The 57671-nt window shown below is 41.4% G+C and carries 54 protein-coding genes, 3 tRNA genes and 3 rRNA genes (2 of these 60 cut by a window edge); 27 read left to right on the top strand and 33 right to left on the bottom strand.

Annotated elements, in window-relative coordinates; all coding sequences use genetic code 11:
- Positions 1 to 309, top strand: the 3' end of a protein-coding gene (locus tag C6N34_RS08420) for an AAA family ATPase (protein ID WP_115538936.1). Its footprint begins 582 nt before the window's first position; the window shows 309 of its 891 coding nt (coding positions 583-891); its start codon lies beyond the left edge, outside the window; it ends in the stop codon at positions 307 to 309.
- A gap of 935 nt (positions 310 to 1244) precedes the next feature.
- Here the strand turns inward: C6N34_RS08420 and rrf are convergent.
- The 5 genes from rrf to C6N34_RS08395 all read right to left on the bottom strand — a co-directional run bounded on the left by rrf (position 1245) and on the right by C6N34_RS08395 (position 6140).
- Positions 1245 to 1362, bottom strand: a 5S ribosomal RNA gene (gene rrf, locus C6N34_RS08415).
- 77 nt (positions 1363 to 1439) lie between these two features.
- Positions 1440 to 4260: ribosomal RNA gene (locus C6N34_RS08410) — 23S ribosomal RNA — on the bottom strand.
- 127 nt (positions 4261 to 4387) lie between these two features.
- Positions 4388 to 4460: transfer RNA gene (locus C6N34_RS08405), tRNA-Ala, on the bottom strand.
- A 3-nt stretch (positions 4461 to 4463) separates the two neighbouring features.
- Positions 4464 to 4537 (bottom strand) — tRNA-Ile (locus tag C6N34_RS08400).
- A 115-nt stretch (positions 4538 to 4652) separates the two neighbouring features.
- Positions 4653 to 6140 (bottom strand): 16S ribosomal RNA (locus C6N34_RS08395).
- Together the 16S, 23S and 5S rRNA genes with 2 tRNA genes alongside form the textbook arrangement of a ribosomal RNA operon.
- Before the next feature lie 328 nt (positions 6141 to 6468).
- Here C6N34_RS08395 and nadC point away from each other — a divergent pair.
- Positions 6469 to 7347: a carboxylating nicotinate-nucleotide diphosphorylase gene (gene nadC, locus C6N34_RS08390; RefSeq protein ID WP_406876211.1), complete on the top strand. Its 879-nt coding sequence runs from the start codon at positions 6469 to 6471 to the stop codon at positions 7345 to 7347.
- A gap of 14 nt (positions 7348 to 7361) precedes the next feature.
- Here the strand turns inward: nadC and C6N34_RS08385 are convergent, their stop codons facing one another.
- Positions 7362 to 9038 (bottom strand): substrate-binding domain-containing protein, encoded by a 1677-nt coding sequence (locus C6N34_RS08385; protein WP_236107490.1) that lies wholly within the window; start codon positions 9036 to 9038, stop codon positions 7362 to 7364.
- Positions 9039 to 9387: 349 nt separating this feature from the next.
- On the opposite strand from C6N34_RS08385, the gene C6N34_RS08380 reads away from it, so the two are divergent.
- Entirely contained in the window at positions 9388 to 10476 is a 1089-nt protein-coding gene (locus C6N34_RS08380) for a serine/threonine-protein kinase (protein ID WP_057177937.1), read from the top strand.
- A 9-nt stretch (positions 10477 to 10485) separates the two neighbouring features.
- On the opposite strand, the gene aroB is transcribed toward C6N34_RS08380, so the two are convergent.
- A complete protein-coding gene (gene aroB / locus C6N34_RS08375) occupies positions 10486 to 11583 on the bottom strand; it encodes a 3-dehydroquinate synthase (protein ID WP_006278034.1) in 1098 nt (365 codons plus the stop codon).
- Positions 11584 to 11657: 74 nt separating this feature from the next.
- On the opposite strand from aroB, the gene petL reads away from it, so the two are divergent.
- Positions 11658 to 11750 carry a cytochrome b6-f complex subunit PetL gene (gene petL / locus C6N34_RS08370; RefSeq protein ID WP_065179930.1) on the top strand — a complete coding sequence of 31 codons (93 nt, stop codon included), beginning with the start codon at positions 11658 to 11660 and terminating at the stop codon, positions 11748 to 11750.
- Between the two features lie 82 nt (positions 11751 to 11832).
- Here the strand turns inward: petL and bioB are convergent, their stop codons facing one another.
- Positions 11833 to 12810, bottom strand: a complete 978-nt coding sequence (bioB, locus tag C6N34_RS08365) for a biotin synthase BioB (RefSeq protein ID WP_276613096.1) — start codon at positions 12808 to 12810, stop codon at positions 11833 to 11835.
- A 140-nt stretch (positions 12811 to 12950) separates the two neighbouring features.
- Between bioB and C6N34_RS08360 the strand changes: the two genes are divergently transcribed.
- The gene (locus C6N34_RS08360) at positions 12951 to 14396 is read left to right on the top strand and encodes a protein adenylyltransferase SelO (RefSeq protein WP_057177939.1); all 1446 of its coding nucleotides are present in this window, start codon (positions 12951 to 12953) and stop codon (positions 14394 to 14396) included.
- Positions 14397 to 14463: 67 nt separating this feature from the next.
- On the opposite strand, the gene C6N34_RS08355 is transcribed toward C6N34_RS08360, so the two are convergent.
- The 5 genes from C6N34_RS08355 to gcvT all read right to left on the bottom strand — a co-directional run bounded on the left by C6N34_RS08355 (position 14464) and on the right by gcvT (position 18354).
- The gene (locus C6N34_RS08355; protein ID WP_057177940.1) at positions 14464 to 14691 is read right to left on the bottom strand and encodes a photosystem II protein, Psb35-related; all 228 of its coding nucleotides are present in this window, start codon (positions 14689 to 14691) and stop codon (positions 14464 to 14466) included.
- A 178-nt stretch (positions 14692 to 14869) separates the two neighbouring features.
- Entirely contained in the window at positions 14870 to 15871 is a 1002-nt protein-coding gene (gene petA, locus C6N34_RS08350) for a cytochrome f (protein ID WP_057177941.1), read from the bottom strand.
- Between the two features lie 86 nt (positions 15872 to 15957).
- Positions 15958 to 16497, bottom strand: a complete 540-nt coding sequence (petC, locus tag C6N34_RS08345) for a cytochrome b6-f complex iron-sulfur subunit (RefSeq protein ID WP_006278029.1) — start codon at positions 16495 to 16497, stop codon at positions 15958 to 15960.
- A 235-nt stretch (positions 16498 to 16732) separates the two neighbouring features.
- On the bottom strand, positions 16733 to 17125 hold the full coding sequence (gene gcvH, locus C6N34_RS08340; protein ID WP_200959819.1) for a glycine cleavage system protein GcvH: 393 nt from the start codon (positions 17123 to 17125) through the stop codon (positions 16733 to 16735).
- Positions 17126 to 17283: 158 nt separating this feature from the next.
- A complete protein-coding gene (gcvT, locus tag C6N34_RS08335) occupies positions 17284 to 18354 on the bottom strand; it encodes a glycine cleavage system aminomethyltransferase GcvT (RefSeq protein WP_235528954.1) in 1071 nt (356 codons plus the stop codon).
- 154 nt (positions 18355 to 18508) lie between these two features.
- On the opposite strand from gcvT, the gene C6N34_RS08330 reads away from it, so the two are divergent.
- Positions 18509 to 19003 (top strand): pentapeptide repeat-containing protein, encoded by a 495-nt coding sequence (locus C6N34_RS08330; RefSeq protein WP_006278024.1) that lies wholly within the window; start codon positions 18509 to 18511, stop codon positions 19001 to 19003.
- An 8-nt stretch (positions 19004 to 19011) separates the two neighbouring features.
- On the opposite strand, the gene C6N34_RS08325 is transcribed toward C6N34_RS08330, so the two are convergent.
- Positions 19012 to 19083, bottom strand: a tRNA-Gly gene (locus C6N34_RS08325).
- A 116-nt stretch (positions 19084 to 19199) separates the two neighbouring features.
- Here C6N34_RS08325 and C6N34_RS08320 point away from each other — a divergent pair.
- A complete protein-coding gene (locus tag C6N34_RS08320; protein WP_071242225.1) occupies positions 19200 to 20312 on the top strand; it encodes an ABC transporter permease in 1113 nt (370 codons plus the stop codon).
- A 63-nt stretch (positions 20313 to 20375) separates the two neighbouring features.
- Here the strand turns inward: C6N34_RS08320 and C6N34_RS08315 are convergent, their stop codons facing one another.
- Together C6N34_RS08315 and C6N34_RS08310 are read right to left on the bottom strand one after the other, a co-directional pair.
- Positions 20376 to 21401: an ABC transporter permease gene (locus C6N34_RS08315; protein ID WP_057177944.1), complete on the bottom strand. Its 1026-nt coding sequence runs from the start codon at positions 21399 to 21401 to the stop codon at positions 20376 to 20378.
- Positions 21402 to 21427: 26 nt separating this feature from the next.
- Complete coding sequence (locus C6N34_RS08310) at positions 21428 to 23065, bottom strand: ABC transporter substrate-binding protein (protein ID WP_057177945.1); 1638 nt, start codon at positions 23063 to 23065, stop codon at positions 21428 to 21430.
- Positions 23066 to 23484: 419 nt separating this feature from the next.
- Here C6N34_RS08310 and psbB point away from each other — a divergent pair, with 419 nt between their 5' ends.
- The 3 genes from psbB (at position 23485) to coaBC (ending at position 26569) form a co-directional block, all read left to right on the top strand.
- Positions 23485 to 25014 (top strand): photosystem II chlorophyll-binding protein CP47, encoded by a 1530-nt coding sequence (gene psbB / locus C6N34_RS08305; RefSeq protein ID WP_057177946.1) that lies wholly within the window; start codon positions 23485 to 23487, stop codon positions 25012 to 25014.
- A gap of 155 nt (positions 25015 to 25169) precedes the next feature.
- Positions 25170 to 25277: a photosystem II reaction center protein T gene (locus C6N34_RS08300; RefSeq protein WP_006276052.1), complete on the top strand. Its 108-nt coding sequence runs from the start codon at positions 25170 to 25172 to the stop codon at positions 25275 to 25277.
- An 86-nt stretch (positions 25278 to 25363) separates the two neighbouring features.
- The gene (gene coaBC, locus C6N34_RS08295; protein WP_115539311.1) at positions 25364 to 26569 is read left to right on the top strand and encodes a bifunctional phosphopantothenoylcysteine decarboxylase/phosphopantothenate--cysteine ligase CoaBC; all 1206 of its coding nucleotides are present in this window, start codon (positions 25364 to 25366) and stop codon (positions 26567 to 26569) included.
- Here coaBC and pheA read toward each other — a convergent pair.
- Positions 26552 to 27424, bottom strand: coding sequence for a prephenate dehydratase (gene pheA / locus C6N34_RS08290; RefSeq protein ID WP_180981982.1), 873 nt, complete (start codon positions 27422 to 27424; stop codon positions 26552 to 26554). The genes coaBC and pheA overlap by 18 nt on opposite strands.
- Positions 27425 to 27511: 87 nt before the next feature.
- On the opposite strand from pheA, the gene C6N34_RS08285 reads away from it, so the two are divergent.
- The gene (locus C6N34_RS08285) at positions 27512 to 28102 is read left to right on the top strand and encodes a DUF1997 domain-containing protein (RefSeq protein ID WP_115539310.1); all 591 of its coding nucleotides are present in this window, start codon (positions 27512 to 27514) and stop codon (positions 28100 to 28102) included.
- Here C6N34_RS08285 and C6N34_RS08280 read toward each other — a convergent pair.
- From C6N34_RS08280 to C6N34_RS08270, 3 genes are all read right to left on the bottom strand, one after another.
- Positions 28086 to 28727: a ribonuclease HII gene (locus tag C6N34_RS08280; RefSeq protein WP_006276048.1), complete on the bottom strand. Its 642-nt coding sequence runs from the start codon at positions 28725 to 28727 to the stop codon at positions 28086 to 28088. The two genes, C6N34_RS08285 and C6N34_RS08280, sit on opposite strands and share 17 nt — an antisense overlap.
- Before the next feature lie 49 nt (positions 28728 to 28776).
- Positions 28777 to 30873: an Rne/Rng family ribonuclease gene (locus tag C6N34_RS08275; RefSeq protein WP_115539309.1), complete on the bottom strand. Its 2097-nt coding sequence runs from the start codon at positions 30871 to 30873 to the stop codon at positions 28777 to 28779.
- Positions 30874 to 31185: 312 nt separating this feature from the next.
- Positions 31186 to 33792: a TIGR03960 family B12-binding radical SAM protein gene (locus C6N34_RS08270; RefSeq protein WP_057177950.1), complete on the bottom strand. Its 2607-nt coding sequence runs from the start codon at positions 33790 to 33792 to the stop codon at positions 31186 to 31188.
- A 328-nt stretch (positions 33793 to 34120) separates the two neighbouring features.
- On the opposite strand from C6N34_RS08270, the gene C6N34_RS08265 reads away from it, so the two are divergent.
- The 4 genes from C6N34_RS08265 (at position 34121) to C6N34_RS08250 (ending at position 36575) form a co-directional block, all read left to right on the top strand.
- Positions 34121 to 34312: a hypothetical protein gene (locus C6N34_RS08265; protein WP_006276045.1), complete on the top strand. Its 192-nt coding sequence runs from the start codon at positions 34121 to 34123 to the stop codon at positions 34310 to 34312.
- A 198-nt stretch (positions 34313 to 34510) separates the two neighbouring features.
- Positions 34511 to 34792, top strand: coding sequence for an ATP-dependent Clp protease adapter ClpS (clpS, locus tag C6N34_RS08260; RefSeq protein WP_115539308.1), 282 nt, complete (start codon positions 34511 to 34513; stop codon positions 34790 to 34792).
- A gap of 20 nt (positions 34793 to 34812) precedes the next feature.
- Positions 34813 to 35634 carry a CPBP family intramembrane glutamic endopeptidase gene (locus C6N34_RS08255; RefSeq protein ID WP_006276043.1) on the top strand — a complete coding sequence of 274 codons (822 nt, stop codon included), beginning with the start codon at positions 34813 to 34815 and terminating at the stop codon, positions 35632 to 35634.
- Positions 35635 to 35687: 53 nt separating this feature from the next.
- Positions 35688 to 36575, top strand: coding sequence for a DNA/RNA non-specific endonuclease (locus tag C6N34_RS08250; protein ID WP_115539307.1), 888 nt, complete (start codon positions 35688 to 35690; stop codon positions 36573 to 36575).
- Between the two features lie 82 nt (positions 36576 to 36657).
- On the opposite strand, the gene C6N34_RS08245 is transcribed toward C6N34_RS08250, so the two are convergent.
- From C6N34_RS08245 to C6N34_RS08220, 6 genes are all read right to left on the bottom strand, one after another.
- The gene (locus C6N34_RS08245; RefSeq protein WP_057177952.1) at positions 36658 to 37095 is read right to left on the bottom strand and encodes a DUF6918 family protein; all 438 of its coding nucleotides are present in this window, start codon (positions 37093 to 37095) and stop codon (positions 36658 to 36660) included.
- A 292-nt stretch (positions 37096 to 37387) separates the two neighbouring features.
- A complete protein-coding gene (locus C6N34_RS08240; RefSeq protein WP_181406984.1) occupies positions 37388 to 38029 on the bottom strand; it encodes a pentapeptide repeat-containing protein in 642 nt (213 codons plus the stop codon).
- Between the two features lie 29 nt (positions 38030 to 38058).
- Entirely contained in the window at positions 38059 to 39339 is a 1281-nt protein-coding gene (locus tag C6N34_RS08235) for a DICT sensory domain-containing protein (protein WP_115539305.1), read from the bottom strand.
- A 26-nt stretch (positions 39340 to 39365) separates the two neighbouring features.
- Positions 39366 to 40961, bottom strand: coding sequence for a photosystem II high light acclimation radical SAM protein (locus C6N34_RS08230; protein WP_115539304.1), 1596 nt, complete (start codon positions 40959 to 40961; stop codon positions 39366 to 39368).
- A 51-nt stretch (positions 40962 to 41012) separates the two neighbouring features.
- Positions 41013 to 41471, bottom strand: coding sequence for a DUF4079 domain-containing protein (locus C6N34_RS08225; RefSeq protein ID WP_057177955.1), 459 nt, complete (start codon positions 41469 to 41471; stop codon positions 41013 to 41015).
- Between the two features lie 236 nt (positions 41472 to 41707).
- Positions 41708 to 42109 carry a DUF1830 domain-containing protein gene (locus C6N34_RS08220; RefSeq protein ID WP_006276036.1) on the bottom strand — a complete coding sequence of 134 codons (402 nt, stop codon included), beginning with the start codon at positions 42107 to 42109 and terminating at the stop codon, positions 41708 to 41710.
- A 222-nt stretch (positions 42110 to 42331) separates the two neighbouring features.
- Between C6N34_RS08220 and C6N34_RS08215 the strand changes: the two genes are divergently transcribed.
- Complete coding sequence (locus C6N34_RS08215; RefSeq protein WP_006276035.1) at positions 42332 to 42871, top strand: hypothetical protein; 540 nt, start codon at positions 42332 to 42334, stop codon at positions 42869 to 42871.
- 10 nt (positions 42872 to 42881) lie between these two features.
- Positions 42882 to 43670, top strand: coding sequence for an ATP-binding cassette domain-containing protein (locus C6N34_RS08210; RefSeq protein WP_006276034.1), 789 nt, complete (start codon positions 42882 to 42884; stop codon positions 43668 to 43670).
- An 8-nt stretch (positions 43671 to 43678) separates the two neighbouring features.
- Here C6N34_RS08210 and C6N34_RS08205 read toward each other — a convergent pair whose 3' ends face one another.
- Positions 43679 to 44458: a response regulator transcription factor gene (locus C6N34_RS08205; RefSeq protein ID WP_006276033.1), complete on the bottom strand. Its 780-nt coding sequence runs from the start codon at positions 44456 to 44458 to the stop codon at positions 43679 to 43681.
- 470 nt (positions 44459 to 44928) lie between these two features.
- On the opposite strand from C6N34_RS08205, the gene C6N34_RS08200 reads away from it, so the two are divergent.
- From C6N34_RS08200 to C6N34_RS08180, 5 genes are all read left to right on the top strand, one after another.
- On the top strand, positions 44929 to 45183 hold the full coding sequence (locus C6N34_RS08200; RefSeq protein ID WP_057177957.1) for a DUF6761 family protein: 255 nt from the start codon (positions 44929 to 44931) through the stop codon (positions 45181 to 45183).
- Between the two features lie 124 nt (positions 45184 to 45307).
- Positions 45308 to 46261 carry a DMT family transporter gene (locus C6N34_RS08195; protein WP_181884056.1) on the top strand — a complete coding sequence of 318 codons (954 nt, stop codon included), beginning with the start codon at positions 45308 to 45310 and terminating at the stop codon, positions 46259 to 46261.
- A gap of 2 nt (positions 46262 to 46263) precedes the next feature.
- Positions 46264 to 47130 carry a DEAD/DEAH box helicase family protein gene (locus C6N34_RS08190; protein ID WP_115539302.1) on the top strand — a complete coding sequence of 289 codons (867 nt, stop codon included), beginning with the start codon at positions 46264 to 46266 and terminating at the stop codon, positions 47128 to 47130.
- Positions 47131 to 47141: 11 nt separating this feature from the next.
- On the top strand, positions 47142 to 48323 hold the full coding sequence (locus C6N34_RS08185) for a homocitrate synthase/isopropylmalate synthase family protein (RefSeq protein WP_115539301.1): 1182 nt from the start codon (positions 47142 to 47144) through the stop codon (positions 48321 to 48323).
- A 47-nt stretch (positions 48324 to 48370) separates the two neighbouring features.
- Positions 48371 to 48817 carry an MFS transporter gene (locus C6N34_RS08180; protein WP_236107488.1) on the top strand — a complete coding sequence of 149 codons (447 nt, stop codon included), beginning with the start codon at positions 48371 to 48373 and terminating at the stop codon, positions 48815 to 48817.
- Here C6N34_RS08180 and grxD read toward each other — a convergent pair.
- Genes grxD through C6N34_RS08165 form a run of 3 tightly spaced genes read right to left on the bottom strand, consistent with a single transcriptional unit; the run spans position 48814 to position 50041 of the window.
- Positions 48814 to 49149, bottom strand: coding sequence for a Grx4 family monothiol glutaredoxin (gene grxD / locus C6N34_RS08175; RefSeq protein WP_006276027.1), 336 nt, complete (start codon positions 49147 to 49149; stop codon positions 48814 to 48816). The two genes, C6N34_RS08180 and grxD, sit on opposite strands and share 4 nt — an antisense overlap.
- 35 nt (positions 49150 to 49184) lie before the next feature.
- Positions 49185 to 49415 (bottom strand): BolA family protein, encoded by a 231-nt coding sequence (locus C6N34_RS08170; RefSeq protein ID WP_006276026.1) that lies wholly within the window; start codon positions 49413 to 49415, stop codon positions 49185 to 49187.
- A 56-nt stretch (positions 49416 to 49471) separates the two neighbouring features.
- Complete coding sequence (locus tag C6N34_RS08165; RefSeq protein WP_115539300.1) at positions 49472 to 50041, bottom strand: tetratricopeptide repeat protein; 570 nt, start codon at positions 50039 to 50041, stop codon at positions 49472 to 49474.
- 77 nt (positions 50042 to 50118) lie between these two features.
- On the opposite strand from C6N34_RS08165, the gene C6N34_RS08160 reads away from it, so the two are divergent.
- Positions 50119 to 52191 (top strand): S8 family serine peptidase, encoded by a 2073-nt coding sequence (locus C6N34_RS08160; RefSeq protein ID WP_236107486.1) that lies wholly within the window; start codon positions 50119 to 50121, stop codon positions 52189 to 52191.
- Here C6N34_RS08160 and C6N34_RS08155 read toward each other — a convergent pair.
- Complete coding sequence (locus tag C6N34_RS08155; protein WP_006276023.1) at positions 52188 to 52955, bottom strand: lysophospholipid acyltransferase family protein; 768 nt, start codon at positions 52953 to 52955, stop codon at positions 52188 to 52190. The two genes, C6N34_RS08160 and C6N34_RS08155, sit on opposite strands and share 4 nt — an antisense overlap.
- A 101-nt stretch (positions 52956 to 53056) precedes the next feature.
- Positions 53057 to 53521 (bottom strand): tRNA adenosine(34) deaminase TadA, encoded by a 465-nt coding sequence (tadA, locus tag C6N34_RS08150; protein ID WP_006276022.1) that lies wholly within the window; start codon positions 53519 to 53521, stop codon positions 53057 to 53059.
- Positions 53522 to 53776: 255 nt separating this feature from the next.
- Between tadA and glpX the strand changes: the two genes are divergently transcribed.
- Complete coding sequence (glpX, locus tag C6N34_RS08145; protein WP_115539297.1) at positions 53777 to 54814, top strand: class II fructose-bisphosphatase; 1038 nt, start codon at positions 53777 to 53779, stop codon at positions 54812 to 54814.
- Positions 54815 to 54932: 118 nt separating this feature from the next.
- The gene (locus C6N34_RS08140; RefSeq protein ID WP_006276020.1) at positions 54933 to 56219 is read left to right on the top strand and encodes a glutamyl-tRNA reductase; all 1287 of its coding nucleotides are present in this window, start codon (positions 54933 to 54935) and stop codon (positions 56217 to 56219) included.
- A gap of 26 nt (positions 56220 to 56245) precedes the next feature.
- Here C6N34_RS08140 and C6N34_RS08135 read toward each other — a convergent pair whose 3' ends face one another.
- Positions 56246 to 56578: an ArsR/SmtB family transcription factor gene (locus C6N34_RS08135; protein WP_115539296.1), complete on the bottom strand. Its 333-nt coding sequence runs from the start codon at positions 56576 to 56578 to the stop codon at positions 56246 to 56248.
- Between the two features lie 111 nt (positions 56579 to 56689).
- Between C6N34_RS08135 and C6N34_RS08130 the strand changes: the two genes are divergently transcribed.
- Together C6N34_RS08130 and C6N34_RS08125 are read left to right on the top strand one after the other, a co-directional pair.
- Positions 56690 to 57379: an MBL fold metallo-hydrolase gene (locus tag C6N34_RS08130; protein ID WP_115539295.1), complete on the top strand. Its 690-nt coding sequence runs from the start codon at positions 56690 to 56692 to the stop codon at positions 57377 to 57379.
- A 47-nt stretch (positions 57380 to 57426) separates the two neighbouring features.
- On the top strand, positions 57427 to 57671 hold the 5' portion of the coding sequence (locus C6N34_RS08125) for a rhodanese-like domain-containing protein (RefSeq protein ID WP_181406981.1). 295 nt of this gene lie beyond the right edge of the window; 245 of the gene's 540 nt are visible here — the first part of the coding sequence; it begins with the start codon at positions 57427 to 57429; its stop codon lies beyond the right edge, outside the window.

Here is a 57671-nt window from a genome sequence, read left to right as displayed (position 1 = left end):
AATTTAGGTTACGCAGAGGAAAAATTTGAAGTTTTAAACCTTAGCGATAAAGAGAACAAACTTATTCAGTTTGGTATGGATGATGTTATTATCAAGCTGAATGAAATAACAATGGATATCAAAAACTCAGCACTCAACCTTTTTTCAAAAGTTACAGGTGAAATTCTGACTCAATTTATTCAGGGTATTAAAGTCAATGATGAAATGAAAAATAGCATTAAACCAGATACCTTTTTACCTTGTTTGATTAGTAAAGTTAATTACTTCGTAAATTTCGATGAGGAAAACTTATCTTTTTTTCTTGCATGACCACTGAGCCAATTTTCATTAGGTTTATTCTCAACTTTTTCAGCAACCCCTAATTAATAGTGCAGTTCTACATTAAGGTAAATGTTTTTAAAAACGGGCGATCGCTGTTTTGGAAGTAAAACCAAACTGCCCATAATTAACAGTGGGGTTTGTTGGGTTTCGTTCCTCAACCCAACCTACGGTAAATGTTTTTAAAACCGGGCGATCGCTGTTTTGGAAGCAAAATCAAACCGCCCACTCCATAATATAACGAATTCACGTATCCCATAATTAATAGTGCAGTTCTACATTAAGGTAAATGTTTTTAAAAACGGGCGATCGCTGTTTTGTAGGTAAAATCAAACCGCCCATCCTATAATACAATGAATTCACGTACACCATAATTAACGGTGGGGTTTTACATTAAGGTAAATGTTTTTAAAAATAGGCGATCGCTGTTTTGGAAGTAAAACCAAACTGCCCATAATTAACAGTGGGGTTTGTTGGGTTTCGTTCCTCAACCCAACCTACGGTAAATGTTTTTAAAACCGGGCGATCGCTGTTTTGGAAGTAAAATCAAACCGCCCACTCCATAATATAACGAATTCACGTATCCCATAATTAATAGTGCAGTTCTACATTAAGGTAAATGTTTTTAAAAACGGGCGATCGCTGTTTTGTAGGTAAAATCAAACCGCCCATCCTATAATACAATGAATTCACGTACACCATAATTAACGGTGGGGTTTTACATTAAGGTAAATGTTTTTAAAACCGGGCGATCGCTGTTTTGGAAGTAAAACCAAACTGCCCATAATTAACAGTGGGGTTTGTTGGGTTTCGTTCCTCAACCCAACCTACGGTAAATGTTTTTAAAACCGGGCGATCGCTGTTTTGGAAGTAAAATCAAACCGCCCACTCCATAATACATGGAATGAGCGGTTATGTAATAATAAACCTGGCATCGAGCTATTTTGACATAGGGCAACCCCCATACTATCGTCGCCGCAACAGCGTTTCACCTCTGAGTTCGGGAAGGGATCAGTGTGGTTCCACCGCACCATAGACACCAGGAAAACTCGTCGATTTCAAAGTTTCCACTTCAAAACCCTGAAGACTGCATATATTTTGATAAGAATGAATTACTTTTTGAGGTCAAGCCCTCGGTCTGTTAGGACTTCTCTGCTACATACATTACTGTACTTCCACATAAAGCCTATCAACGGGTGTTCTCCCCGTGACCTTACCTACTCTCGTAGTGAGAACACTCATCTTAAGGTGGGCTTCCCACTTAGATGCTTTCAGCGGTTATCCTCTCCGAACTTGGCTACCCAGCGTCTACTCCTGGCGGAATAACTGGTACACCAGCGGTTCGTTCCTCCCGGTCCTCTCGTACTAAGGAGGACTCCTCTCAATGTTCTTTCGCCTGCACCGGATATGGACCGAACTGTCTCACGACGTTCTGAACCCAGCTCACGTACCGCTTTAATGGGCGAACAGCCCAACCCTTGGGACGTACTTCCGCCCCAGGTTGCGATGAGCCGACATCGAGGTGCCAAACCTCCCCGTCGATGTGGACTCTTGGGGGAGATCAGCCTGTTATCCCTAGAGTAACTTTTATCCGTTGAGCGACGGCCATTCCATGCTGCGCCGTCGGATCACTAAGGCCGACTTTCGTCCCTGCTCGACTTGTTGGTCTTGCAGTCAAGCTCTCTTTTTGCCTTTACACTCGTCGCACGGTTTCCAAGCGTGCTGAGAGAACCTTTGCGCGCCTCCGTTACCTTTTAGGAGGCGACCGCCCCAGTCAAACTGCCCACCTGAAACTTTCCTCTCACCGGCTTACGGTGATTAGTTAGAATTCTAGCTTCGCCAGAGTGGTATCTCACCGTTAGCTCCCTTCCCCCCTCAAGGAGAAGTTCTTCGCTTCCCACCTATCCTGCGCAAGCCAAGCCCGAACACAATTCCAGGCTACAGTAAAGCTTCATAGGGTCTTTCTGTCCAGGTGCAGGTAGTCCGTATCTTCACAGACATTCCTATTTCGCCGAGTCTCTCTCTGAGACACCATCCAGATCGTTACGCCTTTCGTGCGGGTCGGAACTTACCCGACAAGGAATTTCGCTACCTTAGGACCGTTATAGTTACGGCCGCCGTTCACCGGGGCTTCGGTCGTCAGCTTCATGTTTCCACTGACCAACTTCCTTAACCTTCCGGCACTGGGCAGGCGTCAGCCCCCATACGTCCTCTTTCGAGTTGGCGGAGACCTGTGTTTTTGGTAAACAGTCGCCTGGATCTCTTCACTGCGACCTGCCTTTCGGCAGGCACCCCTTCTTCCTAAGTTACGGGGCCATTTTGCCGAGTTCCTTAGAGAGAGTTATCTCGCGCCCCTTGGTATTCTCAACCTCCCTACCTGTGTCGGTTTCGGGTACGGGTACTATATGTTCATCACAACCCTAGCTTTTCTTGGCACTTTCCTTCACCACTCGACCGTCGTAACGGTCTTCCCAATCCATTCAGGGCGTGGCTATCTTTCATGCGTCCCTAGTTCTGCTCCCATATTGTAGTCCGGGATTGTTGACCCGGTCTCCATCGACTACGCCTTTCGACCTCGCCTTAGGTCCCGACTAACCCAGAGTGGACGAACCTGCCTCTGGAACCCTTAGGGTTTCGGGGCATTGGATTCTCACCAATGTTTGCGCTACTCAAGCCGACATTCTCACTTCCGTCTCGTCCACAGCTGCTTGCCGCTACTGCTTCTCACTACTACGGAACGCTCCCCTACCGATTATTTCTAATCCCACAGCTTCGGTACATCACTTAGCCCCTTTCATTTTCGGCGCAGGATCGCTTGACTAGTGAGCTATTACGCACTCTTTCAAGGGTGGCTGCTTCTAGGCAAACCTCCTAGTTGTCTTTGCAACCCCACCTCCTTTTTCACTTAGTGATGATTTGGGGACCTTAGCTGGTGGTCTGGGCTGTTTCCCTCTTGACGATGAAGCTTATCCCCCACCGTCTCACTGGCAATGTGCTCCTTGGGTATTCTTAGTTTGCCTCGATTTGGTACCGGTCTCCCAGCCCGCACCGAAACAGTGCTTTACCCCCCAATTTTTTCATTACCGCTGCGCCTCAACACATTTCGGGGAGAACCAGCTAGCTCCTGGTTCGATTGGCATTTCACCCCTAACCACCGCTCATCCGCCGATTTTTCAACATCGGTCGGTTCGGACCTCCACTTGGTTTTACCCAAGCTTCATCCTGGCCATGGTTAGATCACCAGGGTTCGGGTCTATAAATACTGATTAGCGCCCTTTTCAGACTCGGTTTCCCTTTGGCTCCAGCATTCCCGCTTTAACCTACCAGTACCTATAAGTCGCCGGCTCATTCTTCAACAGGCACGCGGTCATCCGTTTAATCGGACTCCCACTGCTTGTAAGCTCACGGTTTCATGTTCTTTTTCACTCCCCTCCCGGGGTTCTTTTCACCTTTCCCTCGCGGTACTTGTTCTCTATCGGTCACACAGTAGTATTTAGCCTTACGAGATGGTCCTCGCTGATTCATACGGGATTTCTCGTGCCCCGTACTACTCGGGATTCAGCTTCTATCCTTTGACTTTCGACTACAGGACTTTCACCCCCTCTGGTGCAGTATTTAGCTGCTTCGTCTAGTCTCTAGATTCGATGTTGCTGTCCCACTACCCCAAGAGGTATACCCCTTGGTTTAGGCTCTTCCCCTTTCGCTCACCACTACTCGGGGAATCTCTTTTGATTTCTTTTCCTCTGGCTACTAAGATGTTTCAATTCGCCAGGTTCGCTCTTTCCTGTCTATATATTCAACAGGCAGTGTTCAGGGTTGCCCCATTCGGATATTTCCGGCTCTCTGTTTGCTTCCAACTCCCCGGAACTTTTCGCAGGTAACCACGTCCTTCTTCGCCTCTGTGTGCCTAGGTATCCACCATGAGCCCTTATTAGCTTGACCACTTGGTTCTTCACTTGCTTCTATCTTTCGATTTCGGCTCTCTTATCTATCTATATGCAGTTTTCAAGGTTCTGGCTGGTTCTCACCAGCAGTCTAGGTCTTTCCTAGTTGCTGATAATACCTAATGTGGAGGTTAGCGGACTCGAACCGCTGACATCCTGCTTGCAAAGCAGGCGCTCTACCAACTGAGCTAAACCCCCAGGTGGGCCATCCTGGACTCGAACCAGGGACCTCACCCTTATCAGGGGTGCGCTCTAACCACCTGAGCTAATAGCCCGCGAACCAAATATTAGTTTGAAAGACTTCACAATCTCACGTCATCGACCTAGAGTAGACCATTTGATTCTCTATTCGCCTTCGGCTTTCGATTCTTCAATGGGTAGGTCTCCCTAAAAGGAGGTGATCCAGCCACACCTTCCGGTACGGCTACCTTGTTACGACTTCACCCCAGTCACCAGTCCTACCTTAGGCATCCCCCTCCTTTCGGTTGGGGTAATGACTTCGGGCGTGACCAACTTCCATGGTGTGACGGGCGGTGTGTACAAGGCCCGGGAACGAATTCACTGCAGTATGCTGACCTGCAATTACTAGCGATTCCTCCTTCACGAAGGCGAGTTGCAGCCTTCGATCTGAACTGAGCTACGGTTTCTGGATTCGCTTGCCATCCCTGGCTCGCTGCCCTCTGTCCGTAGCATTGTAGTACGTGTGTAGCCCAAGACGTAAGGGGCATGCTGACTTGACGTCATCCTCACCTTCCTCCGGTTTGTCACCGGCAGTCTCTCTAGAGTGCCCAACTTAATGCTGGCAACTAAAAACGAGGGTTGCGCTCGTTGCGGGACTTAACCCAACATCTCACGACACGAGCTGACGACAGCCATGCACCACCTGTCTCTGCGCTCCCTAAGGCACTCCCAGCTTTCACCAGGATTCGCAGGATGTCAAGTCTTGGTAAGGTTCTTCGCGTTGCATCGAATTAAACCACATACTCCACCGCTTGTGCGGGCCCCCGTCAATTCCTTTGAGTTTCACACTTGCGTGCGTACTCCCCAGGCGGGATACTTAACGCGTTAGCTCCGGCACGGCTCGGGTCGATACAAGCCACGCCTAGTATCCATCGTTTACGGCTAGGACTACTGGGGTATCTAATCCCATTCGCTCCCCTAGCTTTCGTCCCTCAGTGTCAGTTACGGTCTAGCAAAACGCTTTCGCCACCGGTGTTCTTCCTGATATCTACGCATTTCACCGCTACACCAGGAATTCCTTTTGCCCCTACCGCACTCTAGTTCTGTAGTTTCCACCGCTTTTATTTGGTTAAGCCAAACTCTTTAACAGCAGACTTTCAGTTCCACCTGCAGACCCTTTACGCCCAATCATTCCGGATAACGCTTGCATCCTCCGTATTACCGCGGCTGCTGGCACGGAGTTAGCCGATGCTTATTCCTCAAGTACCGTCACTTTCTTCTTCCTTGAGAAAAGAGGTTTACGACCCAAGAGCCTTCCTCCCTCACGCGGTATTGCTCCGTCAGGCTTTCGCCCATTGCGGAAAATTCCCCACTGCTGCCTCCCGTAGGAGTCTGGGCCGTGTCTCAGTCCCAGTGTGGCTGATCATCCTCTCAGACCAGCTACTGATCGACGCCTTGGTGGTCCCTTACACCACCAACTAGCTAATCAGACGCGAGCTCATCTCCAGGCAATAAATCTTTCACCTCTCGGCACATCCGGTATTAGCAGTCGTTTCCAACTGTTATCCCCGACCTGGAGCCAGATTCTCACGCGTTACTCACCCGTCCGCCACTAGATGCCTAAGCATCCCGTTCGACTTGCATGTGTTAAGCATACCGCCAGCGTTCATCCTGAGCCAGGATCAAACTCTCCGTTTTGTTAAGTTTGTTTTTAGCTCTTTCTTTGACTGATTACCTCAGTCAGGTATTATTTTCTTGACTTGACGAGTAGATTGCTTTATACTGTCTTTCAAACTATATTATTTTCAAGGTTCGGGTGGACTTGGGAGTCGCTGTTTCTTGCGTCTCTCTCAGCCACTTATTCAATATAGCGAACCTCTTTGAGAATGTCAACTACTTTTTTCACTTTTTTTGAAAAAAGTTTTTTACCAAAATTTTAGGGGCTGAATCCTTTATGGATTGGGCATTTGAACCATTGGTAAACTGTTGAAATCTCCGCTTAGACTTGATTATATTTAAACAACTGATGGAAAGTTCGATGAAAGGTTTTTTGGGTGTATTACCACCGGTTTTGTTGCTTGACCCCATGCTGCGGGTCTGGTTGATGGAGGATATTGGTAGGGGCGATCGCACGACCCAAGCTCTGTTATCCCAGCACCACACTAGTGTACAAGCTAGGTGGGTAGCTAAAGCAGAGGGGATAATTGCTGGGTTGCCAATTGCAGCTAGGGTGTTTTATCTATTAAATGACCAAATCAATTTTGTGCCACTCAAGGCTGAGGGGGATAAGTGTCAAGCTGGTGAAGTGGTAGCGGAAATTACAGGGGCTTGGGATGGGTTATTGATGGGGGAGCGGGTGGCACTGAATTTGGTGATGCGGTTGAGTGGAATTGCTAGTTTGACTAATATGTATGTGGAAAAAATAGCGGATCTACCCACTAAGTTTGTTGATACTCGTAAGACTACTCCCGGGTTGAGAATTTTAGAAAAGTATGCTAGTGCGGTGGGTGGAGCTACTAATCATCGTATGGGGTTAGATGATGCGGTGATGATTAAGGATAATCACATAGTCGCAGCTGGCAGTATTACTAAGGCTATTCAACAAGTGCGATCGCAAGTTCCATACCCGTTAAGTATTGAGGTAGAAACGGAAGCTATAGAGCAGGTTGAGGAAGCTCTACAATGTCAAGCTGAAATTATTATGTTGGATAATATGTCCCTGGATCTGATGACTCAAGCAGTAAGTTTGATTCGTCAACAGGATAAACGGGTGAAAATTGAAGCATCGGGCAATATTAGCCTAGATACTATTCGCAGTGTAGCACAAGCGGGAGTTGATTTTATTTCTAGCAGTGCTCCTGTAACTCAATCACGATGGTTAGATCTGAGTATGAGGTTAATGTAGATGCCTACAAGTGGTTATAGCTCTTTATCGGGAAGATTATAGGTCCAAATGGTTTGAGAACGGGCCATGTTTAGCCACTGATGGTCATCGGTCAAATACCCGATTTCTGTCATGTACTCATGATGGGTTCTGGGAATAGCCAAGTAGTAATCTGATCCTGATTCTTCACACTCATATTCCTTAACCAAAGGAGGAGATTGAACACTTAGATCCAGATTGGTCACATCATAAAGTCTAATAGCTAGAATGTTCCCTCCTCTCTGTTTTGCCAACTGGCGATCGCTCTCGGAAATATACCAGTGAACATAGGCCCATTTGGCTGAGCGTGGTACAAAAGTAATGGAGCTTCCGGTACCGATTTGGGAAGTATTTGGGGGAATGTGATTCTCTACCACTGGTGCAGATGGTGTCAATATTGGGGATTCTGGAGAATCAAGAGTATTGATGACTGAGACTGGTGCTTCTATATCCCAAACCAACTCACCGAAATCTAAGCCTACTGCTTGATCGAAAACATCGGAGTCATTGCCAATTACTTCCTCCGTGTTTGGGTATGATGTTTCCAATTCGTTTATCCCTCCAGCAACAAGATTTTTCTTTCGTCGAGATTTTCTCCCCATTAATAGCCAAAGTAAAAACGTTAGGAATATTACTAGAAAGCATAAACCAATTAATAGTCCTAGGAGTTTTCTGTTTCCCACTACACCGGAAAATAGCCGACTAGCATAGCCAAAATAATTACCATTATTTCTTGAAGTTGAAGCGTCTGGGGAGACAGAAGTTGACAGCAGGGCATTTTGGGAATAGATGGGAACTAGAGACTCGGAACCGGGGGTGGAGTTTTGTGCCGTATTTGGTAGTGTCGCGACTGCTGACATCTCTTCTTCTTTAGCCTTGGATATAGCTTTTTTTCCTACTTGGGTAGTAGCAAGATCCACAAAATTCACCACTGTAGGATCAGAGTTACGCTTGTAAGCATAAACCAGGGGTAATGAAAAGGGATATTTGGAATGGTCGGGATAAGTACCCTGAATTTTGAGTATTCTTACTTGGGGGACTGTTTTTACCTGGCTGACTATGGCGTAGCTGATACCATCTTTACCCAATTGTTGGATAATTTCCGTAGTTTTATCTCGGCTGACAGTAAGATATTTATCACTGTTACTAGTCAATTCAGGAAAATTGAACACCGGGTAACCACCGAGAGAACGGCGAGTTTCACTGGTGACAGAACGATCAATAAACCGAATTGCCATAGGAGGCCCACCTACCTGAGACCAGTTAGTAATTTTACCCCTAAATATCCTCGTAAACTCCCCAATAGTTAAACCACCCTGAAATGGATTATCAACACCAACCACAACGGCAATTTTTTCTCTGGTTAGACGAACTTGCTCCAGTCCCTGAGCTTTTTCTGCTGGAGTCAATCCTCTAGCGATCGCCGCCACATCAATTTGTCCGTCCAATAAGGATTTAATAGCTGCCTCATTACCGCTTGTTCCTATTTCTACCTGAGTATGGGGAAACAGTTCCTGAAAACTATTTTTCAGCTTTTGGTTGATCATTAACAATTTAATCGAACCATCAATTCTGACTTTATTCTTGTTGGCAACTCTTGGTAATAGTTCTAGACCATTACTTTCCGTATTTGATTGTGCTAGTGCTGGTGCAAAAAGGTTTGTTGTTAGCAAACTGCCACTTAATGTCAAAAACAACAATAATAAACTACGTGTTATTTTACTTAGACTATTTAGATTTAGATTATTATTTTTACTTTTTTTCCACATACCTTATTTACCAAAATGCTGTACTTTACATATCTGTCGAGACAGGTAGTTCATTAACCAACAACAACTGACAAAAAAATAACACACTAAAGTTGACTTTTTGCCAATATTTTTCTAGCTTTTAATAATTATACATTATGTGCCACTTTTCTTAACCATTCCACCTGGCAAAAATAACGATCACGCCCGGAACCATTCGTGCTAAAATAAACCACCTTAGATATTCAGTAACAATATCCGCTCACCAAAAGCCATGAATCAGATATGCTGTCTGAATCCTACTTATGAATGTGATAACCCCCAAGTTCCAGAGGGTACTAGTTATTGCCCTACCTGTGGCACTCCTTTAGTAATCTTGAAGAATCGTTATCAACCAGTTAAACGTTTAGGGGGTGGAGGATTTGCTAAAACCTACTTGGCACTGGACACTCATAAATTAAATGAACTCTGTGTAATTAAACAGCTGGCACCTTCTTTAGGTAATCAAACAACACAAGCCTTAATCAAAGCTACAGAGTTATTTCTACAAGAAGCACAGCAATTACAAAAGTTGGCGGAACACACTCAAATCCCTAGCTTGTTTGCCTACTTTGAAGAAAATCGACAGTTATATTTAGTAGAGCAGTTTGTTGATGGCAAAAATTTACTCGAAGAACTACAAACCGAAGGGGTGTTAAACGAAGCTAAAATTCGCCAGTTTTTGCAGGACTTATTGCTCATCCTCCAGGAAGTTCATAAGCAAGGGATTATTCACCGAGATATTAAACCGGAAAATGTTATGCGTCGTCATAAAGATGGTAAATTGGTGTTGATTGATTTTGGTGCTTCAAAAGAATTACAAGGAGGAGCAACTTCAGGAACGCGGATTGGCACAGATGGTTATGCACCTTGGGAACAAAGAGTTGATGGTGTGGCAAGTACGGCTGGTGACTTATACAGTCTTGGTGTAACCTGTTTTTATTTGCTTACTAGTAAAAATCCCTATGAGCTTTGGCTTAAAGACGGTTACAACTGGGTTGCAAACTGGCGTAACTATTTAAATCAACCTCTAAGTCAGAAATTGCAGCAGATTCTAGATAAGTTATTAGTAGCTAATTCTGAGAACCGCTATAGCTTAGCGGAAAAGGTACTAGAAGAATTGAGACAACCCTATAGTATTATCCCATCAAACTCTCCTAAAACAATAATATCACACACTAAAAAACCTCGGACATTCGGTTATATCCTAGCACTGATTAGTGTGGTTCTACTAGGAATTGGTTACCTATTAATCACCAAAACTCCCCAACTTCAGCCTAAGACTGAGCCCAATGGAATCCAAGAAACAGATAGGGGACTTTAATAACCGCATCTAAAAACCAAAACTCGACAAAACCTGAGTAATAATATCCGTTGGTACCTGGTCTGTAACTAGAACCTTTCCTATTTGACTAGGTAGAACAAATCTCACCCTACCTGATTTAACCTTCTTATCTAATTGTAAGGCATCAATTAGTTGATTAATATCTAAACCCACTGGCAATTTAGTTGGCAGTCCGGCTTTTTGGATAAGTGTATTTTGACGCTCTGCATCTGATTTTGACCAAAGTTCCAACCTAACAGCAATTTCCCCCGCTGCTATCATACCAAGACCGACGGCTTCACCATGCTTAAACACTCGATATTTAGTGACACTTTCCACTGCGTGACCAATAGTATGGCCGTAATTCAAAATTGCCCGGATTCCAGATTCTTTTTCATCTTGACTGACCACATTTGCTTTTGCTTCACAAGAATGAGTTAAGATATAGTTTATCAGGTCGGATTTTACATAGCGGAGTTGATCAAGGTGCTTGCTCGCTTCCAACTGAGTAAACAATTGGGGATCCCAAATTACCCCGTACTTGATCACTTCCGCCATTCCCGCTCTGAATTCACCACTGGGTAAGGTTTGGAGAACTTGAGGGTCAATTAGTACTAACCTGGGTTGATAAAATGCACCAATTAGGTTTTTACCATGGGGATGATTAACCCCTGTTTTTCCACCTACGGAAGAATCAACCATCGCTAGTAAACTAGTGGGTACTTGTACTAAATTAATTCCTCTTAGCCAGGTAGCAGCAGCGAATCCCGTCATATCACCGACAACACCACCACCTAAAGCTATCATGGTGGAGTTGCGCTCTAATTTATGTTCTAAAGCTGTATCATAAATTTTTTGAATAGAGTTTAATGTTTTATATCGCTCTCCAGGTGGGAGATTATAGTGAACCACATCAAAACCAGCATTTTGCAAAGAGGCGATCGCCCGCTCTCCATAATGCTTAAATATGATGGGGTTAGAAACCAAAAGGGCCTTTTTACCTAGATTGAGACTAGCCATTTGTGGGCCCAGTTGATCCAGACTACCTGGTGCAACAATGATTTGATAGGAATTTTCTGGTATATCTACTTTAATTACGGAAGTCATTGAAAAACCCGGATATAATGGGAAATTATATATGATTGAATAAATTTAGTGAACTAAATTCTGGAGCGAGATCAATGGCCGTAGTGGAATATGTGGCTTTTTTAGCCGCGTTTACAGTTATCGCAGTGGGACTATTATTTGGTCTTCGTGCTGCTAAGATAATCTAGAGACTGTGGGAGACAGGGAATAAATTCCCTGTCTGAAAGCCAAAGTCGGTTCTCAATCAACTGGTTTTGTGGGTTGGGTATATTAAGAAAGTTTAGAAGGAGGACGCATTTGCAAACCCAATAGCTTTAACATTTCCCCATCCGTGTCATAATCGGGACAAGGGGTGGTAACCGTCAACATTTTCTGGTCATCACTAGAAAAAATTGAATTGGCACCCGCCATAAAACACAAAGACTGTTCCACGGGAGAAAGTCTAGCTCTTCCAGCACTTAAACGCACGTCAGAGGTGGGCATAATGATTCTAGCAGTAGCAATCATCCGCACCACATCCCAAATAGGAACTTCCGGTTGATCGGACAGGGGTGTTCCCTCAACCTGGGAGAGGATATTAATCGGAACTGATTCAGGATGGGGTTCCAAACTAGATAGAGTATATAACATTCCCACCCGGTCTTCCACACTCTCACCTAAACCCAGAATACCACCAGAACAAACAGTCACATTAGTTGATCGAACATTTCTAATTGTATTCAGGCGATCGCTATATGTTCTCGTGGTAATAACACTACTATAATATTCTTCGGAAGTATCCAGGTTATGATTATAAGCGTAAAGACCTGCATCTTGCAACTTTTGAGCTTGACTAGCTGTTAACATGCCCAAAGTGCAGCAGACCTCCAGTCCCATAGAGGTTACATTTTTAACCATATCCAAAACTTGTTCAAATTGGGAATTATCTCGTACTTCGCGCCAAGCAGCGCCCATACAGATTCGACTGACACCATTTTCCTTAGCTTTGTGAGCAATATTTAATACTGTTTCCTTAGCTAATAAAGCTTCTGGTTTGACTTCAGTTTTATAATGGGAGGACTGGGCGCAGTAACCACAGTCTTCTGGGCAACCACCAGTTTTAATAGATATTAGCTTGCATACCTGTATTTGTTTAGGATTATGAAATTGACGGTGTACAGTAGCAGCTTGATAAACTAGCTCTAAAAATGGTGTATTGTAGATAGCGAAAATCTCATCTTTTTGCCAATCGTAGCGTATTTGCGCCATTACTATCCTTTTGCTATCCTTTATAATGAACAGAAAGACACGGAAATTTTAACCGTGGGATACAAGTAGAGTAGCATTATCTACCGACCAATGGCAATTGGTAATAATGTAGAATCAAGAAAACACCAAAAATAGTAAAAATGAACCCAGCTGAAACGCCAAATGATACAACCTCCCCCAACCGGTTACATTCTCTCAACTATGAATATAAATTGGAGTCATTAGGTAATGACTACTATGATGAAGTTGATGCGGAAGAATTTCCCCAACACATTTTACGCTGGCGAAATAATTCATTATTAGAACGTTTAGGAATAGACCATCAAATAATTACAGACCAAAACTTTATTGATAGCTTTGGCAAATTTGAAGGAAAGAAACCATTTTTAGCACTGCGTTATCACGGCTATCAATTTGGTGAATATAACCCCCATTTAGGAGATGGTAGAGGTTTTCTTTATGGACAAGTTAGGGGTGTGGATGGAGAACTATATGATTTTGGCACTAAGGGATCAGGGAGAACGCCTTATTCCCGTGGTGGTGATGGAATGCTAACCCTCAAGGGAGGGGTGAGAGAAGTTTTAGCAGGGGAAGTATTACATCGTTTAGGTGTGAGAACATCCCGGTGTTTAAGTATGATTGAAACTGGATTATCTTTATGGCGAGGAGATGAACCTTCTCCCACCCGTTCATCAGTCATGGTGCGCATGAGTAAATCCCATATTAGATTTGGCACTTTTGAGAGATTACATTATTTAAAACGCCCGGATTTAATCCAGAAATTATTAGATCATGTGATTGATCAATATTATCCAGATCTAAACAATCAGGAGAATAAATATGCTTTGTTTTATGCTGAACTAGTGAAGAGAGTAGCCCAGTTAGTGGCACAATGGATGTGCGCGGGTTTTTGCCATGGTGTTTTAAATACTGACAACATGTCTATTACAGGGGAAAGTTTTGACTATGGACCCTATGCTTTTATCCCCACCTATGATTTAAATTTTACTGCTGCCTATTTTGACTATTATCGGCGTTATTGTTATGGTCAGCAACCAAGTATTTGTTATTTAAATTTAGAACTGTTGCAAGAGCCATTAAAAGCGGTGATTGACCCAGTGGATCTGGATTATGGGTTAGCAAAATTTCAGGAATACTATCATGCAGAATATGGGAATTTGATGTTGAAAAGATTAGGTTTTGCCCAACCCAAATTTCCAGAAGCTGATGATTTGTTAGATCTCACAATTGGTTTTTTAAAAGAAAGTCAAATTAATTATCATCAGTTTTTTGCCGATATGGCAAAGACATTTTCCCCCAGATGGCGTGAGGAACCTAGTTTAATTATGGAGGAATCACAAATTTTGCCGAGGTCATTATCTGTTTTTAAAAACTGGTGCGCACTTTATCATCAAGTCCTCAACAACTCGGTTTCCCAAGAAATGACGAATGTTGGCACAACCTTAATCCAATATAATCCCCAGTCTAATTTACTAAGACCAGTAATTGAAGAGATTTGGCAACCAATTGTGGAACAGGATAATTGGCAACCTTTTTATAATTTGATCCAAAATTTTCATACCTAATATAACAAACCGTGCTGTCTAAACTTTTGACAGCACGGCTATTTGCTCTATTTATTATTTACAAACTCTACTCAGATAAGCCTTGGCTGGTATAAGCATCCATACCATAAGCAGGAGTGCGGGTTTCATAATTAATTTCTTGACCGGTAATTGACTTGGCTAGTCTTGCAAACGACTCAGAACGCCAGTTACGTTCATGAATGGGCTTGCTTTGCTCACCCATAAAATATGCTAGGGAACCAATCAACCCAGCTGCAACCCAACCAATAACAAATAATGCAATTAACACAACCATTTGAGTAACTCCTTGTTGAATAAGTCTTTATTACTCTATGTAAACAAAGATAACAAAATGTTAAGAAAATTGTCAAATGGGTCTCAAGTGTGGTATCCGCCATTTAAAGTAGGGTTTACTAGAAAAAAAGACAGGCTTTTTGCCTGTCCCAAGAAAAAAGTGCGATCTAGCAGGGAATTTAGAAATTCATCTCAGCAGCTTGGACTTTTTCTATTTGTTTCTTCTTCAGCACTAACATTACCTGTGCCATCATGACTAAACAGATAAAGGCAATCAGCCACACAACCCTAGAACTATCTTGTAAGACAATTTCTGCGTCTTTCTGACCAAAACCACCCACATTAGGGTTATTGGTTAAAGCATCACCAGATGCTACAGTTTGTCCCTCAGAAACAATTAATTCCGGACCTGCGGGCACAGTATCTTCCACCACATCTCCCGATGCAGTGGTGATGCTAACTATATATTTGACATTACCATCTTCATCTTCGGTTTGAGCAATCTTACTAATTGTCCCCCCAGCAGAAGCATTGTAAATGTTATTGTTACTCTTTTCACCTGTGGGGTAAACTTGTCCACGTCCCCGATTTCCGCCAACATGAATGGAATATTTGCCAAAGTGGATATTTTTGTCGGTAGCAGGGTTAGGTGACAATACAGGAAAAACAATTTCTTGATATTCTTCCCCAGGTAATGGCCCAACAATAATTACGTTTTCTTGATCTTCCTTGTAGGTTTGGAATGGTAGATCCCCTACTTCTTCTTTGAGTTCTTCTGGTATGCGATCTTCTGGAGCAATCTTAAACCCTTCCGGTAACATTAATACCGCTCCAACGTTTAAACCAACCTTAGAACCATCCGCTCCTACTTGCTGTACGCTGGTATCGTATGGTATTTTGACCACCGCTTTAAATACGGTATCAGGTAATACGGATTGTGGTACTTCTACTTCTGTGTTCTTGGCAGCTAGGTGACAGTTGGCACATACAATTCGCCCTGTGGCTTCGCGAGGTGTTTCAGGAGCAGTTTCCTGCGCCCAAAAGGGGTAAGCAGCAGCACTTTGGGGTTGAACGAAATCGCTAACCAAGGAAAATGTCACGGAGGCGATCGCTATTAGTAATGTATTTAGCATTACCTTAGCAGCGCGAGTTAACCTCGCTGGTGTAAGGGCGTTTCTCATCTCTATAAAGTCATGTTTCGGTTTTAGTTAGTCAGTTGTCATTGGTCAGCATTGACTAATGATTAGTTACTCAGCACTTTATTCTATTAAGCCCACCATGGGTTTTCATTAGTGCGGAAGTCGGTTTCCGTCCAGGGGGTCAAAACGATAGTGTCATCGTTGACATTAGCATGAGCTAAAGCTAGAGATTTAGGTGCAGGTCCGCGTACAACTTTACCAGTCGCATCGTATTGAGAACCATGGCAAGGACATTTAAACTTATTCTCTGCTACGTTCCAGGGAACAACACAACCCAGGTGGGTACAGATAGCATTAATGCCATAATCAGCAATTGCTTCTTTAGTTTCCACCACGATGTAGGTAGGGTCTCCCTTTAATCCTTGAACTAAAGTCCGATCTCCCACATTGTGACTAGAAAGGAACTTGCTGAGACTAACATCATTGCCCAGTTCATCCTTTGCGACTGAACCGCCACCAGCACCACCGCTGGCAGGCGGGATGAAGTAGTTCACAACGGGATAAAGAACTCCAGCAGCTACCCCGGTTACAGTCCCAAAGGTAAGTAAGTTCATAAACTGGCGACGACCCATATCAGGTACGTCCATTGATTCAGAAAATTGAGCCATAGTCTACACGCTCTTTGTGTGATTTGTTGAGTATTTTGACAAGAGTGGTAGCACTATATCAACTCTTGTCTGAGTCGAAATGCTAACGCCCCCAGTGATGTCTGATCTTATAGGATTGATCTGGCATCATCATTTATTAGCATTACATTTCTTTATATCCCTATCATACTTGAGTTAGGGAACTTAATATCATGACTCCATTTTTTATCTGGAGAGGGTGGAATCCAAGCAAAAGTTATGCTCCCTCCACCAAAGCAGCATATTTTTCAGCAGACATTCCCTGCACCACTTCTTGGGCATTACTTATATGCACTTTAATAAACCAGCCATCCCCATAGGGGTCCTTTCCTATGGATTCTGGAGACTCAATCAAGGACTCATTTCTTTCTATAACTACTCCTGTGACTGGGGATTTTAATTCTTCCACTGCTTTAACTGATTCGATTGTGCCAAATGATTCTCCTTGGGAAAGGTCATTTCCAACCTCTGTCAGTTCTAAAAATACTATATCTCCCAATTGGTCTATGGCAAAATTAGTAATGCCCACAGTAGCAATTTCACTATCTAGTCGTACATATTCATGAGTATCGAGATACAGTAAATCTTCGGGATATTTCAGCTCCATAATTTTCCTTTCTACATTCAATAATGTTCTACATAATTGACACTCCCCGGTCTAAATACACGGGGATTCTACATTCATCGTCAAAACTTGCTCAACCAGGTTTGCACCAAGTGGAGGCTTTACGCCATGCTCCAAAACTTAACCTCAAGGTTTTTCAACCATTATTTGTGGGCACGATTTTGGGATTTATAAAAAGGGCGTTTTACTACTTGGGCTGGATAGGTTTTACCACGTATATCCACTTCTATTTGCTGTTTAATATTTGCTAACTCAGCAGTTACATAAGCTAGAGCAATAGGATAGTTTAAGGTGGGAGACAGAGTACCACTGGTCACCTGTCCAATGATTTTTCCAGATGATAGAAGGGAGTAGCCATGACGGGGAATATTTCTTCCCTGAGTTTGTAAACCCACCAATTTACGCTCCACACCCTGGATTTTTTGCCTTTCTAAAATGTCTCGACCAATAAAATCACCTTTTCTATCTAAATGGACTAACCATGCCAAACCAGCTTCTAAAGGTGTAGTATTATCATCAATATCTTGACCATAAAGTGACATAGCTGCTTCTAACCGCAATGTGTCCCTACAACCTAATCCGCAAGGGGTGACACCTGCACCATGGAGACGTTGCCAAAATTCCAGTCCCGTTTGCGAATCTACCATGATCTCAAAGCCATCTTCCCCTGTGTAACCAGTACGAGCTAAAAAGGCCCCACCACCCAAAATTTCGGTTTCTAAATGGCCAAAAGCTTTGATAGGTGTCAAATCATCAGCTACAAAAGACTGTAATATAGCAGTAGCTTTTGGACCCTGGAGGGCAATTAATATCTTATCCCTAGACAGGTCTTCAAATTGAATTTGATTCAAGTCCAGATTTTGCGACAACCAATTCCTGTCTTTATCTGTAGTAGAGGCGTTAACAATAATGACAACTTTTTCATTATCTGTATTTTTTCCACTTTGACGGTAAATAATGATATCGTCAATAATCCCACCTTGAGGATTTAACAGTACAGTGTATTGAGACTGACCAGGTTGCAACCTACTTAAATCAGAAGGGACTAGTTTTTCCAGTTGGACCATGAGGTTTTTACCCTGGAGGTTAAACTTACCCATGTGGGAAATATCAAACATTCCCGCACCATTTCTCACAGCTTGGTGTTCCTCAATAATACTGGTGTATTGTAAAGGCATTTCCCAACCGCCAAAGTTGGTAAATCTGGCTTTCATTTCCACACCAGTTTGATATAGAGGGGTTTTTCCCCCTGGTGAAGGAACAGAATGATTTACAGGACTGTCTGATTTGATCACGAGTTTTGAGTTAACTGACTGTATTTTAGATATTCTAATATTGTAGATTGATAAGATTTATTACTCAAAAATCATGAAGTATTGGCAAATATTTGTCGGTTTAGTTTTAACCGCAGTGTTCTTTGTATCTAACTTATCCGCACAAGCAGCCAGTTCTTCTAGTATTACCCGGTCTGCAGGGAGTAAGATAGAAATTCAAGATTATTCGGGAAAAAGTTTAGTAGGTAAGGAGTTCACCAACATTAAATTGGAAAATGCTAACTTTAGCAATGCTGATTTGCGAGGTGTAGTATTTAATGGCACACTGTTGATTGATACAAATTTACATGGAGTCAACTTTAGTGACGGAATCTCTTACTTGTCTAATTTTAAGAATTCTAATTTAAGCGATGCCATTTTTACTAATGCCATGATGTTACGCTCGACATTTAACAATGTGGATATTACCGGTGCTGACTTTACCAATGCCATTTTAGATGGAGTGGAGGTGAAAAAATTGTGTGCTGATGCTAGTGGAGTTAACTCTCAAACGGGAGTTGACACTCGTGAATCCCTAGGTTGTAGATAGGGACTAAAAGCGGGTGATGGGACTCGAACCCACGACATTCTGCATGGGAGGCAGACATTCTACCACTGAATTACACCCGCATTAAAGAGTTGAATAAGCCATTGAACCCAGGTTCAATGGTAAGGCAAAAATCTGTTACTGTCAAGAGATTTTTGCCATATCCCTCCTATTGTAATTAAAATCAGAAATTAGAACTATGAACTGGTGGCAAAGACTAAAGAATAACAACTTAGCGCGATTTGGTGCAATAATACTGTTAGTATTTTACATAGGAGTAATTGGTGCCGATTTTATAGCGCCCTATAATCCCTATGATTCTCAACCTCATGGTTCTCTATTACCACCAACCAAAATTTATTGGAAAACGCCAGATGGTAAATTTATTGGACCACATATTTATCCCACAACTCAGGGGGATACAAATTTAGAAACCGGAGAAAGAAAACTAATTGTTGATTTTCAAAAACCATCATCTCTGGGTTTATTTGTAGTTGGTTCTGAATATACATTATTCGAGGTAAAATTACCCTTACCTCCCGCATGGGAAGAAGTAAAGATTATTCCTGGTATCACCCTAAATTTACATTTGTTTGGTGCTAAAGATCCAGCCAAATTTAACCTATTGGGAACAGATGAACAGGGTAGAGACCAATTTAGTCGATTGCTACATGGAGGAAGGATTAGTCTATTTATTGGGATTTTTGGGATTATTATTACCTACCCATTAGGTTTAATCATTGGTGGTATTTCTGGCTATTTTGGTGGTTGGATTGATATTATTATTATGCGGTTGGCAGAAGTTTTGATGACCTTTCCTAGTATTTACTTATTAGCAGCACTGTCAGGAATTTTAAGTCCTCAATTGACCAGCACACAAAGATTTCTGCTAATAGTCTTAATTACTTCAGTGATTAGTTGGGCTGGTTTGGCCCGAGTAATTCGTGGTCAAGTCTTGTCTATTAAAGAACAGGAATTTGTTCAAGCGTCACTAGCTATAGGAGGCAAACCTTTTTATATCATCTTGCGTCATATATTACCTCAAACTGCCAGTTATGTAATTATTTCAGCTACTTTAGCTATTCCTAGTTTTATAGGAGCAGAAGCGGTATTAAGTTTAATTGGTTTAGGTATTCAACAACCTGATCCTTCTTGGGGAAACATGCTTTCTTTAGCCAGTAATGCTTCTATTTTAGTTTTACAACCGTGGTTAGTTCTAGCTCCAGCTATGCTGATAATATTGACGGTTTTAGCATTTAATTTGCTTGGTGATGGATTGAGAGATGCTCTTGACCCCCGGAGTATTCGTTAAACCCACCCAAATCTAAGATTTAGGTGGTTCCATTCAAATCAGGAGAACTAAACAAGCCTACACCTAATATCTAATTCTTGGATCTATATAAGCATTGAGAATATCAATCACAATACTAGCACTAACAACAATTCCCCCGAAAAATACTAACACTCCCTGCACGGTGGTATAATCCCTGTCAGCAATTGCTTGATATAGTCTATTGGCCAACCCAGGCCAAGAAAAAGTCACCTCGGTTAAAATTGCTCCTCCCAATAGGGAAGCAAATGTTAACCCTAAAACTGTAATTACTGGTATGAGGGCATTTTTTAAAGCGTGGGATACTAAAATCTTGTTTTCTGGTATTCCTCTAGCTCGAGCTGCTTCCACATAGTCAGCTTTTAGAGTTTCTTTTAAGTTGACTCTAACTATTCGCTCAAAAATACCACTTAATAAAATTCCTAGGGTTAAACTGGGTAGAGCTAAATGATGCAAGGCCAGGAAAAAATAATTCAAGTTACCACTCAATAAACTATCAATGGTATATAAACCAGTAATGGTTGTGGGGGGACTAATATTGGGAGGAAAACGATTAGAATTAGGGAACCATTGTAACTGGACAGAGAAGACTAATTGTAATAACATCCCCGCCCAGAACATGGGGAGTGCATAGGTGATAATGCCAAATAATCTCCCCCCCAAATCCAAGGGAGTTCCTGGACGGGATGCAGAAAGGGTTCCTACTAAAATCCCCACAATGAGCGCTACTAACATGCTACAAACTGCTAGTTCCATCGTTGCAGGAAAATGTTGACTGATGATTTGCCAGACGTTTTGACCCCGACTAGTTAGGGAACTACCCAGGTCAAAACGTAGGATGTTCCCCAGGTAGTTGATATACTGTAGCCAAATGGGTAGGTCTAATCCTAATTGTTTTCTCAGTTCTTCTTTGGCACTTTCTGGAGCCCTACCTCCTAAAATTGCATCTGCTGGATCTCCCGGTGTTGCTCTTAGTAAAAGAAAAACAATGGTGACAATGGTTAATAATTGCAGCGGTGCAAATAATAACCGAGAAGCTATGTAATACTGTAGGGCTTTAGACCGAGACATAGGGCAATAATTAGGGTTGTTGGTTTTTATTTTTTGATGTTTTTGTAAATCAGATTCTGAGTGGGATCAAGTTGGACGTTGTTCACACCTTTTTGGGCAAAAACATAATCTTTATTTTGCCATAGGGGAATATAAGGAACATCTTCTAAAACCAGGTTCTGAATCTGATTAAATATTTTCTTTCTGGCTTCTGGATTCTGCTCTTGACGCTGTTGATCAATCAATTTATTCATGGTTTGGCTATAATAAAAAGCTCCTTGGGTTTGACTACCACCTTTTTCACAACCTTTGCTTTCTGAACCTTGCTCACATGCCAAAAATGGTTGGACATAGTTATCGGGATCTAAAAAGTCCGGATACCAATCTAATAGGGCTATGGGATAGGAACCTTTAGAAATTTCTTTGAAGAATGTTGCTCCTTCTACAGTTTTAATTTCTAGTTGTAATATTCCACCCATTTTGGTGTCAGCTAGGGATTTTAAGGTTTGTGCCACTAAACTGCGGGTAGGTGAACTGGAAGGATACCAAACTTGAATTTTGGCTGGCTTTTCTACAGAGAATCCCGCAGCAGTTAACAGGTTTTTGGCTCGGTCAAATTCTCCATCACCATATTTGTTTTTAAATAATGGTTGGGAAACATTAAATGTTGTCGGAATCATGCTATAAAGCGGATCCGCTTGACCATATAACACCCTGTCGTTCAATAGGGAACGATTGACTAATGAAGCGATCGCCTTTCGTACTTCTGGTTGATCTAGGGGTTGTTGATTTCTATTGAGTACCATATAACTAACTACACTACCTTGAGCAGTTATTGCTTGCCAATTTCCTGTTTTTGCTCCCTCTTCTAAACTGCGAATTTGATCTGGTTGTAATGACAAATAAGCAACGTCAAACGCCCCTGTTTTAAAGGCATTAAACAGGTTGACGGGACTAGATTGAATTTGTACGTTAATCCCCTTATTTGCCGGTTTTTCTCCCCAATATTGGTCAAAAACATCAAATTTTAACGAATCCGCCCCATATTCTTGGAGTTTATATGGACCAGTTCCCACAAATATATTAGGTTGGAATTTACCCGCCCCAATTTGATAGGATTTAGGTGATACCGGACACACCCCCGAAAAGGCTAATAAAGCAGGAAAAGCGGCAAAAGGTTTTTTTAACCTAATTGTTAATTCATGTTCCTTAGTTGCTTTTACTGAGTCTATAGTATCAGAAAGTAAAAACGAGGGTTTACCCTTATTTTCTATAAACCGCTGAATACTGAATTCCATAGCTTTAGCGTTAAAGGGAGTACCATCGTGAAAAACCACATCTTTACGCAAAGGTATGGTATATGTTAACCCATCCGCACTAACTTTAGGTAAAGAAGTAGCCAGTTGTGGTTGAATTTCCGTGCTACCTGGATTATACGTATACAGGCGATCGCTCATATTAAAAATTAAACCCAGGGATGCTAACTCATAAGCATCAGCGGGGTCAAGAGTTCTTGGTTTGGCAGTAGTGCCTATGGTAATGCGAGCATCAGCGGAAAGATTCTGGGGAGGGGTATTGGAATGCTGAGTGGGACTACAGCTAATGGTCAGTAAGAAGCACAAAGAGAATAGGGATAGAAATTTAACTGGTTTCCCTAACCAGCGGAAAAACTTAGTTATGGCCATTGTTGTTTTAAACTTAGCGATAATTTGGCGAACTTACCAAACTTGACCTCCTTCTCCTGGAATAATAACAAAGACATTTGGATCAACAATCACATTTTCAGGTTATACTTACTAAAAAATTCTCATTTTTGCTCGGAGCTGAAATAAGAGAGTTCTTAAAAGTGATGAGCTGGAAGACTTAACTTATGACGGCAAATCGGCGATAATAAACCTAGCCACACGGCTATTGAGTAAATGCGAGGTTTCAACCCGTATGCACTCACCAATTAGAATCCCCATTTTTCTAAAGCGGGGAAATATCAATCAAGACTGGCAATAACAAAAACTCACCGGAGACCTGTGGATGGTAGATTATCACCTGAGCAGTCTCAGTAAGAAAATTGCTTTGTAAACTAACTTTTTAAGGAGGGGCGTAGTCAATGGGACTACCTTGGTACCGAGTACATACAGTGGTGCTGAACGATCCAGGCCGACTGATTTCCGTACACTTAATGCACACAGCCTTAGTTGCTGGCTGGGCTGGTTCAATGGCACTCTATGAATTAGCTGTTTACGATCCTAGTGATCCTGTTCTCAACCCGATGTGGCGACAAGGGATGTTCGTATTACCCTTCATGGCACGTTTGGGTGTAACCGAATCCTGGGGCGGTTGGAGCGTAACAGGTGGTACAGCAGTAGATCCTGGCTTCTGGTCATTTGAAGGCGTAGCTGCTGCTCATATAGTTCTCTCCGGTCTATTATTCCTAGCTGCTGTTTGGCACTGGGTTTATTGGGATTTGGAACTGTTTAGAGATCCCCGCACTGGCGAATCTGCTTTAGATTTGCCAAAAATGTTTGGCATTCATTTGTTCTTATCCGGTTTACTTTGTTTTGGATTTGGTGCTTTCCATCTCACTGGTCTATTTGGTCCAGGAATGTGGGTTTCTGATGCTTATGGTTTAACTGGCAGTATTCAACCAGTAGCACCTGAATGGGGACCAGCAGGCTTTAACCCCTTTAACCCTGGTGGTGTTGTGGCTCACCATATTGCTGCAGGGGTGGTAGGTATTATTGCCGGACTATTCCACCTATCGGTTAGACCACCGGAAAGGCTCTACAAAGCTCTACGGATGGGTAATATCGAAACCGTACTTTCCAGCAGTATTGCAGCAGTGTTCTTTGCCGCTTTCGTAGTAGCAGGAACAATGTGGTATGGAAATGCAACTACACCCATTGAACTGTTTGGACCTACCCGCTACCAGTGGGATCAAGGATACTTCCGACAAGAGATTCAACGTCGTGTGCAATCCAGTGTAGCTGGTGGTGCGACTTTAACAGAAGCATGGTCACAAATCCCTGAAAAGTTAGCTTTTTACGACTATGTGGGTAATAGTCCGGCTAAAGGTGGATTATTCCGCACAGGTCCTATGGTTAAGGGTGATGGCATTGCCCAATCTTGGCAAGGTCATGCAGTATTCACAGATTCGGAAGGAAGGGAACTGACTGTTCGTCGTCTACCTAACTTCTTTGAAACCTTCCCTGTGATTTTGACCGATAAGGATGGGGTTGTCCGCGCTGACATTCCTTTCCGTCGGGCGGAATCCAGATACAGCTTTGAGCAAACGGGTGTAACTGTTAGCTTCTACGGTGGTAATTTGAATGGTCAAACATTCACAGACCCTGCTGATGTGAAGAAATATGCTCGGAAAGCTCAAGGTGGGGAAATTTTTGAATTCGACCGTGAAACCTTGGGATCTGATGGTGTGTTCCGCACCTCTCCTAGAGGTTGGTTTACCTTCGGTCACGCTGTATTTGCTCTCTTATTCTTCTTTGGTCACATCTGGCATGGTGCTAGAACTATCTACCGCGATGTATTCGCAGGTGTGGAAGCGGATCTAGAAGAACAAGTAGAGTGGGGTCTATTCCAAAAATTGGGTGATAAGACCACTCGTGTTCGCAAGGAAGCTTAATTAGGTGTAAGGTAAAAAGTATGGGTCTAAAGTATGGGTCTTCAGACTTCCTACTTTTTGCCACCGGGCCTGTTTAATGTCAATTGGTGACCAAACCTCCCGGTTTTCACTGTGTTTGATAAAATCAAAATACTACCCTGATAGGAAATCCTAACATGGAAAGCGTTGCATACATTTTAATTTTGGCTTTAGCAATAGGTGTTCTATTCTTTGCGATCGCCTTTCGTGAACCTCCTCGCTTTGAAAGAAAACCCAAAGAGTAATACTTAGGGTTGAACCGCTCAAAAATCACTCAAAACTACCCAGATCTAGATCTTGGGTAGTTTTGATTTTCATTTGTACCAATTTCATGTCAACTAGCAATTCGGAAAGAAAAAAGGTCATTGTTGCTGTGGGAGGTGGTATCGCAGCTTATAAGGTTTGTCAGTTAATTTCCACCCTGTTCCAATCACAAGTGGAACTAAGAGTTATCCTCACTAATTCAGCTCAAAAATTCATTACTCCCCTAACTGTTTCTACCCTGTCTCGCCATCAGGCTTATACTGATGATGACTTTTGGCAACCAATCTACTCCCGTCCGCTCCATATAGAATTGGGAGAGTGGGCCGATCTTATGGTTATTGCTCCTTTAACAGCCAATACTATAGCTAAATTGGCTTATGGCATAGCTGATAACTTATTAACAAATACGGTTTTAGCTTCTACCTGTCCCATACTTTTAGCACCTGCTATGAATACCGATATGTGGGAACAGATCACAGTGCAAAGGAATTGGCAACAAATATTGACAAATCCTCGGTTTTATGCTATGCAAACCGCTCAGGGACTATTAGCGTGCGATCGCACGGGGGCGGGGAGAATGGCGGAACCGGAGGAAATAGAGGTTTGGGTGAAATCTTTATTACATACTCAAGGGAAAAGAGATTTAAGGGGAAAACAAGTTTTGATTAGTGGGGGAGGAACTAGGGAATATTTAGATCCGGTGCGGTTTATTGGCAATCCAGCAACAGGTAAAATGGGATTAGCTCTTGCACAAGCAGCACTACACAGGGGAGCGGAGGTAACACTAGTCCATTGTCCTTCCAGTTGGAGTGTTCCCCTGGGGGTAAAGGGTATACGGGTGATTAGTGCAGCACAAATGCAAGAAGTGATGTTAGAATATTTTCCCATTGCCAATATAATTATTATGTCCGCAGCAGTTGCGGATGTAAAACCGAGGGATTATAGTGCAGAAAAAATCCCTAAGTCCTCTTTACCTGAAAGTATACCTTTAGCACCAGTATCAGATATAATAGCCCACCTGGGCAAAATCAAACAACCCCATCAATTACTAATTGGTTTTGCAGCACAAACTGGGGATATTGTCACCCCTGCGCAAGAGAAATTACAAAGGAAGAATTTAGATGTTATCGTGGCCAACCCCATTGATAAATCTGACAGTGGTTTTGGCTCTGATAATAATCAAGCAGTGTTTTTAAAAACAAAAGGAGAGCGGTTAGATATTTCCTCCTGTTCTAAGTTGCAACTGGCCCATTATTTATTTGATTTTATCTGAATCAACTGTTAAGACTGTATAACTACCAAATATTTTTAATATTTCAACATTAATACTTATATTTTTTAGAGCAGTAGTCATTAACGATGAGAAAACACTGGCTTCTATATCGAGAAAAAACAGGTATTCCCCCAAAGAGCGTTTGGTAGGACGAGATTCAATTCGGCTCAAATTAATTCCTAAATCCGCAAATACTTGTAATACTTTAACTAATGCACCGGGAATATTGGCCGGGACACTAAATGCTAAGGATGTGTGGGTTGATGAACTTGAAGAACTTCCCCCCCCACTTTCTGGTGCTACCACCCAAAATCTCGTACAGTTGTCAGGATAGTCATTAATTCTGTCACTCAATATGGGTAAATCATACATTTGAGCTGCTTTCTCCGAGGAAATAGCTGCTGTTGTTGGTGATTTACCCAGCTTTTCCAAAGCTTGAGTGGTGGAACTAGTTGCACTTAAATTTGCTTGGGGGAGAAATTTCCCTAACCACCCTTGACATTGTGCTAATGCTTGAGGATGGGAATAAACTATTTCAATATCTTCTAATTTGGTAGCACAGGAAATTAAACAATGGTTAATTGGCAGCACTAAAGCTTGTTTAATCTGTAAATTTTCCAACTGCCATAAATTATCCATAGTCATACTTACACTTCCCTCAATGGAATTTTCCACGGGAACCACTGCCAAATTAACTTCTTGAACTGTTACAGCCTGTAGTGCTTTAGCTATAGTTGGACATGGACGTAGAATGACTTCTCCCTTAAATTCTTGATTTCCCTTAATCCAGTTTAAATAAAACGAAGCTGCTTGTTCCGAATAAGTGCCCGGTGGTCCTAAATACCCAATGTTCATTTCTTCGCTTGATGTGATGATATCCACCTATCCTCCCCTACCAAAAAACGTTACAATTGTGAATATTTGTAAATATCGCCTTAATCTATGGCTACTAAGTTCACTGCTTCCCAATCGGTTACAATTGCTGTTCCTAAACAGTCCATCCCCATTCAGCACTACTTACGTCAGCCCCATCGCTTAGTCAATACTATGGTTGATAACAGTAGAGTTCAACATATCTCCGAAGAAGTGTTTCGTCTTAAAATGCGTCCTTTAACTTTCATGTCATTAAATATCCAACCTATAGTAGATATGAGAGTTTGGGCGGATGCCAACGGAACCATATATCTATGTTCACAAGGATGTGAAATCCGGGGTTTTGAATATGTTAACCAGCGGTTTGCTCTGAATTTAAAGGGGTATCTCTCCCCTCACCATGATGCTGATCATACCCGATTAGAAGGTAAAGCGGATCTAGAAGTTTTGGTGGATATTCCTTACCCCTTTTCCCTAACTCCCAAGGCGATTTTGGAAACCTCTGGTAATGGTCTGCTCAAGAGTGTTCTACTCACAATTAAACAACGAATATCCCACCATCTTCTTGCTGATTACCGTTCCTGGGTAAGTTCACAAATGGAAATCAATCAGACAACTAATGATAACACCGATATCTCTATCCTCAAAGTTGACTTTTAAAGTTGATATCTCCCCTCACCTGACAGGGACTAAAACTCCGTCGATGCAGGGGAGACGGCCCATACTTTTGTAAAGCTAATAAGTGTTTCCTACTCCCATACCCCTTATTACGGTGTAAATCATACATATCATACTTCTTGCCTAATCGCACCACTAAATCATCCCGCCACACTTTAGCCATAATACTGGCAGCTGCTATGTTGAGCGATCGCCTGTCACCCTGTATAATAGTTTGCTGCTCTATTAGTAAATCACGAATAAATTGATTACCATCCACAAGACAAAGAGAGGGCTGGGACTTGAGTTTGAGGACAGCCCGTTTCATTGCCAACAGAGTAGCTTGCAAAATATTTAACCTATCAATTTCCGCAGTGGTAGCATAACCGATTTTCCATTCCACAGCTAATTGGGCGACTTGCTGTGCTAGGTAATGTCTACGAGAAACAGATAGCTGCTTACTATCCTTAATTTTAGATTCAACCAGTATTGATAAAGCGGAGTTTGGCAAGATAACTGCAGCAGCGACTACGGGCCCAAATAAAGCTCCGCGCCCCACCTCATCCACACCAGCAATCCACCCTTCCTGGTTCCAGTGGTCAGACAATTCCTGCCAATTTGATTCCATAAAAACCAGAATCTAGGATAAACAAGGAGTTTGAAAATGAACAGGGGATTTACTCTTGAGCGGAGGGACGACGACGACGACGACGGGTAGGAGAATAGTTAGATTCTTCGTCCTCTGATAGAGGTTCAAAACCTATATTGCCCAATAATTCCTCCGTGGGGGACTCAATTGCCATTTGGGGGCGAGAAAATTCCTCTAAAGGGATTTTTGATGTAGGAAGTTTGACCTTAGGAAATTCCAATTTAGGCTTTTCCTCAAGCATAGAATCCATATTAAACTCACCTGCATCAGATGTAATTTCCCCTGGTTGCATAATATTATAAATTACTGACTTGGGAGTTTTTGCCTCCGTCTCTAATTTAACACCGGGAGAAATTCCCATCAAGGCAAACATATCCTGTTCCTGGTTCGTCATTTCCACCTCAACGATTCGGGGTGGCTCTATCACTGGTTTAATTGGTTCTATTTTGACTTTAGTTCTCTCTGGTCTTTCAGTCCATCCCACCCTACCAAAGCTTGGTGCGTTGGGAGATTCTTTTACCAACAGACTTTCTGATAGCAGGGAGGGTATGTCGACCATGGGAGTGATTTCTGTGTCAGCTTCCAAATCCATCTCGCCACCAAATCCAGAAACCTCTGGTCTGCTTTCCTCTTTGAGGTTAGCACCACCAATGCGACTGCGACGGGTGCGAGTACGACGTTTGTGATCTCCCAACTCTTGATAGCTGGGATGGTTGACTAGATTACCAACTTCAGAATCGGTGTCAAACGCTTCACCAAAGCTATCAAATATCTCCCGATTTTCTCTAATTTCTGGGGCACGCACTACTGGGGTTCTAATTTCCCTAGGTTGGGCTGGGGTAAACTTTTCTGGCGCTTCCGCAGCGGGTATGGGCATGCGGTTTTCTACCTCCCCTGGTAGATGGACGATGTGTCCTAAACCACCACAAGTGGGACAGCTTTCACCAAACAGTTCATAAATATTTTGACCTTGACGTTTACGCGTCAGTTCTACTAGACCTAATTCTGTTAGTTGGGCAATTTGAGGACGAGCTTTATCTGCTTTCAGGGTCTTATTAAAGTGCTCTAAAACTTGCAGTTGGTCGCGTCTTGATTCCATGTCGATGAAATCTACTACAATTACGCCAGCAATATTTCTCAGTCTCAGTTGACGCGCTATTTCCGTTGCTGCTTCGCAGTTTGTCCACAGCACGGTTTCTCTAGCTGTTGCAGAGCGGGTAAAAGAACCCGAGTTCACATCAATTACTGTTAGTGCTTCCGTCGGTTCAATGATAATGTAACCCCCAGAGGGCAAATCTACCCTAGGACGTAATGCTTCTCTAATAGCAGCATTAATGCGAAAATATTCTAAAATCGGTGACCTGTCACGATGATGATCCAGTAGTACACCCTGGGGTGTCTGTCCTCCACTCCAATTTTGTAAATATTGTTTAACTCTTCTTAACCCTGTACTGGAATCCACTACAATACGGTTTACGTCCGCACCATACATATCCCGCAGTACCCTCTGAATGAAGTCGTCATCTCGATTTAATAAAGATGGCGCTCTCGTGGATGCTGCTTCCTGCTGAATGACTTCCCATTGCTTTTGTAGCAATTCTAAGTCTTCAATTATAGCTTCCTCTGGTTTACCTTCTGCCTCTGTTCGCACTAATATGCCCATACCAGCAGGTTTGATGAGTATAGCTAGAGCGCGAAGACGGTTCCGTTCACTTTCGCTCTTAATCCGTCTGGATAGGTTTACACCCTTTCCATAGGGCATGAGAACTACATAACGTCCCGGCATAGTAATATTACCGGTTAGTCTGGGACCTTTTGTTCCTGTAGGTTCCTTCATTACTTGTACTAACACTTTCTGTTGTGGTGTCAGTAACTCCGTAATTGCTGCGGAACTACGTTTAATCTTTAATGGACCTAGATCGGTCACATGGATAAATCCGTTACGTTCTGGATCACCGATATTCACAAAAGCTGCGTCTATACCCGGTAATACATTCTCCACAACCCCTAAATAGATATCACCAATCTGGTGATGACCAGTTGCTACAACTAGTTCTTGTATTTGATCTTCGGAAAATACGGCAGCAATTTGATGCTGTTCTGCGATAATAATTTGTTTTGGCATTCAAGTTCCTCAAAAATTGGCAGCACCAATGGGGATTAGGAGGAGCTTATTTTATACCTCTAGCCCCTACTGGTAGCCCTAGGACTGCTACTGGTAATAAAAATTTCCTCACGGACACGGCTTCACAAACCAGGAAGCCCATGGCCTTTTGTAATTGCGTTGCACACGCTTGATCATTGCTAAGAGTTTGGAGACCTTGGGTCTACCAATCTAGGAGCATTCTATCAAAAAGTCCTGCTCAACAAACTGGGTTTTCCACCCTATTTTCTGTTGACACTCTCTGACTTAATAAATTCACTGATGTAACTGGACCTAATTTGCGGTTCCCAAAACTATCCGATTGCGGTGGATATGCAAAAGTTGAAATTTTACACTGGTTACCATCTCCAGCATAAACAATATTTGCTCAGGACGCAAGATCACACCATCATGACGACAGCTACCCAAATAACGCACTATGGCTTCAGATTCCACTGATGAGTTTTCTAATTTGACTAGACTTAACTCAAACAGGCGATCGCGCAGATTTATGATTTGCTGCTTCCCGGACTTTGTCCGATGTTCTGACAAAATCTCTCTTCTAGCTAGTATGGATTCTATCCAATTTTGCCATATTTGTGCGTCAATCAGTTCTGAAGTAGAAATGGTGAGCAGGTATTCAGCTGCTACCATAGATTGATTAGCAGCAGGTGATGACAAGTCTATTTCTTGGACTTGATATAGGGGGATATTGGAGGGAAGTTGGCGTACCAATTGGTGACGAAAGTCTTCTAAATTCATGGATTGGGTTAATTCCAGGTCCAAAATTTCCCCACTGCTGGTGCTACCCAAAGACAAAGCACTTGCTAGAGCAATGCGGGGGTGGGGATGAAATCCTCCAGTAAAAGCAATTGGTAAACCCGCTCTTCTAATTACCCTATCAAATAACCGCATCAAATCCAAGTGACCGACCAAAGCCATATCATCTTGTTTACCGAACCACACTCTTAACCTTTGCACCCTGGTGGTATTAGGAACAAAATCGCCTGCGAACTCTGGTATGGGGTGGGGTTCAATTACCACATTGTGACCGAAATCTGTGCTACAGACACCGCAATGGGAACAACCCTCAAAAGAACAATCGGGAACGATCGCCGCAGCTAAAGCCCGTTTAAGATCTTCCTGTAACCACCTTTTATCAATCCCGGTATCTATATGATCCCATGGTAAAGCTGCTTCCAGCAGGGAATCGAAGTTAATGAGATTGTCATCTCCCATTTCCATTACATTCCATTCACCATTTTCTACCTGGCGGTATTTCCAGTTTAGTCCTGCTTGAGAGATAGCTTCTCCCCAAGCTCGAAAAGCAGTTTCCACGCTGTCATACCAGGAGTCCATTCCTGCACCCAATTCCCATGCTCGTTTGAGAACCTTCCCTAAAGTCCGATCTCCCCTACCAATAAAGTCTTCCATTGCAGAAAGACGAACATCGGTAAAATTTACCTTTACATTCCTGGTTCGGCGAAATTCTTGTTTGAGTAGGTTTTGCTTGCGGACAAATTCTGATGTGGAAACAGAATGCCACTGAAAAGGTGTGTGAGGTTTAGGGGTAAAATTAGAGACTGTCAGGTTAAAGTTGATAGACCTTCTATCCTGAGCGCGACATTCTCGTTGTAACCATCTGACGGTTTCTGCTATGGCCAGGATATCCGCATCCGTTTCCCCTGGCAGTCCAATCATAAAGTACAACTTAATTTTATCCCAACCTTTTTCCCAAGCTGTTTTTATGCCCCGCAATAACTCTTCGTTGGTCAGACCTTTGTTAATAATATCGCGCATCCGTTGACTACCCGCCTCCGGTGCGAAGGTCAAGCTCCCTTGTCTTGTCCCTCCTAATATGTTAGCAATATTTTCATCGAATCTATCCACTCTTTGGGAAGGTAAAGACAGGGTAATATTTTCATTCTTTAGACGGTTTTTGATTTCCATCCCCACTGCAGGTAGAGATAAATAATCGGAACAACTTAAAGATAATAGTGAGAACTCATTATAGCCTGTTTTGTGCATTCCATCAACTATGGCTTCTACCACTTTTTCTGGCTCCACATCCCTGGCTGGCCTTGTCAACATCCCTGGTTGACAAAATCTACAACCACGGGTACAACCTCTTCTAATTTCTATTGTTAACCGATCATGCACTGTTTCCATATATGGCACTAGACCTATAGAGTAAGCAGGTATGGGCACTGCTACTCTTCTAATAATTCTTTGCGGTACATCCGGTCGCAAAGCTCTTATTTGACCATTTGTCATTTCGTAAAACTGTGGCACATACACACCTGGAATTTGTGCTAAATCCCACAGCAATTCTTCTCGACTTAGACCCCCTGCTTTACCCTCTTCTATCACCAGTCCAATTTCTGGTAGTAGTTCCTCTCCATCACCCAGTGCGATAAAATCAAAAAAGTCAGTGTAAGGTTCGGGGTTTGACGTTGCTGTTTGTCCACCAGCAAAGATTAAGGGGTATTCCCCTCCCCTTTGTTCCCGCATGAGCGGTATTCCCGCTAAATCTAACATTTCCAGGATATTTGTCGCCCCCAGTTCATAGCTGAGGCTAAATCCGATAATATCGAAGTCTTTTAACTGGCGTTTTGACTCTACTGCAAACAGGGGTGTTTGGGTTTGACGCAATTTTGCACCTAGATCGGGCGCGGGGAGGTAAGATCGGTCACACAGTTGATTCCGCTGGGCATTGAGGATGTTATATAGGATAACGTGTCCTAGGTTGGAAGCTCCTACCTCATACACTTCTGGGTAGCTTAAAACCCATCTCACTCTAGCCTGTTCCCAGGGTTTATGTGTTGCTAAGTACTCATTCCCTAAGTAGCGTGCTGGTTTTAAAATGTCCGGTGTTATTAGTTCTTTTACTGAAACAGTCACTTTACGATTTATTATTTTGGAGTTAATTAGTAGCTATTGTCCATCATCTTAACAAAGGGAACTTTTTTCGGTCAAATACTTCTTACAATTCTACACCTCCATTTTACCAAATTCCAGCTATATGGGAAAAGAAAATCAATAAGCAAAAAAAATATTAAAAAAAGTTGGAATTTTAGTTAATTATTTTTTTATATGCTAAAATTCACCTCTATCTAAATATGTCCGCTCTTTTTTATTCGCCAACTACAAACCAATCTCCAGCTCTAGGAGTGTGAACGAGTGTTTTAATTTCAGTTAATGAGTAATAATTACAACTAGTTAGTTAGCTATGAACACAAAATACGCAATACGTCAGCTTGTGGAAAAGGCTCTGGAAACAAAAAAGCTGACACTGGAAATTGAGAATCAGATTAATTCGGAACTCACTCAATTAGGTTATATTTCAGACGTTGACTACGAAGCTCTAGAGCTATTAATGGCAGAAATGGATGCAGGTAGAGTTCAGGTGGTTCCATACTAGACTTTTTACGCCTAGACTATATAACACTAAAAATGCGATCGCCCGTAATACTTATGGTAAGTGGAGCTATCCTGAATTCTTCCCTCTCCACTTCCCATAAACGCGATCGCCAAAATTGTGGAATATAATAGAATATAATGGGTAGTGGGAGCAAACCCAAACTTCCAAATGTAGTAAATCCACAATCATTCAAGAGCAGTGTCAGTCGAAACCATTGAAAAACCCTCCACAACCCGCAAGCTGGCGCCCCGTTATCGCGTTTTGCTGCACAATGACGACTATAATTCCATGGAGTATGTCGTTCAGGTACTCCTTTCCACCATACCTAGTCTTACCCAACCTCAAGCTATTTCCATTATGATGGAAGCCCATAGTCATGGTTTAGCTTTAGTTATAAGCTGCGCTTTGGAGCATGCTGAATTTTATTGTGAAAGTTTAAATAATTATGGTCTTACTAGCACCATTGAACCCGATGATTAGTGATAGAAAATAATATTAAAATGTTTAGACCTAGCAAAATAGCTTTGTGGATTTCCCAAAGACCTGCTCCACAGAGGGTGGGTTGTTTTATTTTGTGTTTGTTAGTATTATGGTTGCCTTTTGCCATACCCATATACTTATTGGTGGAGGATGGCAACTTAGAAAGCATTTTCACCATGGTCTTGCTGTATGGAGAGTTTATTTTCTTGGTGAGGTTGTGGGGGAAAAAAATTTATCAAAGAGACAAAATACTAACTGACTATGGTTTAGAACTGTCTAGCTTAAATGGTGTAGATTTCTGCCAGGGTTTAAGTCTAGGAGTATTGAGTATTATACTATTATTTGGAGTACAAGGTTTATTGGGTTGGATCCTATGGCAACCACCAAAAGCATTTATAGTTCAAATCGTTTTAGAAGGCTTACTAGTTGCTGGTGGTATTGGTTTTGCAGAAGAATTATTATTTCGTGGTTGGTTGCTAGATGAGCTGAACCGAGATTATGATCCCCGTTTATCCACGGCAATAAATGCCATTTTATTCGCAGTTGCCCATTTCATTCGACCAATATCAGCTATTGTTAGTACCTTACCGCAATTTCCAGCTTTAGTATTACTAGGCTTAACTCAAGTGTGGGGAAAGCATAAGAAAAGAGGAAGATTAGGTTTACCTATGGGTTTACATGGTGGACTGGTCTGGGGATACTATATTATTAATGTGGGGGGACTGGTTCAACCTTCAGGAGTAGTTCCCGATTGGGTAACAGGTGTTAATAATAATCCCTTTCAAGGTATTGTGGGAATGTTAGGTATGGCTCTGTTGGCATATCAAATGCGATTAAGATAGAGTAAATGCTCTTGTCATCTTGTTATAATCTCTTAATGGAATGGTTATAAACCATGAAAGAATTGAAAAAAATATATTTTCTATCAATGTCCACACTAAACCGTATTATTTTTGCGGCTTTTTGTCTATTTATTAACTTGACACTGATTGTACTAACCTCGTTTCTACCAGCAAAGGCAATATCACTACCACCGAAACCAGATACAGTACAAAACATTGGGAAATCTACTCACCTATTATTAGGTAATCCCAGTAATGCCACATCCAGTCTTGACAATCCAGATAATTACCTAATGATAAAACCTCAATATGCATTGTCCTACAATCGGAGTCATGGTAGTGCTAACTGGGTTGCTTGGCAACTTGATAAATCCTGGTTAGGAGATGCTAAACGCCAAGACAATTTTAGACCGGATGACACCCTACCTGATAGTTGGCCACGTATAAAACCAAGTGTTTACAATAGTTCAGGATACGATAGAGGTCACATTGCCAGATCAGCAGACAGAACCCAGAGTGTGGAAGACAATTCAGCCACTTTTTTAATGACTAATATTATTCCTCAAACACCCGACAACAATCGTAATACCTGGGGTAATTTAGAGGACTATAGTATGAAATTAGCTGAGGAAGGAAAGCAACTTTATATTATTGCTGGTGGGACTGGTGACAAAGGTAAACTGAAAAATTTGGTGACAATTCCCCAATACACCTGGAAGATTATTGTGGTTTTAGATGGCCCTGGTTTGGGACTGCAAGATGTGAATGTCAACACTCGTGTGATTGCTGTCAATATTCCCAATGATGAACAACTGGATAACAATTGGAGACTCTTTAGAACCAGTGTTGACAAGTTAGAAGAATTAACAGGATATGATTTTCTGTCTACTGTTTCTCCCAATATTCAGAAGGTAATTGAAAGCCAAGTTGATAACCTGTAAGTGGGTGGTTGGAATTAAAAAATATAAGATGAACGTGGGTTGGGTTACGCCACCCCTAACCCATCCTATAAAATCTCCAGTTCTAATTTTTAGCGTACTTGTCAAGAATCTGGGCTAAATCAGGTACTACTTCTTCCACATGCTTTTTGACTGGTACTCGTAGTTTGCCATAAACACCCTTGATGGTGGAATTAGTGCTTTTTTCAATGCGAATATCAGTAACACTAAATATCGCATCTGCTGTACGAGAGCGATTTTGGGTGAGGTGGGTTACCGCGTCTCCCGCTTCTAATCCCTCATTCCATAATGGTTCAAGTGCAGCAAAAGACTCTGGTAAAAGACGTTCAACCGCCCCAGCACAATACTTGGGACTTATTCCCTTAATAGTAGCATAGCCAGCTTTAATAGCAATGCCAGAAATACCTCCAATATTGGCAACTCGTGTTTCCAATAGGTTCATGCAATCAGCTACCAGCATTTGTCTTTTATCATCATTTTTTAGACCATCAATCAGAGCCATGTTTATTTTTCCTTCCAAGAATCTCTTGAAGTAGTTTATATGTAGCACAACCCATTTAGCAAGTGATAAACAACAGAATCAGGACTGTTATTTTGGTTTTTAAAAACTTGCCAAATAATCAAAACAAACAATAAATAATTCTATTTTTTAAAAATAGCCCAAATAATAAATAGGGCAAATCCCAAGTATGCAAAAACGGTCAACCATTCCGCAAAGTTACTCATATCTTATCCTATGTTTTTAATATAATGGTGAAACCCCCGATAAATCCGGGGAATTCTATTGACACTTGTTAATCATGATAAGTTTCTAGAATTGTACCCAATAAACAAGCTTGATATAAATTAGCTCCATTTAGGCTAGCTGCTTCTAGCTCAGCACAAAGCAAATTAGCTCCGGCCAAATTTGCTCCGGCTAGATTGGCTCCTCTTAAATCAGACTCTTCTAGATTCGCTTGATTTAATAATGCTCCTTGTAGGTCTGCACGACTCAAATCAGCACCTTTAAGGTTTGCTCCGGTAAGATTAGCACCTCGTAGATCAGCACCCCGGAGGTCAACCCCCTGGAAGTTAACACTCATCAGGTTAGCACCGCTGAGAAAAGCTGCGGTTAAAGATGCTCCCGCAACTGTAGCACCCATTAAATTTGCGCCTCGTAAATTACTTCCCCTCAGATCTGCACCAGTGAGATCTGCTTGCATCAGATTAGCCCCTAGCAGGTTTGCTCGCAAATCTGCTCCTTGCAAACTTGCACCTATTAAGTTGGCTCCCTCAAGATGTGATCCCTCCAGGTTAGCACTGACTAAATGAGCGCCCATTAAATTAGCACCCGCTAAATTCACAGCAGTTAGGTCAAATTCAGACAGATCCTGGTCTTCTAAATTTGCTCCTGGTAGTTGTTTAGTTTTTTCTGATTTTAGAGTTTCTATGTTCATTTTGGCTCTTAGATTTGAGATTGGTTGAATCATGACTGTCGGGAATCAATTAACCACATACTATTACTAAATTTGGGTGTCATACAAGGTAGATCCAGTCCCTGTTGTAAACCTAGGACTAATAAATTAAGGGTATTTATTAGTTCAGGGTCAAAGCGAGTCTGCTCTTGCTGTTTACATTTGGACAAAGCGAGGGCAAACATATCCTCCATACTTTGTGGATTTTTGTGCTGTTGGTTAATCTCCCGTTGAAATTCCATCAGTAAAGCTAGAATTCTGGACTCTAAAGGTATTTCTTCCCCCGACAACCCCTCCGGAACACCATTGCCATTCCACCACTCATTCTGATGGATAATTATTTGAGCTATGTCCTGCAATTCTGGCATCCTGTCTAACACCTGCACTTCCCCATTGGTTTTATTTTGTTTCAGGTTATATATACGATGGAGTAAAGCGGCTAAACGTAACCTTTTAATTTGCCATGGGGGAAGGTCAAGTAATTGTGCCATAACTTCTGCCATTCCTGCTACCTGAACCGCAGCCATGGGATTCTCAATATCTCTCATCTCTATCAATTCAGCCATTCGTAACAAAGCTTGTAATTCATTAGAAACTAAGTTACGACTGAGGGAGTTTTTCCCCGTGGCAGATGTAACAGTGTTTTCACTACTCTTTAGGTACTCAATGACACGAGATACAATTACCTCAACCTCCTCAGAAGAAGCCATTTGCGTCTCAATTATCTGTTTATGGCTATTGAGCTTGTGTGCCAATTCCTGATTGTAATTTTCTATATGGGCGATCGCCAGTTCTGTAGTTTTGAGGACTAAATCTGGCTCAAAGGTCCACATTCCATAAAACTTTCTTTCTAGGTCAGAAGTTGGCAAACCCTGCATGCCATAATCCGCATCCGATAATTCTTGACAAATAACCATTGATGCGTAGCTAGGGGCCAAAATAATTAAATGCCATTCTTGAGATAAGGGATCTGTGGTGTTCAACTCCACCAAATTGACGTTTGGCAGTTGACTGGTGGAATGTGCTGCAAAACCCGCATCATCAGTAGCCATAATTACGACGTCTTGACTACATGCAGCTATATCCCTGTATCTATCGGCTTCTTGCAAATACCATTTACCGCGCTGAAAACAAGTAATTACTATAGGTTGCTCTCTCTTGTCTAGAATATGGTCTTCCAGTGCGTGACAGAGAGAGACCAAGGTATTTTTATAATACACTCCATAGCGAATAGATCGGTTACTATGGCGACAAACGGTTTCTAGTTGTTGGAGAATAGAACCTTTTAACATGAGAGGAGGGGGGTGGGATAATGATTTTAAGATACACTAGTCAAATGTTGTGGCTGATTCCTTTCCATGGGAGCTGTCAATGCTGATTCCAAGTCAGCACAACCTAACTGTTCTTCTAAGATGTTCATTACCTCTCTTCCGAAATCGTTAGGATTACGACGCCAGGCCTGTAAACATACTTCTCCAAAAAAGGAACCTAGTGGTTCTGGGTTCCACAGAAGTTTTTTAGCTGTCCATGGCATTAAACTCATAGGATTATAACCTGGTTTGAGGACACCAGTTTTAAACGCATATTCTTCTAGATGGGTATGGGGTTGCAATCCAATAAAGAAAATTGCCGGTTCCACCTTATCACTGCCAAATATTCTTTCTAGCTCTCGATGATAGGCAATAGTTTGACGAATGGTTTCAAAACTTTCATCAATAACATTGAAAGAGTAGTTGACGGAAACTAAATCATTAAAACCCGCTGATTTTAGATCTCGGCAGTTTTGTAAAACCGTGCGCAAGTTATAACCCATACGCATTTTGCGTACAAGTTCCTGAGAACCGCTAGTAATACCAATTTCAAAGTAATTCATGCCAGTTTTAGCCATCAACTGACACAGTTCAGGTGTTAAGTTGTCTGCTCTAATATAGGCGGCCCAATGGATATCCGTCATACCAGAATCAACTATTTTCCCTAATAGTTCTATGGCATCATCAATATACTTACGAGCAGGGATAAATTGAGCATCAGTAAACCAGAAGTTACGAACCCCACGTTCATATAACTGTCTAATTTCAGCTACCACTTCATCAGCAGGGTTAATACGAACTTGTTTACCTTCTACTACAGTGTATACGCAGTAGCAACAGTTATGGGGACAACCACGCTTGGTTTGTACTCCAATATAAAAATCTTTGTCCTGTAAATAATAGTTGAATTCCGGCCAAACGGTCTCGATATAGTCGTAGTTACAAGCGGTTTTTTCTAAGGGGGTTGGTTGTTCGTGAATTAACCGTTGACGGGGAGCATTTTGCCCTACCACATAACAGCGTTCATCACGGAATTCTTCTCCTTTAAGATATTTAGTCAGTAAGGTTTCTCCTTCCCCCACGGAAACAATTGTTCCTTTGGGTAAACTTTTTCCCAACTGTTCATAAAATACACTCACTGCTCCACCACCAACCACTGCACGTGCTTGAGCCTGGTATTTTTTGGCGCGTTTCATCCCACCCCGGATTAAACCCAGGTTTCGCCACAGTTCTAAATAATAGGCAATGAAGATGCGCAACCCACCCAAAGCCCCCCTGAGTTTGATTAGGGGGTTTTTAGCGTAGTAAAATTCAAAGGCGTTTTGTAAAGGGTTCCCACCTCTACCACCCACGGGAGCATATATTTGAATATCTCGCCAAGAAAAAACTAATAGTGTGGGTTGAAATTCGTCTATACATCTATCCAGCGCAGCATCATAGTCCAGGGGTGGAACTGTTCCCAGGTCAAAAATTCTTTGTTCAATGTCAGGGAATTGTTTGTGAACATGATCACAAAGGTAAACTACCCCAATAGGAAAGATGGGGTTACAGGGAAGACGAACATAGAGTATTCGGTTTGCCATCATGGTTGTTTTAACTGCCATCTTGCCAAGTTATCGGGGATTTTTGAGGTTAAAAACTCAATTCATCTACTATTATAAATACTTTTGAACCACATTCCAACCTGTGAGACAGACCCAAGCAAAACCGAAAAACAAAATTGCATTGAGGGTGATGTGTAAGGGTCTGGCCCAAAATTTGCCCTGACTAATTTGAGTAGCACTAAGAGCGGAAGTCAGAACTAGTATGACTACGGTTAATCCAGCAAATAAATGGGAAGAATGCCCTAGGGATCCAAAATGCCCTAATGTACCAACTATACCAATTAATAACAGTAATAATACTAAAAATATTAGGGTAATACCAAGAAGATAATGAAAGGCTTTTACCAAATTATTGACTTTTGGCACAACTAGGCCTAAGGGAGATCTACCATTAGTTCTGACTTGCCATAACCAGTAAGCTGTAATAGCTAGAATAGTATAGACGAAAATGGCTAGACCCATAGACCAGGCAGCTATTCTCCATAGCCATAAAAAAGAAGGTAGGTGCATATTAAGTCTTGTTGAGTAAAATTTAGTAGTTTATGGTTTTCTTACGGTTTCAATCTCGATTATCCTAACATTTGGTGTGTATTTCCATAAAAAAGGTGCTGAAATTAGCACCTTTGTGGTTAACAAGGATATTTTTTTCTAATCACAACATATTAATCGGGGGTTAAAAAAGCACAACTGTTTAATTCACATGCTCAGTCATGATTGAGTCAATTGGAGTAGTTGCAGAATAATCTTTAATCCTTACTGTAGGAGGTTGAATAACTCGCAAGTGTTCTTGCTTCTAACAATGCGAATTGTTTATGAATTTCGCTAGAAATATCACGATTGTTATCAACATCTACTGCTAGTGTCTGGTTTCCATCATTCTCATCTTCATCTGTTTCTGTCAATCTTAGGCGATCGCAGGGTATAGTATCGGAGAGAATTGCACTAGCCATCATTCCCGTATGAATTTCCATTTGAGCATATTTAGGAGCTTCAAATACAAGTCGCTGTCCGGGAAAGATAACTCTTTCAAAATACCAATTAGGAACGTTAGAGATACGAGCTACCTGGATTTTACTCGTAGCATTGATGTAGCAGCAGAGGATTTTCCCCGATTGCTCTGGTGGTAGAGAATCTAATATTTGAGCCATAACTGCTGAGGAGCTTATTACGCCGCAATTTTACATTACATATTTAACTTTAGCACTCAATGATCCCCAATTGCTGTAACTGGGACTACCAACTGGAATTTTCTGCATTATTTCTATCGAAAATTGGAAGGTTCCTTCCGGTTTTGCCACTGGTTTTTTAGATTTATGATAAGATATAATACCCCTCTCAATCCCACATCTGGATTCTGTCCTAGAAAGTCTATGACTGAAAGCACCACGTTTTTCCTTTCTCCGTTGATTAGGATTACTCTTCTAACACTCTATATAGCCTTAACACTACCTTTACCATTTTTAGCGGAAGTTACACAAGCACCTGTCACACCACTACTATTATGGTTAGGGATAATAATTGGATTGGTGGCATTATATGCAGTCCTCACTCAAAGAGTAATTGTCAATGAACAAGAAATTCAAGTCACCTATCCTGTTTGGGTTCCTAAACTGTTACGTCAAGACTGGTCTTTACCCTGGTCTGAAATTAAAAGTCTCAAATGTCGCACCACAGGACAGGGAGGTTTGGTTTACTATTTCCTCACGGATGAGGGTAAAGCTTATTTGTTACCCATGCGCGTTGCTGGATTCAACCGTCTAGTGAAGTTTGTTCAGTTAAAAACAGGTATGGACACCACTGATGTCCGTCCCCTATCCCAACCCTGGATGTATTTAATCTTATTGATTTGTACTATTATCCTATTATTAGTAGATGCTTGGACTATTAATATAGCTAATTCTATGATTTAACCTTGATTTAATGCTTGAAGATGCTCCCGAAAAATTATCACCCCTGCTCAAACTGGAGCAAGTTAGTTTATGGGCAAAATTGAAAGCCCCATCGCCCAAAAACATGATGGGGTATCCAATCTTGCAAAATATCTCCTGGGAAATCTTTCCAGGCGATCGCACAATAGTCGTAGGTAAATCGGGATCTGGAAAAACATCACTGCTGAGACTACTAAACCGACTAGAGGATCCTAGTAGTGGTAAGATTTACTTAAATAACCAAGAATACCCTGGAATTCCCATAGTAGAACTGCGTCGACAGGTAGTTCTTGTAGCACAAGAACCTAAACTATTGGGGATGACAGTTAGGGAATCCCTAGCATATCCTTTATTGTTAAGAAATATATCTCAGGGAGAAATTGAAGAAAGAATTGGATATTGGAGAGAGCGACTAAAAATTCCTCAAACTTGGATGGGAATGACAGAATTACAGCTTTCCCTGGGTCAGCAGCAATTAGTAGCCCTGGTGCGCGCTCTTGTCACCCGGCCCAAAATTCTGTTGTTAGACCAACCCATTTCCGCTCTAGACCCAGTTGAGACTTCCTGGTTGCTAGAAAGAATCATAGAAGGGATTTCTGACCTTTGCCCAGATGTAAAAACCGCAGTTTTGATGGTCACTTATCAAATTAACATTTTCCAAGAGTTTAGTAATCGTTTATTGCATCTTGAGCAAGGTCAAATTGTTACCAACCTAGCAAGCTCACAAGTGGAATGGGATGCTCTAAAAACTAGTCTCATAACAGCAGCAGAAGAATGGTAAAGCACACCTCAACCCCTCTGAGTAGCCAAAGTAGCACGATTATCAGTAAATCTTTCCCTTGTTAACCTGGTTTGAGCTGGTAAAACAGGTGAAACAGTTGCCTTTAAAATTTCCATGTTAAATCTATACCCCACATTACGAATGGTTTGGATCAAACTAGGTTGGCGCGGATCCAGTTCTACCTTTTTCCGCAATGATAAAACATGAGTATCAATAGTTCGGGGATTATCAATAGCATCTGGCCAAGCACGACGTAGCAACTCAGATCTACTTAAGGGTGACCCACCAGCTTGCGCTAAAACATAAAGTAAACTAAACTCCTGAGGTGTTAAGTCTACAAACTCCCCTTGTAGACGTACCCGGCGTTGAACTAAATCAATTTGTAAACTACCATAATCTAAATGAGCTGGTGCAGTAGGCGTACGTTTACGGCGAATCAAAGATTCTACTCGTGCAAGAAATTCTTGCATACCAAAGGGTTTACTCAAATAGTCATCCGCCCCCGCTTTTAACCCTGCTACAATATCTGCTTCATTATTACGAGCAGATAGCATCAGGATTAAAGGTTGATCCTGACCATGTAACCAGTGGCAAAATTCCACACCGTCACTGTCAGACAAATCAGCATCCAGAATAACCAAAGTTGGCTGATGGGTTAAAAAAACTTCCCTTGCTTGATAGATACTAGCGGCTTGATGTACTTTGTATTCTAGCTGTTGCAAGTGCCAACCCAGCAAAGATCTCAGATGAGGATTCCCCTCAATAATTTCAATACAAACCGATCCCACAGTTGTAAGACCCCTTAGCGTCGATGATTTTCAAATTAACAATCTCAGGCGGAATGTTTTGTAGTTTTTGTTACTTGAGTTGACCTAATCTTTATATTTACTCACCCAAAACCTCACAAAAAATTTAAATCTCCTGGAAATTTGGCAAAATCTTATTTTATTCTAATTTTAATTTTATCTTATTTTAACTTTTGCAACCAATCCCCACCCTGATATTTGTTAGGTGCAATGCGGGAAATTTTAATCTTAGTTTTGCTTTTGGGAACTGGGAAAAAATGTTTAATCTTGACTATAATTTAGGATATGATCAAGTCGTTAACTGCTGGAGGGTTTATTTAACACTGCGGGGGACCCTTGAATATCCCTTTCAAGCAAGTCTTAAAGAATCCGCCTCTCTTTAGATGGTGGAGTGTCAATTTTGATTGTAAATCATATACAATTCCCATTCTCACTAAATTAAATCAGCGGTTATGCTTCAAGACACACAAACCATCCGCTACTACCAAAGACTTACGGACGCCTTCGTCGAATTATGGAATCGCGGTTACCATCAAGATGATATGCGGATGTACTTGGATGGATATCTAGCAGCTCTGCGACAAAGTAATGCTATTGAACCCTATCTAATTCATCGCTTAGAGGAGGAGGCCATTCGCTACTTACATGATGGGTCTAACTTTGCGGTGGTGCAACCAGAACCTGAGCGTTATCATGGTTATTACTAGCTGTTTTTATTCCTACTGATAACTCAACTACTGTTTTAATCCCCTTTAGCACGACTGAGCTAAAGGGAATTTTAGTGTCAGGTACCTTAACTAAACAGGCGATCGCCTGTCAAGGAGAAAACGGGTGTTAGCAAGTATTACTGAAGAATATATTCCCCCTTCTAAAGGAAGTTTTTTATCCTTATTTATTGCTTTGATTGCACTTTCCTGTGCGGCTATTTTTATTAAATTGAGTGAACGAGAAATTGGTCCAGTAGCAACTGTTTTTAATCGTCTTTGGATTGCAGCAATTGTTTTAAGGGTTTGGCATTGGATAAGTATATCAATTATTCAATCTCCCGAGCAACAGCATGATCAGCGAGTACCGGAAAAAAGTGAAGTCCTATTACTAGTACTAGTGGGAATAATAGGAACAGCTTCTGTTATTTTTTGGGCATTGTCGTTAACTCAAACCAGTGTTGCAAATTCCACATTAATGCGAAATTTATCTCCTATTTTTACCTGTTTACAGGGATGGTTGTTTTTTCGGCAAAGATTCCAGACTCAGTTTATATTGGGTATGTTTCTAGCATTAATTGGAGCCTCTTTAATTGGAATTGGAGATTTTAAAATTGGAATAGAGCATTTAATTGGTGATGGTTTAGGTCTGCTTGCAGCAATTTTTTATGCTCTCAATTTGTTGATTTTAGAGCATTTACGTTCTAAATTTTCAGCTGTAAGGCTGCTTTGTTGGCGATGTGCCATTGGTGCTTTGATTCTTATTCCCTTTGTTTGGTTGACAGAGGATAAATTTTTCCCTTGTTCTTTAGATAGTTGGCTAATTATTTTAGCCCTTGCTATTATTTGCCAGTGTTTTGGACAATGTCTTTTAGTTCACCAACTCAAGCAGTTTTCCTCTAGTTTCATTGCTATTTTTTTGCTGATTGAGCCAACCTGCACAGCAATTTTTGCTAAGTTGATTTTTGCAGAGGCTTTGAGTGCTTTAAACTTAGTAGCATTTGTAATAGTTTTGGTAGGAATATTTTTTGCCAAAACTTGCGAAAAATCTGAACAGCTCATATTACAAAAAGCAGAATAAACATGCACCAGTTAGATCAAGAACAACCGGTTCAAACAGGTTCTGTGGAACTAGTAGAACTAGTTCCTGGGATTGGAATTGGGTTTTCGACTTCTCAGGGTTGGCGACCATTAGTTGAGCATCCCTTATTGATTTGGGTAGGATTAACTGGTGTGGGCAAAAGTACAGTCAATGCCAGTTTATGCGATTTAGGACTAGCATTTACTTTACTCCCTAATCGTCGTGCTTTAACTGATCAGTTTATTATTCCGACAATCATGAAAATGGATGAAGTAGAAGAAGCTAAACCTTCCTGTCGTCTAGCACGTTTCTATTATACCCATCGTTATAAACAACTATTTCCAGGAGGAATGGTTCATGTTTTGAGCCAATTACAAATCCATCCTTTACAAGTACGCTTTCCTATAATATTTGATGGACTGCGAGGAAAAGATGAAATAAAGTACGCCGTAGAAATTCTCCCCAAGGCTAAATTTGTGTTACTGGAAGCTTCTGAATACGTGCGATTACAAAGACTTCTGATGCGAAATGATTCATTTGATCACGTTGCTAAACCTATGAAAATTATTCATGATCATGAAGTGAGAAAAAATAACAACTTTGCAGATCTAGAAATACCAGAAGTATCAGAGTTATTTTCATCGGAAGAGACAGCAGCAATTTTGGCTCAGGTAGAACAGGGACTATATTCACCATCTGCTCTGCGCGATCGCTTAAAGATTATGATTGAAGAACGAAAAAGTTATGATCCTTTTAGCACAAAAGCCACATTGAAAAAATTAGCTCCTGAAAGAAATTTAGTGATAGATACAACCTACAATTCTCCTGAGCAGATAGCTAAAAAAGTCAAACATTTTCTTCTGAATTAAAGAAACATAATATGATTAAAATTCTGGATTCTACGCTAAGAGAAGGTGAGCAGACACCAGGGGTTTATTTTTCTCCGGAAAAAAAGTTAGTAATTGCCCGGTTATTAGATGAAATAGGTGTAGATGTGATTGAGGTGGGTAATCCATCAGTAGATAATGAAATTGCTTGGGCTATTCAACAAATAGTTAAGGAGGGTCTTAAAGCTAAAATTGGTGCTCATTCGCTGTGCAAAATAGATGCTGTCAAAAAAGCTATTGATTGCGGAGTTGACTTTTTGGGGGTGTTTTTCAGTGTTTCGCAAAAGCGATTGAAACAAGACTATAACATTTGTTTATCAGCAGCAATAGAGAAGATTGTAGAAGTAATTGAATATGCAAAAACCCAAAAACCCGATTTATTAATTAGATACACACCGGAGGATACAGTTAGATCATCTATGGAAAATGTTGTTCAAGCAGCTACTGCAGCGATTAAAGCGGGGGCGGACATCGTTAGTATAGCTGATACAACAGGTTATACGACACCTTTTGATCCTAGTCGTAGTATTTATGTGCAGGTAAAAACCTTGAAAGAAGAACTAGCCAATCAAGGTTTATACCCGCAAATAGAAGTACATTGTCATAATGACAAGGGCCTAGCGCTAACCAATGCTTTAGATGCTTATAGAGCGGGGGTAGATATGATTGATACAGCAGTTATGGGATTGGGAGAAAGAGCGGGAATTGTGGACTTGGCAGAATTATTGGTTAACTTAGTTGACATGGGAGAAGCAAAAAAATGGCAACTCCATTTTCTGCGAGATTTATATGATTTTGTTAGTAAATATGCCCACATTGTAATTCCTCCCAATCGACCAATAACTGGTAAAAATGCCTTCACCCATTATGCGGGTGTTCACGTAAAAGCAGTGGTAAAAGATGAGAGTTTGTATCAGAGTTTAGATCCCCAAACTTTAGGAATGAAAAGTGGTATAGCATTGGGAATGCAATCTGGATCTACTGCTGTAGAACAGGCTTTAATTCACATTGGTAGACAAGATTTGGCACAAAATAAAGATTTAGTCAGCAAAATCTTACAAGCAGTGAAAGAAATGGCCAAAAGAGGTACACCCATAGATATTCAGGAGGATTTACCAAGTATTATTGACCGTTATCAAATTCAAGGATCTGAAAAACTCCTGGACATACCCTAAATAAATAAACAAAAAATTTGGTTTTTAAAAACACCCCACTCAAAAATATGAAAGCGATTTACACCCAGCAAGAAGAAGTTCAAAATCCCCACAGGTGGTTAACAGTTCTAGGTATTGGAATTGGGGTGTTCATTTTTGCCCTAGATGTTTATATCGTCAATTTGGCTTTACCTGTGATGATTCAATCACATAGCTTGGGTATTGCTTCTGGTTTGTTATCCTTATCCAGGATTTTAGGACAAACGGTAGGAGTTCCCCTGGTGGGAGCCATATTCTCTTTTACGACTATTACCAGTGCTGATCTTAGTTTTAGTATAGATGTGACGAATGCACCAGTTGAAGCTCTAGTTTTTGGCACACAAATTACCTTTAGAGCTGTAGCTGGTCTGTTATTGATATCTACAATGTTGGTAATTTGTTTTTGGTGGCTCAATAAAAACTTTGCCAACGGGTTCCCCCTTAGATTAAAAAGGGGGATTAAAGAGGATATTTAAGAAGCTAATGCTACTTCAACTTTTTGCTGTAATTCACCTTTTTGATATAGTTCAATCAAAATATCAGACCCACCAACAAATTCCCCATTAATGTAAACCTGGGGAATTGTGGGCCAGTTTGAATATTCCTTAATACCTTGACGAACGTTATAGTCAGAAAGAACATCAAAGGTCTCAAAGGGGACTCCTAAAGTGTTGAGAATTTGTACAACATTATTAGAGAAACCACATTGAGGCATTAATTTAGTTCCTTTCATGAAAACCATTATTTTGTTTTCTTTGACTAATTTATCAATTGTTGCTGTAATTTCTGTTGGGTTTTCTACTGTCATGGTTTTAATTCCTTGTTGTGTTAATTGTCAATAGTCTAGGGAGCAGATGTTTTCAAAGCCAAAGCGTGAATCGCCTCGGTTGACATAGCTTGTTTTAAAGCATCATAAACTATCCGATGTTGTTGTACAAGTCCTTTACCCGCAAACTGGGATGAAACCACTGTTACTTGATAGTGGTCTCCACCACCGGTTAGGTCTTGCACTTGCACTTGTGCATCCGGTAGTTCTCCTTTAATCATTTGTTCAACCTGTTGGGGAGTTATCATTGTTATTCCTGAAAAAACATCCTTCTTTAAATTATTATCAGTTATTCCAGAATCTGCTACTTTCCTGGATTGTCCGTCTTTCCAGGATAAGGTGTGTCGACAAAACCTAGTTCCCACAGTTGTTGATAAGCCTTTTTGCCTAGTTCCCAGGTAGGGTTTTGACTCTTAATGACTTGAATTAAAAGAGGTATGGCCAAATCAGGTTGGTTTAATGAACGATGTACCAATGCTAACTGATAAGTTGCTTCATCTCGTTTTTGGGCTGTTTCTAGGGCCTTTTTGCGGTGGGAATCAGAGATGCTAAAGTCAATCCCGGAAAAACTGGCATTTAAATCTTGGTAAAAAGTAGATAGCTGATTATATATTTGACGAGCTTCCTGGAGTTTTTTCACCGCTAGGGTATAGTTTTTGCCAGACACCGCTTCCTGTCCCTCCTTCATCAGGCGATCGCCTCCTGTAATACTTAGTAGACTGGTATTTTCACTCTTGCTTGGGGTTGGACTGGGTTGCTTATCATTAGGTTTAGTCTGTACTGGTTTATTTTGTGACTGGACTACCTGAGATTGAGCGGGTAAGGACAGACTACAAAATATTATGGGCAATAAGTAAATAGTTTTTAGATTCATATATACTAGAGTGACCACCACACTAAGTTAAGCATAGTTTCCAGTATCTTTATCAAAAATATTTAATGATCAAGAATATGATCAACAACCAACCAGTAGTTTTACAACGTGGAGGAGAAGAGTTAATTCTCATAAAATCCACGGAACGTTTTACCCTTCGTTTCCATGCTGACCTAAGCAAAGAGGAATTATCCAGGATCTCCTGGGGAAAATGGCAGCGTACTATTCCCAGAGCGAAGTTGGAATTGTTCACTGTTGCACCGAATCAGATAGAATTGGCTATGTCCCAAGCTAGATCTGATCAAAGAGTGGTTTTTGCCAGTCATGTTTATCAATTACAGGATAACCCTAGCAGCTATGTCTATTTAAGTGATCAGATAACAATTCAATTTGCCGCTTGGGTAGACACTAATAAGATTACTATTATAACCTCTTCACTTAATCTAACTGAAGAAAAACCCATAGCTGATTTACCCAATACCTTTATATTTTTAGTCAGCAAAGAGTCCCCACATAATCCTCTCAAAATTGCCAACCAACTACAAACCCTACCAGAAGTCTTAGCAGCTGAACCAAACGTTTTTATTCAACAAGAAACCCATTACAGACCCAGCGATTCCCTCTATCCTCAACAGTGGTATCTCAATCACAATGGTGGAAATCAACTGGCGATCAGTTCACACATTTGTGTAGAGCAAGCTTGGGATATAACTCGTGGGATACGTTCAGTGGTAGTCGCAGTTGTGGATGACTCCTTTGATTTGAACCACCCAGATTTACAAGGAGTGGGTAAAATTGTTGCTCCCAGAGATTTGAAAGAAAAAGACTTTTTACCCCTACCAGGAGAGCAAGAAACTAGTCATGGTACTGCTTGTGCTGGACTAGCAGTTGCTGAAGAAAATGGACAGGGTATTGTTGGTGTGGCCCCCGGTTGTGCCCTCATGCCAATTCGTACAACTGGATATTTGGATGATGAATCAATTGAGGACATATTCAACTGGGCATTAAAATACAATGCCAGTGTTATCTCCTGTAGCTGGGGAGCATCTGCGGTTTATTTTCCCTTATCTTTACGCCAAAAAGCAGCAATTACCCGTGCTGCAACCCAGGGACGGAATGGAAAAGGATGTGTAATTCTTTTTGCAGCAGGTAATGCTAACCGTCCCATTAGTGGTACAATAGACGAGAAGAATTGGCCTAAGGATCTGTTAAAAGGCAAAACCAAGTGGTTAAGTGGTTTTGCTATTCATCCCGATGTAATTGCCGTTTCTGCATCTACAAGTTTAAATAAAAAAGCCGCCTACAGCAATTGGGGAGAGAATATTTCTGTTTGCGCTCCTAGTAATAATGCTCCTCCGGGAATGTGGTTTCAAGAAAGTGGTTTTGTTTACACCCAACCGACTATTTCAACAACTATAGATGGCCTGGGAATGTTGACAACAGATCAAATAGGGAAAGCGGGTTACAATCCTGGAAACTTCACTAATAATTTTGGTGGAACTTCCAGTGCTACCCCTGTGGTTGCTGGATTAGCAGCATTAATGTTATCAGCCAATCCGGATTTAACCGCTCAACAAGTCAACCGTATTTTACAAGAAACCACTGATAAAATTGTTGATCCACAACCAGATCCCCAATTGGGTTTGCAGGGAGGTACTTATAATAGCAATGGTCATTGCTTGTGGTTTGGTTATGGTAAGGTGAATGCAGCTAAAGCAGTAAGAGCAGCCCAAAAATTAAGAGGGAATGGATTGGTTGCCAATAATGCCAATAAATTGATCAGGGGGGAAAATAAAACTCAGGTTACTATTCCCGATGGGCAAAAACAAGGAGTGAGAACTACAATTGTGGTTCCTCAAAATATTATTATTAATGATATTAGAATTGCCGTGAATATTAGCCATGATTTTTTGGGAGATCTAGAAATTTATTTGATTTCCCCCAACAGTCAATCTTTGTTATTGCAAAGTCGCACTCTAGGAAGACAAACCCGTTTAGAAAAAACCTATACACTTAGTTCCCAACCGGTTCTCAAACAGCTGCTAAATTCATCAGCTAAGGGAAATTGGCAGTTACATGTTGTTGACTGTTCTCCCCAGGATATGGGTAAACTCAATGGTTGGGAATTACTGATTGCTTATGGGGATTAGGAGTTGGTTAAACAATTAGCTCTTAAAGAGAAATCTGGTTGGGAATCAGCAACTTCTTGTAATTTACTTCTTAAATCCCTAGTTAAATACTTAGCATTCTGTTTTAAACAACCATGTATATAATCCGTAACTTTAACTGGTTCACCAATACGAATTTTGACTTTTGTTCCCCAACTAGGGTAGGGTCGATCGTAATTAATAGCAACAGGTATAATCTTGATGTCTAAATTAGGATCTAGAGATTGAGCATTTATAGACAAACGAGCTATACCGGATTTTAAGGGATGAATCTTACCATCTCGAAAAATTCCACCCTCGGGATAAATAACTAACATTTCTCCCCCTAACATTAAATCTACAGCATGACGTAGAGATCTAATCCCAGGACGTTGAAGATTGACAGCAAAACCCCCCATACTGAGAATAAACCAACCTTGTATCCCTCGACATTCACTACTCATCACCATAAATCTCAGATCCCGTCCGGTAATATAACGCCCCGCAGCATAAGCTAAAAGCAGGGGATCCCAGCGAGAACGGTGTGTAGGTGCTAGAATTACTGGACCTTTGATGGGAATATGTTGTTGACCCGCAACATCAATACGACCAAAAAACGAGGGTATAACCAAATTATATCCTAACCAATAGGCCAAGGGAGTTAACCAGGGAGAAATCCATGACCTAGTGTGGGAAAAGGGAGGATCTAAGCAAATATTTGGAGACTGACCCGCGAAACTGGTAGAAGCAGAGTGAGATTCCTTCATGGTGGTTAGTAGTTAGCGGATGCGACGCAAACTGGATTGTTTCTACCGTAAATTTTCTTGGGTAATTTTTGTTTTAGTATCTGGACAGTTTTACCTTGTGTCTATGATTCATAAGCAGATTTTTGATTTTTTTGGTATCTTTGACCCACAAACCAAGACTGTAATTTTTCACGGGAAGCTGATTCCAGCATACCTCCAATAACTTGTAAACGGTGATTGGATGCAGGACTACCAGGGATGTTAATAACAGTACGAATGGCACCAGTTTTAGGATCGTCCACTGCGTAGACTAAAGTCTGTAACCGTGCGTGAATTATAGCACCAGCGCACATAGGACATGGCTCTAGGGTGACATAAAGTGTACATTGATCTAAGTGCCAATTTTGTAAGGTTCTTGCTGCTGAACGAATGGCAATAATTTCTGCATGGGCGGTAGGATCTTGATCTCGTTGTTTGCGGTTTTCCCCCTGACCAATTAAATTACCCTGGGGATTCACAATTACACACCCCACAGGTACTTCTCCCGCATCACCCGCAATCTGTGCTAGTTTAAGAGCTTCACTCATCCATCCCTGATGATACTTGATCAGTGATAGGTAGTCGGATTCGATATTTTTGCTTTCCACTTCTTATCCTTGTTTAGTTGACAAAATTCTACCTTTGTGCTTGGGAAAATAGACCCGTGTCTTCTCATGGTTGTAAAACTTAACAAACTGATTATCCAAAGTATTTCTCATTGAAGTACCGGACTTTGGTAGACTTATAGACTGAAATAGCCATAGCAAAAGTCGCTAAAGATCAGCAATTAAGAGGGTAGACCTGTGGAAAATACAATTGGTTTAGAAATTATTGAGGTTGTCGAACAAGCTGCGATCGCCTCTGCAAAGTGGATGGGTAAGGGTGAAAAGAACACTGCTGACCAGGTAGCAGTAGAAGCTATGCGCAAACGGATGAATAAAATCTATATGCGCGGTCGCATTGTAATTGGTGAAGGAGAACGTGATGACGCGCCCATGCTTTACATCGGTGAAGAAGTGGGAATTTGTGCTAACCCAGACAATGCTATCTCCTGTAGTCCTGATGAGTTAATGGAAATTGATATTGCTGTTGACCCTTGTGAAGGTACTAATCTGGTAGCTTATGGACAACCAGGTTCCATGGCAGTTTTAGCAATTTCTGAACGAGGTGGTCTTTTTGCTGCTCCTGACTTCTATATGAAGAAGTTGGCCGCACCCCCAGCAGCTAAGGGTAAGGTTGATATCAACAAGTCAGCTACTGAAAACCTCAAAATTCTGTCGGAATGCTTAGGCCGATCTATTGAGGAACTGGTGATCGTTGTTATGAAGCGCGAGCGCCACAATGATTTAATTAAGGAGATCCGTGAAGCTGGTGCAAGAGTTCAATTGATCTCTGATGGTGATGTGGGTGCAGCTTTGTCTTGCGGTTTTTCTGGTACTAATATCCACGCTCTCATGGGTATTGGTGCAGCTCCTGAAGGTGTAATTTCTGCTGCTGCTATGCGCGCCCTAGGTGGTCACTTCCAAGGTCAGTTAATTTACGACCCCGCAGTGGTTAAAACTGGTTTGATTGGCGAAAGCAAGGAGTCTAATTTAGAACGACTTTCTTCTATGGGTATTAATGAACCAGATAAAGTTTATGATGCTCATGAATTGGCATCTGGTCAAACCGTCTTGTTTGCAGGTTGTGGTATTACTAGTGGTAATTTGATGCAAGGTGTGCGGTTCTTCCAGGGTGGTGCAAGAACTCAAAGTTTGGTCATCTCTACCCAGTCTAAGACTGCTCGCTTTGTAGATACTATTCACATGTTTGAACAACCTAAAGTTGTGCAACTGCACTAATTTTTGTTAACTAACTGGTAAAGGGTAATTGGCAAATGGTATACCATTACCTGTTACCCTTTGCCATGATAACTACGAAAAACAGCAAGAGCGTTATTCCAGTCATAAGAAATTAAAGATGAATATTGCAGTAGTGGGGTTAAGTCACAAAACAGCCCCAGTTGAAGTAAGAGAAAAATTAAGTATTCCTGAACCCCAAACCGAAAGTGCGATCGCTCACTTGCTCAACTATCCTCACATTGATGAGGTGGCTATCCTCAGTACCTGTAACCGGTTGGAAATTTATGTTGTGAGCAGCGATATCCCCCAGGGAATTCGGGAAGTGACACAGTTTCTCGCTGAGCATAGCAAACTACCTGTAGGTTCTTTACGTCAACATCTGTTTACTCTTATCCATACCGATGCTGTGACTCATATCTTGCGAGTTGCTGCTGGTTTGGATAGTCTAGTTCTTGGAGAAGGACAAATTCTGGCTCAGGTGAAAAATACTCACAAACTGGGACAGCAATACAATGGTGTAAAAACAATTTTAAATCGTTTATTTAAACAAGCTTTAACTGCTGGTAAAAGAGTTCGTTCTGAAACGAGCATTGGCACTGGAGCGGTCTCTATTAGTTCAGCAGCTGTAGAGTTGGCACAAATTAAGGTAGAAAATTTAGAACTATACCGGGTACTAATTGTGGGTGCGGGAAAAATGTCTCGTCTACTGGTACAACATTTGATTTCTAAGGGCGCATCCCATATTAGTATTGTTAATCGCTCCCAAGAACGAGCAGCAGAACTGGCTAAACAGTTCCCAGAGGTGACTATTCACATTCATCTCCTCCCAGAAATGATGTCTGTTATTTCTCATAGTGATTTAGTCTTTACTAGCACTTCCTCCACAGAACCAATTATCAACCGCTCTAAATTAGAAATGGTTTTAGACCCTAACCATTCTCTCATGTTGTTTGATATCTCCGTACCTCGCAATGTGGACTCGGATGTAAATTGTTTAAATAATGTCCAGGTTTTTAATGTGGATGACTTAAAAGCAGTGGTAGCTCAAAACTACGAAAGTCGTCGCAAAATGGCCCAAGAAGCTGAAAAAATCTTGGACGAAGAGGTGGAGTCTTTTGATATCTGGTGGCGCAGTTTGGAAACTGTCTCTACTATCAGTTCTTTGAGAAATAAAATCGAACACATCCGCGAACAAGAATTACAAAAGGCTCTTTCCCGATTGGGTTCGGAATTTGGCGAAAAACATCAGGAAGTAATTGAAGCCCTGACTAGGGGAATAGTTAATAAAATATTACATGACCCTATGGTACAATTACGATCACAACAGGACATAGAAGCCCGACGTAACTGTATGCGAACTTTACAAATGTTATTTAATTTGGATACGGAGGAGCAATTCAGCTAGTAAAACTCGAAGTATCTGGGAGTTTCTTACAATCTAAGATCCTGTAACTCCCTGGTCTGCTCTTCTAATCTAACCTGCAAGCGATCGCACACTAAATCGCACAGTTGAAACAATATGGGATCCACAATCTCATAAATCACCATCACCCCTTCAGGTCTTCTTTTTACAATACCTGCTTGGGTCAGAATCTTCAGGTGTTTAGACACATTCGCTTGACCTAGACCGGTTTCTGCTATTACCTGGGTGACATTTTTTCCTCCTGTCTTCAAACAGCACAAAACCTGTAATCGACTTACCTCCGACAACACTTTGAAATATTCTGCAACATGGATTAGAGCTTCTGGATACATATCTGACATAAAAAATTCGGAAAATTTTAGAGAATTTCTGAAATTTGTACTTGACTATTCTACTGTATAGTAATATGGTTATATTATCAAGTAGGCAGAGGGTAAAAGTCGAGGGTGAATATGTTATTTAGACAACTTTTTGACAGAGAATCTAGCACATATACATACTTAATTGCTGACGAGCAGACAAAAGCGGCCGTGCTAGTGGATCCTGTGGTGGAGCAAGTAGAAAGGGACTTACAGGTAATTGAGGAACTAGGTTTAACATTACAGTATTGCTTAGAAACTCATATTCATGCTGATCATATCACAGGTACAGGCAAACTGCGGGAGCGAACAGGGTGTTTGGGGATTGTACCTGCTAATTCTTTCGTCAGTTGTGCGGACAAACAGATGGAAGATGGGGAAATATTAACCCTGGGGGAGATTAATGTTTTAGCGATTGGGACACCGGGACATACGGACAGTCATTTAGCTTTTTTAGTCAATCAAGAGAAGTTGTTTACTGGGGATTCATTATTAATTAGAGGTTGCGGGAGAACTGATTTTCAAAGTGGAAGTGCGGAAACTCTATTTGACATTGTCACCGAAAAATTGTTTACACTTCCGGACGAAATAGAAGTTTATCCAGGACATGATTATAGAGGTTTTACAGTTTCTACTATCGGTGAAGAAAGAAAATATAACCCTCGGTTTAAGGGATATAATCGGGAGACATTTGTCAAACTAATGAATGAATTGAACTTGCCAAATCCTCAGAAAATGATGGCAGCAGTTCCTGCGAATCAACTTTGCGGTAAGGCGGTTTAAGGGTGTGGACCGGATAAATTGGTAAATATGGCAACAGGAGTAGGCAAATGGAGATTTCAGGTAAAGAAGAATTACAAGCATTAGATGCTTCACAGGTGAAAGAATTGTTAGAAAGCCAAAGAGTACATTTGATAGATGTGAGAGAGCAGGAAGAATTTATGGGTGAGCATATTCCCGGTTCTCAACTTTTACCTCTATCAAAATTGGAGCCAGAAAAAATATCCTTATTAACTGGCAAAAAGATAGTTATTTATTGCCATTCAGGAAATAGATCCCAACAAGCTGCTCATAG

Origin of the sequence: Cylindrospermopsis raciborskii Cr2010 (genome assembly GCF_003367075.2) — a bacterium.
GTDB classification, from domain to species: Bacteria; Cyanobacteriota; Cyanobacteriia; order Cyanobacteriales; family Nostocaceae; genus Raphidiopsis; species Raphidiopsis raciborskii.
This window is presented reverse-complemented; position numbering and strand designations above follow the sequence as displayed.

Bases quoted from the DNA above. Each gene is read 5' to 3' on its own strand.
- C6N34_RS08235 (WP_115539305.1), bottom strand. From the start codon at position 39,339: ATGTTAAAAGGTTCTATTCTCCAACAACTAGAAACCGTTTGTCGCCAT.
- C6N34_RS08310 (WP_057177945.1), bottom strand. From the start codon at position 23,065: ATGGCCATAACTAAGTTTTTCCGCTGGTTAGGGAAACCAGTTAAATTT.
- C6N34_RS08135 (WP_115539296.1), bottom strand. From the start codon at position 56,578: ATGTCAGATATGTATCCAGAAGCTCTAATCCATGTTGCAGAATATTTC.
- psbB (WP_057177946.1), top strand. From the start codon at position 23,485: ATGGGACTACCTTGGTACCGAGTACATACAGTGGTGCTGAACGATCCA.
- C6N34_RS08180 (WP_236107488.1), top strand. From the start codon at position 48,371: ATGAAAGCGATTTACACCCAGCAAGAAGAAGTTCAAAATCCCCACAGG.
- C6N34_RS08230 (WP_115539304.1), bottom strand. From the start codon at position 40,961: ATGGCAGTTAAAACAACCATGATGGCAAACCGAATACTCTATGTTCGT.
- C6N34_RS08315 (WP_057177944.1), bottom strand. From the start codon at position 21,401: ATGTCTCGGTCTAAAGCCCTACAGTATTACATAGCTTCTCGGTTATTA.
- gcvT (WP_235528954.1), bottom strand. From the start codon at position 18,354: ATGAAAGCCAGATTTACCAACTTTGGCGGTTGGGAAATGCCTTTACAA.
- C6N34_RS08250 (WP_115539307.1), top strand. From the start codon at position 35,688: ATGAAAGAATTGAAAAAAATATATTTTCTATCAATGTCCACACTAAAC.
- C6N34_RS08240 (WP_181406984.1), bottom strand. From the start codon at position 38,029: ATGAACATAGAAACTCTAAAATCAGAAAAAACTAAACAACTACCAGGA.
- C6N34_RS08160 (WP_236107486.1), top strand. From the start codon at position 50,119: ATGATCAACAACCAACCAGTAGTTTTACAACGTGGAGGAGAAGAGTTA.
- grxD (WP_006276027.1), bottom strand. From the start codon at position 49,149: ATGACAGTAGAAAACCCAACAGAAATTACAGCAACAATTGATAAATTA.
- petC (WP_006278029.1), bottom strand. From the start codon at position 16,497: ATGGCTCAATTTTCTGAATCAATGGACGTACCTGATATGGGTCGTCGC.
- C6N34_RS08265 (WP_006276045.1), top strand. From the start codon at position 34,121: ATGAACACAAAATACGCAATACGTCAGCTTGTGGAAAAGGCTCTGGAA.
- C6N34_RS08330 (WP_006278024.1), top strand. From the start codon at position 18,509: ATGAAGTATTGGCAAATATTTGTCGGTTTAGTTTTAACCGCAGTGTTC.
- petA (WP_057177941.1), bottom strand. From the start codon at position 15,871: ATGAGAAACGCCCTTACACCAGCGAGGTTAACTCGCGCTGCTAAGGTA.
- aroB (WP_006278034.1), bottom strand. From the start codon at position 11,583: ATGACTTCCGTAATTAAAGTAGATATACCAGAAAATTCCTATCAAATC.
- C6N34_RS08155 (WP_006276023.1), bottom strand. From the start codon at position 52,955: ATGAAGGAATCTCACTCTGCTTCTACCAGTTTCGCGGGTCAGTCTCCA.
- C6N34_RS08200 (WP_057177957.1), top strand. From the start codon at position 44,929: ATGCTTCAAGACACACAAACCATCCGCTACTACCAAAGACTTACGGAC.
- nadC (WP_406876211.1), top strand. From the start codon at position 6,469: ATGGAAAGTTCGATGAAAGGTTTTTTGGGTGTATTACCACCGGTTTTG.
- C6N34_RS08165 (WP_115539300.1), bottom strand. From the start codon at position 50,041: ATGAATCTAAAAACTATTTACTTATTGCCCATAATATTTTGTAGTCTG.
- C6N34_RS08300 (WP_006276052.1), top strand. From the start codon at position 25,170: ATGGAAAGCGTTGCATACATTTTAATTTTGGCTTTAGCAATAGGTGTT.
- C6N34_RS08185 (WP_115539301.1), top strand. From the start codon at position 47,142: ATGATTAAAATTCTGGATTCTACGCTAAGAGAAGGTGAGCAGACACCA.
- pheA (WP_180981982.1), bottom strand. From the start codon at position 27,424: ATGAACATTGGGTATTTAGGACCACCGGGCACTTATTCGGAACAAGCA.
- C6N34_RS08130 (WP_115539295.1), top strand. From the start codon at position 56,690: ATGTTATTTAGACAACTTTTTGACAGAGAATCTAGCACATATACATAC.
- C6N34_RS08275 (WP_115539309.1), bottom strand. From the start codon at position 30,873: ATGCCAAAACAAATTATTATCGCAGAACAGCATCAAATTGCTGCCGTA.
- C6N34_RS08210 (WP_006276034.1), top strand. From the start codon at position 42,882: ATGCTTGAAGATGCTCCCGAAAAATTATCACCCCTGCTCAAACTGGAG.
- C6N34_RS08255 (WP_006276043.1), top strand. From the start codon at position 34,813: ATGTTTAGACCTAGCAAAATAGCTTTGTGGATTTCCCAAAGACCTGCT.
- C6N34_RS08225 (WP_057177955.1), bottom strand. From the start codon at position 41,471: ATGCACCTACCTTCTTTTTTATGGCTATGGAGAATAGCTGCCTGGTCT.
- C6N34_RS08245 (WP_057177952.1), bottom strand. From the start codon at position 37,095: ATGGCTCTGATTGATGGTCTAAAAAATGATGATAAAAGACAAATGCTG.
- C6N34_RS08320 (WP_071242225.1), top strand. From the start codon at position 19,200: ATGAACTGGTGGCAAAGACTAAAGAATAACAACTTAGCGCGATTTGGT.
- C6N34_RS08190 (WP_115539302.1), top strand. From the start codon at position 46,264: ATGCACCAGTTAGATCAAGAACAACCGGTTCAAACAGGTTCTGTGGAA.
- C6N34_RS08220 (WP_006276036.1), bottom strand. From the start codon at position 42,109: ATGGCTCAAATATTAGATTCTCTACCACCAGAGCAATCGGGGAAAATC.
- C6N34_RS08140 (WP_006276020.1), top strand. From the start codon at position 54,933: ATGAATATTGCAGTAGTGGGGTTAAGTCACAAAACAGCCCCAGTTGAA.
- C6N34_RS08285 (WP_115539310.1), top strand. From the start codon at position 27,512: ATGGCTACTAAGTTCACTGCTTCCCAATCGGTTACAATTGCTGTTCCT.
- C6N34_RS08380 (WP_057177937.1), top strand. From the start codon at position 9,388: ATGAATCAGATATGCTGTCTGAATCCTACTTATGAATGTGATAACCCC.
- C6N34_RS08280 (WP_006276048.1), bottom strand. From the start codon at position 28,727: ATGGAATCAAATTGGCAGGAATTGTCTGACCACTGGAACCAGGAAGGG.
- bioB (WP_276613096.1), bottom strand. From the start codon at position 12,810: ATGGCGCAAATACGCTACGATTGGCAAAAAGATGAGATTTTCGCTATC.
- petL (WP_065179930.1), top strand. From the start codon at position 11,658: ATGGCCGTAGTGGAATATGTGGCTTTTTTAGCCGCGTTTACAGTTATC.
- coaBC (WP_115539311.1), top strand. From the start codon at position 25,364: ATGTCAACTAGCAATTCGGAAAGAAAAAAGGTCATTGTTGCTGTGGGA.
- C6N34_RS08170 (WP_006276026.1), bottom strand. From the start codon at position 49,415: ATGATAACTCCCCAACAGGTTGAACAAATGATTAAAGGAGAACTACCG.
- C6N34_RS08355 (WP_057177940.1), bottom strand. From the start codon at position 14,691: ATGGTTGTGTTAATTGCATTATTTGTTATTGGTTGGGTTGCAGCTGGG.
- C6N34_RS08360 (WP_057177939.1), top strand. From the start codon at position 12,951: ATGAACCCAGCTGAAACGCCAAATGATACAACCTCCCCCAACCGGTTA.
- tadA (WP_006276022.1), bottom strand. From the start codon at position 53,521: ATGAGTGAAGCTCTTAAACTAGCACAGATTGCGGGTGATGCGGGAGAA.
- C6N34_RS08215 (WP_006276035.1), top strand. From the start codon at position 42,332: ATGACTGAAAGCACCACGTTTTTCCTTTCTCCGTTGATTAGGATTACT.